Origin of the sequence: Olsenella sp. HMSC062G07 (genome assembly GCF_001811895.1) — a bacterium.
Classification (GTDB): Bacteria; Actinomycetota; Coriobacteriia; order Coriobacteriales; family Atopobiaceae; genus Olsenella_F; species Olsenella_F massiliensis.
This window is the reverse complement of record NZ_KV806951.1, coordinates 355364-412672: the sequence shown is the minus strand read 5'-3', so window position 1 is coordinate 412672 and position 57309 is coordinate 355364. Positions and strand designations below refer to the sequence as shown.

The 57309-nt window shown below is 63.5% G+C and carries 55 protein-coding genes and 1 pseudogene (1 of these 56 running past the window's edge); 13 read left to right on the top strand and 43 right to left on the bottom strand.

Features of this window, described 5'->3' with window-relative positions; genetic code table 11:
* From HMPREF2826_RS05025 to HMPREF2826_RS04975, 11 genes are all read right to left on the bottom strand, one after another.
* A protein-coding gene (locus HMPREF2826_RS05025; RefSeq protein ID WP_070639729.1) for a TadA family conjugal transfer-associated ATPase crosses the window boundary here: on the bottom strand, window positions 1-484 show its beginning. 848 nt of this gene lie to the left of the window's left edge; only the first 484 of its 1332 coding nucleotides appear in the window; its start codon is at window positions 482-484; its stop codon lies beyond the left edge, outside the window.
* A gap of 3 nt (window positions 485-487) precedes the next feature.
* Window positions 488-1864: a nucleotide-binding protein gene (locus HMPREF2826_RS05020; protein WP_070641152.1), complete on the bottom strand. Its 1377-nt coding sequence runs from the start codon at window positions 1862-1864 to the stop codon at window positions 488-490.
* 36 nt (window positions 1865-1900) lie between these two features.
* The gene (locus HMPREF2826_RS05015) at window positions 1901-2710 is read right to left on the bottom strand and encodes an SAF domain-containing protein (protein WP_070639727.1); all 810 of its coding nucleotides are present in this window, start codon (window positions 2708-2710) and stop codon (window positions 1901-1903) included.
* A 232-nt stretch (window positions 2711-2942) separates the two neighbouring features.
* Window positions 2943-4121, bottom strand: coding sequence for a ribosome small subunit-dependent GTPase A (locus HMPREF2826_RS05010; protein WP_070639725.1), 1179 nt, complete (start codon window positions 4119-4121; stop codon window positions 2943-2945).
* Window positions 4122-4175: 54 nt separating this feature from the next.
* Complete coding sequence (locus HMPREF2826_RS05005) at window positions 4176-6854, bottom strand: cation-translocating P-type ATPase (protein WP_070639723.1); 2679 nt, start codon at window positions 6852-6854, stop codon at window positions 4176-4178.
* Between the two features lie 332 nt (window positions 6855-7186).
* Entirely contained in the window at window positions 7187-8197 is a 1011-nt protein-coding gene (locus HMPREF2826_RS05000; RefSeq protein WP_168163983.1) for an NAD(P)-dependent oxidoreductase, read from the bottom strand.
* A 15-nt stretch (window positions 8198-8212) separates the two neighbouring features.
* Window positions 8213-9124, bottom strand: coding sequence for an amidohydrolase family protein (locus HMPREF2826_RS04995; RefSeq protein WP_070639719.1), 912 nt, complete (start codon window positions 9122-9124; stop codon window positions 8213-8215).
* Window positions 9125-9165: 41 nt separating this feature from the next.
* The gene (locus HMPREF2826_RS04990) at window positions 9166-10182 is read right to left on the bottom strand and encodes an ABC transporter permease (RefSeq protein WP_070639717.1); all 1017 of its coding nucleotides are present in this window, start codon (window positions 10180-10182) and stop codon (window positions 9166-9168) included.
* Window positions 10179-11699 carry a sugar ABC transporter ATP-binding protein gene (locus HMPREF2826_RS04985; RefSeq protein ID WP_070639715.1) on the bottom strand — a complete coding sequence of 507 codons (1521 nt, stop codon included), beginning with the start codon at window positions 11697-11699 and terminating at the stop codon, window positions 10179-10181. The genes HMPREF2826_RS04990 and HMPREF2826_RS04985 overlap by 4 nt, the downstream gene beginning before the upstream one ends.
* Entirely contained in the window at window positions 11696-12703 is a 1008-nt protein-coding gene (locus tag HMPREF2826_RS04980; RefSeq protein ID WP_070639713.1) for an ABC transporter permease, read from the bottom strand. Before HMPREF2826_RS04980 ends, HMPREF2826_RS04985 begins: the two co-directional genes overlap by 4 nt.
* 99 nt (window positions 12704-12802) lie before the next feature.
* Window positions 12803-13873 carry a sugar ABC transporter substrate-binding protein gene (locus tag HMPREF2826_RS04975; RefSeq protein WP_148138337.1) on the bottom strand — a complete coding sequence of 357 codons (1071 nt, stop codon included), beginning with the start codon at window positions 13871-13873 and terminating at the stop codon, window positions 12803-12805.
* Window positions 13874-14488: 615 nt separating this feature from the next.
* On the opposite strand from HMPREF2826_RS04975, the gene HMPREF2826_RS04970 reads away from it, so the two are divergent.
* Complete coding sequence (locus HMPREF2826_RS04970) at window positions 14489-15493, top strand: 2-hydroxyacid dehydrogenase (protein ID WP_070639711.1); 1005 nt, start codon at window positions 14489-14491, stop codon at window positions 15491-15493.
* Window positions 15494-15637: 144 nt separating this feature from the next.
* Window positions 15638-17080, top strand: coding sequence for a pyruvate kinase (gene pyk, locus HMPREF2826_RS04965; protein WP_070639709.1), 1443 nt, complete (start codon window positions 15638-15640; stop codon window positions 17078-17080).
* Between the two features lie 111 nt (window positions 17081-17191).
* On the opposite strand, the gene HMPREF2826_RS04960 is transcribed toward pyk, so the two are convergent.
* Window positions 17192-18562 carry an alpha-amylase family glycosyl hydrolase gene (locus HMPREF2826_RS04960; RefSeq protein ID WP_070639707.1) on the bottom strand — a complete coding sequence of 457 codons (1371 nt, stop codon included), beginning with the start codon at window positions 18560-18562 and terminating at the stop codon, window positions 17192-17194.
* A gap of 134 nt (window positions 18563-18696) precedes the next feature.
* On the opposite strand from HMPREF2826_RS04960, the gene HMPREF2826_RS04955 reads away from it, so the two are divergent.
* The 3 genes from HMPREF2826_RS04955 to HMPREF2826_RS04945 all read left to right on the top strand — a co-directional run bounded on the left by HMPREF2826_RS04955 (window position 18697) and on the right by HMPREF2826_RS04945 (window position 20130).
* Window positions 18697-18888: a hypothetical protein gene (locus tag HMPREF2826_RS04955; protein ID WP_210388972.1), complete on the top strand. Its 192-nt coding sequence runs from the start codon at window positions 18697-18699 to the stop codon at window positions 18886-18888.
* 193 nt (window positions 18889-19081) lie between these two features.
* Window positions 19082-19915, top strand: a complete 834-nt coding sequence (locus tag HMPREF2826_RS04950) for a bifunctional hydroxymethylpyrimidine kinase/phosphomethylpyrimidine kinase (protein WP_070639699.1) — start codon at window positions 19082-19084, stop codon at window positions 19913-19915.
* A complete protein-coding gene (locus HMPREF2826_RS04945) occupies window positions 19915-20130 on the top strand; it encodes a hypothetical protein (RefSeq protein WP_070639698.1) in 216 nt (71 codons plus the stop codon). Before HMPREF2826_RS04950 ends, HMPREF2826_RS04945 begins: the two co-directional genes overlap by 1 nt.
* On the opposite strand, the gene HMPREF2826_RS04940 is transcribed toward HMPREF2826_RS04945, so the two are convergent.
* From HMPREF2826_RS04940 to HMPREF2826_RS04895, 10 genes are all read right to left on the bottom strand, one after another.
* Window positions 20111-20842 carry a hypothetical protein gene (locus tag HMPREF2826_RS04940; RefSeq protein ID WP_070639697.1) on the bottom strand — a complete coding sequence of 244 codons (732 nt, stop codon included), beginning with the start codon at window positions 20840-20842 and terminating at the stop codon, window positions 20111-20113. The two genes, HMPREF2826_RS04945 and HMPREF2826_RS04940, sit on opposite strands and share 20 nt — an antisense overlap.
* Window positions 20843-20867: 25 nt before the next feature.
* On the bottom strand, window positions 20868-23339 hold the full coding sequence (pheT, locus tag HMPREF2826_RS04935; RefSeq protein WP_070639696.1) for a phenylalanine--tRNA ligase subunit beta: 2472 nt from the start codon (window positions 23337-23339) through the stop codon (window positions 20868-20870).
* A gap of 94 nt (window positions 23340-23433) precedes the next feature.
* On the bottom strand, window positions 23434-24501 hold the full coding sequence (pheS, locus tag HMPREF2826_RS04930) for a phenylalanine--tRNA ligase subunit alpha (protein ID WP_070639694.1): 1068 nt from the start codon (window positions 24499-24501) through the stop codon (window positions 23434-23436).
* 371 nt (window positions 24502-24872) lie between these two features.
* The gene (locus HMPREF2826_RS04925) at window positions 24873-25697 is read right to left on the bottom strand and encodes an HAD family hydrolase (RefSeq protein ID WP_070639692.1); all 825 of its coding nucleotides are present in this window, start codon (window positions 25695-25697) and stop codon (window positions 24873-24875) included.
* 373 nt (window positions 25698-26070) lie between these two features.
* Window positions 26071-26871 carry a metal ABC transporter permease gene (locus HMPREF2826_RS04920; protein ID WP_070639690.1) on the bottom strand — a complete coding sequence of 267 codons (801 nt, stop codon included), beginning with the start codon at window positions 26869-26871 and terminating at the stop codon, window positions 26071-26073.
* Entirely contained in the window at window positions 26864-27670 is an 807-nt protein-coding gene (locus HMPREF2826_RS04915; protein WP_070639688.1) for a metal ABC transporter ATP-binding protein, read from the bottom strand. Before HMPREF2826_RS04915 ends, HMPREF2826_RS04920 begins: the two co-directional genes overlap by 8 nt.
* Before the next feature lies 1 nt (window position 27671).
* A complete protein-coding gene (locus tag HMPREF2826_RS04910) occupies window positions 27672-28679 on the bottom strand; it encodes a metal ABC transporter substrate-binding protein (RefSeq protein ID WP_371440586.1) in 1008 nt (335 codons plus the stop codon).
* A gap of 116 nt (window positions 28680-28795) precedes the next feature.
* Entirely contained in the window at window positions 28796-29224 is a 429-nt protein-coding gene (locus HMPREF2826_RS04905; protein WP_058271170.1) for a Fur family transcriptional regulator, read from the bottom strand.
* A 620-nt stretch (window positions 29225-29844) separates the two neighbouring features.
* Complete coding sequence (locus HMPREF2826_RS04900) at window positions 29845-30705, bottom strand: HAD hydrolase family protein (RefSeq protein WP_070639686.1); 861 nt, start codon at window positions 30703-30705, stop codon at window positions 29845-29847.
* A 145-nt stretch (window positions 30706-30850) separates the two neighbouring features.
* On the bottom strand, window positions 30851-31627 hold the full coding sequence (locus tag HMPREF2826_RS04895) for a DeoR/GlpR family DNA-binding transcription regulator (protein WP_070639684.1): 777 nt from the start codon (window positions 31625-31627) through the stop codon (window positions 30851-30853).
* A 267-nt stretch (window positions 31628-31894) separates the two neighbouring features.
* On the opposite strand from HMPREF2826_RS04895, the gene HMPREF2826_RS04890 reads away from it, so the two are divergent.
* Window positions 31895-32746, top strand: coding sequence for a class II fructose-bisphosphate aldolase (locus HMPREF2826_RS04890; protein WP_070639682.1), 852 nt, complete (start codon window positions 31895-31897; stop codon window positions 32744-32746).
* A 111-nt stretch (window positions 32747-32857) separates the two neighbouring features.
* Here the strand turns inward: HMPREF2826_RS04890 and HMPREF2826_RS04885 are convergent, their stop codons facing one another.
* The 19 genes and pseudogenes from HMPREF2826_RS04885 to HMPREF2826_RS04790 form a co-directional block, all read right to left on the bottom strand.
* Window positions 32858-34960, bottom strand: a complete 2103-nt coding sequence (locus HMPREF2826_RS04885) for a BglG family transcription antiterminator (protein ID WP_083307270.1) — start codon at window positions 34958-34960, stop codon at window positions 32858-32860.
* Between the two features lie 104 nt (window positions 34961-35064).
* Complete coding sequence (locus tag HMPREF2826_RS04880; RefSeq protein WP_148138336.1) at window positions 35065-35547, bottom strand: PTS sugar transporter subunit IIA; 483 nt, start codon at window positions 35545-35547, stop codon at window positions 35065-35067.
* 19 nt (window positions 35548-35566) lie between these two features.
* On the bottom strand, window positions 35567-36829 hold the full coding sequence (locus HMPREF2826_RS04875) for a PTS transporter subunit IIC (protein ID WP_070639677.1): 1263 nt from the start codon (window positions 36827-36829) through the stop codon (window positions 35567-35569).
* A 15-nt stretch (window positions 36830-36844) separates the two neighbouring features.
* Window positions 36845-37153, bottom strand: coding sequence for a PTS sugar transporter subunit IIB (locus HMPREF2826_RS04870; RefSeq protein WP_070639675.1), 309 nt, complete (start codon window positions 37151-37153; stop codon window positions 36845-36847).
* A 50-nt stretch (window positions 37154-37203) separates the two neighbouring features.
* Window positions 37204-37881: a ribulose-phosphate 3-epimerase gene (locus HMPREF2826_RS04865; RefSeq protein WP_070639674.1), complete on the bottom strand. Its 678-nt coding sequence runs from the start codon at window positions 37879-37881 to the stop codon at window positions 37204-37206.
* 48 nt (window positions 37882-37929) lie between these two features.
* Window positions 37930-38991: a galactitol-1-phosphate 5-dehydrogenase gene (locus tag HMPREF2826_RS04860; RefSeq protein WP_210388971.1), complete on the bottom strand. Its 1062-nt coding sequence runs from the start codon at window positions 38989-38991 to the stop codon at window positions 37930-37932.
* A 103-nt stretch (window positions 38992-39094) separates the two neighbouring features.
* A complete protein-coding gene (locus HMPREF2826_RS04855) occupies window positions 39095-39796 on the bottom strand; it encodes a ribulose-phosphate 3-epimerase (protein WP_070641146.1) in 702 nt (233 codons plus the stop codon).
* A 54-nt stretch (window positions 39797-39850) separates the two neighbouring features.
* Window positions 39851-40402, bottom strand: a complete 552-nt coding sequence (hxlB, locus tag HMPREF2826_RS04850; protein WP_210388970.1) for a 6-phospho-3-hexuloisomerase — start codon at window positions 40400-40402, stop codon at window positions 39851-39853.
* Between the two features lie 35 nt (window positions 40403-40437).
* Window positions 40438-41193 carry an SDR family NAD(P)-dependent oxidoreductase gene (locus tag HMPREF2826_RS04845; RefSeq protein ID WP_070639672.1) on the bottom strand — a complete coding sequence of 252 codons (756 nt, stop codon included), beginning with the start codon at window positions 41191-41193 and terminating at the stop codon, window positions 40438-40440.
* Between the two features lie 650 nt (window positions 41194-41843).
* A complete protein-coding gene (locus HMPREF2826_RS09415; RefSeq protein ID WP_070639670.1) occupies window positions 41844-42029 on the bottom strand; it encodes a hypothetical protein in 186 nt (61 codons plus the stop codon).
* 62 nt (window positions 42030-42091) lie between these two features.
* On the bottom strand, window positions 42092-42331 hold the full coding sequence (locus HMPREF2826_RS04835) for a hypothetical protein (RefSeq protein ID WP_070639668.1): 240 nt from the start codon (window positions 42329-42331) through the stop codon (window positions 42092-42094).
* Complete coding sequence (gene pfkB / locus HMPREF2826_RS04830; RefSeq protein WP_070639666.1) at window positions 42328-43269, bottom strand: 1-phosphofructokinase; 942 nt, start codon at window positions 43267-43269, stop codon at window positions 42328-42330. Before pfkB ends, HMPREF2826_RS04835 begins: the two co-directional genes overlap by 4 nt.
* 99 nt (window positions 43270-43368) lie before the next feature.
* On the bottom strand, window positions 43369-43575 hold the full coding sequence (locus tag HMPREF2826_RS04825; RefSeq protein WP_070639664.1) for a hypothetical protein: 207 nt from the start codon (window positions 43573-43575) through the stop codon (window positions 43369-43371).
* A 24-nt stretch (window positions 43576-43599) separates the two neighbouring features.
* Window positions 43600-43839 (bottom strand): annotated as a pseudogene (locus HMPREF2826_RS04820) (zinc-binding dehydrogenase); the annotation flags it as partial.
* 489 nt (window positions 43840-44328) lie between these two features.
* Entirely contained in the window at window positions 44329-45285 is a 957-nt protein-coding gene (locus tag HMPREF2826_RS04810; RefSeq protein ID WP_070639658.1) for a BglG family transcription antiterminator, read from the bottom strand.
* Between the two features lie 9 nt (window positions 45286-45294).
* Window positions 45295-45516, bottom strand: coding sequence for a hypothetical protein (locus HMPREF2826_RS04805; RefSeq protein ID WP_070639656.1), 222 nt, complete (start codon window positions 45514-45516; stop codon window positions 45295-45297).
* Between the two features lie 6 nt (window positions 45517-45522).
* Complete coding sequence (locus HMPREF2826_RS09780) at window positions 45523-45759, bottom strand: hypothetical protein (protein ID WP_246824691.1); 237 nt, start codon at window positions 45757-45759, stop codon at window positions 45523-45525.
* A gap of 236 nt (window positions 45760-45995) precedes the next feature.
* On the bottom strand, window positions 45996-47174 hold the full coding sequence (gene nagA, locus HMPREF2826_RS04795; RefSeq protein WP_070639652.1) for an N-acetylglucosamine-6-phosphate deacetylase: 1179 nt from the start codon (window positions 47172-47174) through the stop codon (window positions 45996-45998).
* 148 nt (window positions 47175-47322) lie between these two features.
* Window positions 47323-47778, bottom strand: a complete 456-nt coding sequence (locus tag HMPREF2826_RS04790; protein ID WP_070639650.1) for a PTS sugar transporter subunit IIA — start codon at window positions 47776-47778, stop codon at window positions 47323-47325.
* A gap of 313 nt (window positions 47779-48091) precedes the next feature.
* Between HMPREF2826_RS04790 and HMPREF2826_RS04785 the strand changes: the two genes are divergently transcribed.
* Complete coding sequence (locus HMPREF2826_RS04785) at window positions 48092-49000, top strand: proline iminopeptidase-family hydrolase (RefSeq protein ID WP_070639648.1); 909 nt, start codon at window positions 48092-48094, stop codon at window positions 48998-49000.
* Window positions 49001-49108: 108 nt separating this feature from the next.
* Here the strand turns inward: HMPREF2826_RS04785 and HMPREF2826_RS04780 are convergent, their stop codons facing one another.
* A complete protein-coding gene (locus HMPREF2826_RS04780; RefSeq protein ID WP_070639647.1) occupies window positions 49109-50071 on the bottom strand; it encodes an ROK family protein in 963 nt (320 codons plus the stop codon).
* Between the two features lie 198 nt (window positions 50072-50269).
* Between HMPREF2826_RS04780 and HMPREF2826_RS04775 the strand changes: the two genes are divergently transcribed.
* The 3 genes from HMPREF2826_RS04775 (at window position 50270) to mscL (ending at window position 53061) form a co-directional block, all read left to right on the top strand.
* Complete coding sequence (locus HMPREF2826_RS04775) at window positions 50270-51997, top strand: carboxypeptidase M32 (RefSeq protein ID WP_083307267.1); 1728 nt, start codon at window positions 50270-50272, stop codon at window positions 51995-51997.
* A gap of 9 nt (window positions 51998-52006) precedes the next feature.
* A complete protein-coding gene (dtd, locus tag HMPREF2826_RS04770) occupies window positions 52007-52480 on the top strand; it encodes a D-aminoacyl-tRNA deacylase (RefSeq protein ID WP_070639645.1) in 474 nt (157 codons plus the stop codon).
* A gap of 134 nt (window positions 52481-52614) precedes the next feature.
* The gene (mscL, locus tag HMPREF2826_RS04765; RefSeq protein WP_070639642.1) at window positions 52615-53061 is read left to right on the top strand and encodes a large conductance mechanosensitive channel protein MscL; all 447 of its coding nucleotides are present in this window, start codon (window positions 52615-52617) and stop codon (window positions 53059-53061) included.
* Window positions 53062-53163: 102 nt separating this feature from the next.
* Here mscL and HMPREF2826_RS04760 read toward each other — a convergent pair whose 3' ends face one another.
* A complete protein-coding gene (locus HMPREF2826_RS04760; protein ID WP_070639640.1) occupies window positions 53164-53436 on the bottom strand; it encodes a hypothetical protein in 273 nt (90 codons plus the stop codon).
* A gap of 177 nt (window positions 53437-53613) precedes the next feature.
* Between HMPREF2826_RS04760 and HMPREF2826_RS04755 the strand changes: the two genes are divergently transcribed.
* From HMPREF2826_RS04755 to HMPREF2826_RS04745, 3 genes are all read left to right on the top strand, one after another.
* A complete protein-coding gene (locus tag HMPREF2826_RS04755) occupies window positions 53614-54531 on the top strand; it encodes a spermidine synthase (protein WP_070639638.1) in 918 nt (305 codons plus the stop codon).
* Window positions 54528-55751, top strand: coding sequence for a M20/M25/M40 family metallo-hydrolase (locus HMPREF2826_RS04750; RefSeq protein ID WP_083307266.1), 1224 nt, complete (start codon window positions 54528-54530; stop codon window positions 55749-55751). The genes HMPREF2826_RS04755 and HMPREF2826_RS04750 overlap by 4 nt, the downstream gene beginning before the upstream one ends.
* A 252-nt stretch (window positions 55752-56003) precedes the next feature.
* Entirely contained in the window at window positions 56004-57185 is a 1182-nt protein-coding gene (locus tag HMPREF2826_RS04745; protein WP_148138335.1) for a PASTA domain-containing protein, read from the top strand.
* Window positions 57186-57309: the final 124 nt, after the last annotated feature.

Here is a 57309-nt window from a genome sequence, read left to right as displayed (position 1 = left end):
GGCTCGCCTGGTCGAGGCGCCTTCCCAAAGGCGCGAGGATGCGGTCGATGACCAGCAGGATCTGATCGTCGGACGAGAAGCGCGCCTCGCCCTGGCAGAGCTGCCCGCCCCGCTCGAAGAAGAGTCCCTTCGTGCCGTTGACCACGACTTCCGTGACCTCCTCGTCGTCAAGCAGCCCCTGGATGGGTCCCAGGCCGCAAATGTCGTCGAGCGTCGAGCGCACCAGGCTCTCGCGGTCGTCCACGGGCACGTCGGCAAAGCTTGGCGCGTTGAGAATTGCCTGGCAGGTGACGGCAAGCTCCTCGCGGGCCCTCTGGACGTCCGCCTTTGAGGCGAGCCGCGCCACCGCGTCAAGCCCCAGGCGCTCCACAAGCTCGCGCTTGAGCCTCAGGCCGGCGTCAGCCGGCGTCGCAGGAAGGGCCTGTCCCCTCGCCGTGGCGTCGTCGCGCGTCTGCTGCTCGCGCACCATGCTCAGCAGCGACATCTCCTAGGCCCCCTTCCTGCGTCCAAAGAGCGCAAAGCGTCGCCTGCCCGGCCGCGCCTCCAGGCTCCGCCGCGCCTCGTCCGCGTCGGGCAGGCGACCGAGGTCAGCAAGGAGCTGCGCGAGCATGCTGCCCACCGAGTCCGAGAAGGCGCAGGAATCGTTTGCCAGGGCGGCCGCCTCGCCAGCACACAGCAGGTCATACACGTCATCTCCGCCATCGGCCACCCTAAAGAGACGGGCTCCCTCCAGGCCCATCTCCACGCGTCCCAAAAGCGGCCGGGGACTCGCCCTCAGGTCTGCGGCGTTCTCCACGCGCACCATGCGCGTGCGCGCCACCCCCAGACGTGCGGCGAGGGCGGCGGAGCGGGCGAGCGACGCCAGGGCGCCGGGCTCCTGGCTGCCCACCAGCATCAGGCGGTCCGCAACCTGAATGGCGCGCGCCACCGCCTCGGTAAAGGTCGTTGACGAGTCGACGAGCACCAGGTCGGCACGACCTCTCAGATAGGCGATGAGCGTCTTTACGTGGGGGGCGAAGGTCTCCGCCTCCTCGGGGCGGCGGCAAGGCCCCCAGAGCATGACGCGCTCGCCTATGCGCACGCCCACGCGCCCCATGCGCTCGGCGCTCAGACGCCCCTCGGCGAGCTGCGCGAGGTCCGCTCCCTGAGGGACGCCGAAGTAGGCAAAGAGGTTTCCGCAGGAGAGGTCGAGGTCCACGACGGCCACCTCCATGCCCCAGGATGCCGCGCGCTCGGCGCAGCAGGCCACGAGCGTCGACTTTCCCACGCCCCCGCGTCCCGACACGAAGCAGAGGACGGGCGCCGCATCCTCGGCCGGCCGCGCGTCTTTTGCAGGGCGTCTTGGCCCCTCGCCGGCAGGTTCTGCGTCACGTCCCGCAAACGCCCCGTCGGCGGCGTCCCCGTCGGCGGCGTCCCCGTCGGCGTCGAGGCGCTCCCCCGAAGCTTCATCCGCCCGCGACCGCTCCTTTCGCCGCGCGCTCATCTTGTCGCTACCGTCACGAGGGCGCGCAGGGCTCGCCGCAGGCTTGTCATCAAGGTCAACCACCCAGGAGATGCCGGCGCGGCCGGCGCGGGAGCGCAGCGAGCCCGACGCCTTGCGCACCACGAGGGCGACGCGGGAGGCCCTGCCGTCCGCGACGAGCGCGGCAGCGAGGTTCATGTCCGAGACGCCACGCTCGCTCAGCCCCACGATCGCCGGCGTCGCGCCAGGCTCCTCGTCGTAAAACCATCTCCGCAGCTCCTGGGCGCTTGAGGCGCAGCTCAGCGTCGCGCCCGGGTCAATCAGCCTCAGGGCCCGCGCCAGCTCCTTGCGCGCCGAGCGGTCAGCGTAGCCGAGCCATATCTCATGTTCTTCGTGCGCCATGACCATCGCCCTCCTAGGCCCCTGCGACCCCCAGCACTACGCCGCTGACGTCCTTGCCCCCGAATCGCCGGCGCCATCCGATCCGACCGCCGCATCCGGCCTCTCGCCGTCCTTGATCTCTTCGGGCGCCCCGCCGCGCGCGCCCGTCTCGCCGCCCTGGCCGGACGCGGATCCGGACTGGTCGCCGTCGCCTGTGGCCGACCCGACGTCCTGGGACCTCACGTCAGAGGCGGGGGCCACGAAGCTGAGCTTGCCCGCGGCGTTGGCGGAAAGCACCTTGTCCACGTCGGCCGCCCTGATGGCGACGGCCACCTGCGCGCCCGACGCCGCGCCTGCCGCCGCAGGAGACGAGATCACCACGATGTCGTCGCCTATCTGGCGGGAGGAGTCCTTGTTGACCTCATAGGCGATGAGCTTGGTGCCTGGCGTGACGCTCCTGAAGATGCCCAGCTTGTCCGTGACGGGCAGCGTGACGCCCACGAAGCCGGCGGGCACCTCTGCCAGGTCGTCCCCCTCGTCGAAGCACTCGGACGTCAGCACCTCGTTCTTGGCTGTCGCATGACACAGCTGCCGACCCACCACGTCGTCAAGGCTCGTGACGGCGCCCTCGGGCACGAGCTCCGCGATCCAGTCGCGCAGCTGGACGTCCTGCGGCTCTATGACGTCGCCCGCCTCAAGATGGCCGGACGTCACCACCACGCTCACCACCTCGCCTCCGTAACGGGCTATGGCGTCATTGCGCTGCTGCTCGGCGTCGGCCCTCACCCGGTCGGCGAAGGACAGGCCCAGCAGCAGGGCGAGCAGCGCGCAGGCCGAGGCAAAGATCAGTCGGAACCTCAGAGACATCGCCCACCCCCAAGAGCCGCGAGGGACGCTCGGGCGGACGCCCTCACGAAAGGCGCCCTCGCATGTCACCATTGTCCGGGGGCATAGGCCCGTCGAGCGTCAGACGACGGCCGCGCCATGGCGCCAGTGTGGCGGCCAGCTAGCGGCACATCGCGTATGAGCTGGAGAAATGCGGGTACAGGCGGTGCCAAGAACGTTCATGGGGACCAAGGCGCCCACGAGGCGCCGAGCGTCACACCGGGACGTCAGGGTCAAGCGTCGTGGAGGACCGTCTCATCTCGGCGGAAAGGGAAACGTAGGCGTCAAGGCGCGCCGGTGCGCAACGGCCGTCCCCGAGAGCTCCCCTCACGGCGCAGCCAGGCTCATGTGTGTGGGTGCAGTCCCTGAAGCGGCAGTGGCCCGCGAGAGCGTCAAGCTCGGGAAACAGGAGCCTCAGGCCACGCTCGTGGCCCACGAGCGGCAGGCTCCTGAGGCCGGGCGCGTCAATCACGATGCCGGCGCCAGGCAGGCTCACCATGCGCCGAGCGACCGTCGTGTGCCGACCGGCGTCGTCCGAGGCGCGAACGGCGCCCGTCTCGAGCGCCTCGTGGCCCAACAGGGCGTTGAGCAGCGTTGACTTCCCGGCGCCTGACTCGCCCAGGACGATGGCGACGCACCCGGCCGGCACAAGCGCGCGGACGCTCCCGAAGCCCCAGGAAAGCGCGGGGTCGCACGTCGCTTGTGCCCAGGCGGAGCCGGCGGCATCCTCCTCCATGGTCGAGGTCACCACGATGGGCGCCCCGGGGCCCAGAAGCGCCCTGAGGTCGGCGACCTGGCGCATGAGCGCAGGGGCGTCCAGGCGGTCGGCCTTGGTGAGCACCACGACGCAGCCGCAGCCGCAGTCGGCGGCGATGAGCGCCGAGCGGGCCACCCGGTCGAGCGAGAGGGGTCCCTGCCCGAGCGCCTGCACCACCAGGACGAGGTCCACGTTGGCGGCGAGCGTCTGGCGCGTGCCGCGCGAGCCGCCTCGCCAGCGGCAGAAGTCGTTGGTGCGCCCCAGCACGTACTCGATCACGGCCATGTCGTGGCCGGCGGGCCTGCGCAGGACCACCCAGTCGCCCACGGCGGCGGAGGGCTCCCTCACCACGCCGAAGCGAAACGAGAACTCCGCCCGGTAGCCGCCGCGCTCGGTCATGACAAGAGGAAAGTACCGGTCGAGCCTCACGACGCAGCCGAGCAGGACCTCGTCGGCGGGGACGCCCTCGCCCTCAAGCAGCAGCCGCTTGGCGGCGAAGTCATCAAGCTGCCGGCGGCGCGCCCTGAGCTCATCCCAGGACGGAAGGTCCCTCAGGGACTGAAGCGCCGGCAGGGCCTCCGTGGCCCCGCCAGCGTCATCCCTCCGTGCCCGCCTCTTCCTGGCGCCCTTGCCCAAAGGTGGCTGCCTCCCTGCCCTTATGCCGCGACTTCCTTATTGGCCGCGACTTCCTTAGCCGCGGCTTCTATCGACGGCGCGCATAATGGCCTTCTGGACCTCCACGATGGGGATGATCAGGACGGCGAGCCCCATGGAGATGAGGTAGTGCTCAAGGTCAAGCTCGGCGAAGTTGAAGGCGATGGAGAGGGGCGTCTCGATCACGACGAAGGTGAGCAGCAGCGCCACGCCCAGCGACGCCCATAGCCACTTGTTCTGCCCCTTGAGCGTGAAGAGCGAGCCGCGCAGGCTCCTCATGTTGAGGGAGTGGAACATCTCGACCATGGAGAGCGTCAAGAACGCCATGGTCATGCCCATGACGCCCGCCTGGTCATTGGCGGCCACCTCGGCGAGGGTGACGCCCATGGAGCGGACACCGATGAGGTAGGCGACGAGCGTGAGGACGGCGATGATGACGCCCTGGACGATGGTGTCAAGCCCCATGCCACCCGCGAAGATGCCGTCCTTGGCGTCACGCGGCTTGCGCTTCATGATGTCCTGCTCGGCGCCCTCGGTGGCCATCGCAAGCGCGGGCAGCGAGTCGGTGATCAGGTTGATCCAGAGCAGGTGGGTGGGCAGCAGCACCGTGACGCCCACGAGCGAGGCGACGAAGACGGAGACGACCTCCGCCAGGTTGGACGACAGGAGGAACTGGATGCACTTGCGAATGTCGTCGTAGATGCGCCTGCCCTCCTCGACGGCGCCCACGATGGTGGCGAAGTTGTCGTCCGTGAGCACCATGTCGGCGACGCTCTTCGTGACGTCGGTGCCGGTGATGCCCATGCCGATGCCTATGTCGGCGCGCTTGATGGAGGGGGCGTCGTTGACGCCGTCGCCCGTCATGCCCACGACCTTGCCCCTGCGCTTCCAGGCGTCGACGATGCGGGTCTTGTGCTCGGGCTGGACGCGTGCGTACACCCCATAGTCAACGACCTTGGCGTCCAGCTGGGCGTCGGTGAGCCGGTCAAGGTCGCTGCCCATGATCGCCTCAGTGCGGCTGTCGATGATGTCCAGCTCCCGGGCGATGGCGACGGCGGTGTCCACGTGGTCGCCGGTGATCATGACCACGCGGATGCCGGCGGAGCGCGCCTCCTCGATGGCGGCCTTCACCTCGGGGCGGACCGGGTCGATCATGCCCGAGAGGCCCACGAAGGTGAGGTCCCTCTCAAGGTGGTCGGCCTCAAAGCTCGCGGGCGGCTCGGCGCCCCAGTCGCGACGGGCGGAGGCCAGCACGCGCAGCGCGCGGTCGCTCATGGCCTTGTTCTGCACCATGATCCTGGCGCGCAGCTCGTCGGTCATGGGAACGACGCCGTCGCTCTCGGTGAGGCAGCGGGTGCAGCGGGCGAGGACCACGTCGGGGCCACCCTTGGTGTGCTGCGTGTATCCGTCGCGTCCGCGCACCACGACGGACATCATCTTGCGGCTGGAGTCAAAGGGCGCCTCGCCCACGCGTGGGCGCGTCTTGGTCAGATGGTCGGTCGTGAAGCCAAGCCGTGCGGCGTCCGCCACGAGGGCCGCCTCGGTGGGCTCGCCGACCGCGACGCCCGCGGCGGCGTCCCACTTGGCGTCGGAGGCGAGGGCCATCGTGCGGACGTGGGCCGTGAGGTTGCCCGTCACATGGTCCACGACCGTCATCTTGTTCTGTGTGAGGGTGCCCGTCTTGTCCGAGCAGATGACCTGCGTGCAGCCCAGCGTCTCGACGGCGGAGAGCTTGCGGATGATGGCGTGGCGCTCGCTCATCTTGGTGACGCCCATGGACAGGACGATGGTCACGACCGCGACGAGCCCCTCCGGTATGGCCGCGACAGCCAGGGCGACGGCGACCATGAACGTGTCGATCACGAGGTTGGGACTCGCGAGGAAGGCGGAGCCGTGCCTCAGGAAGCCCGTGAGGAAGACGACGGCGCAAATGACCACCACCAGGATGGTGAGGATGCGCGAGAGCTCGTCGAGCTTCACCTGAAGCGGGGTCTTCTCGTCCTGGGCCGTCGAGATGGCGTCGGCGATCTTGCCCATCTCGGTGTTCATGCCCGTTGCCACCACCACGGCGCGACCACGGCCGAAGACCACGGTCGAGCCCATGTAGCACATGTTCTTGCGGTCACCCAGGGGAACGTCGTCGGCACCCGGCGCGAGCTCTATCGTGCTGGCGTGCTTGGTCACGGGCACGGACTCGCCCGTGAGGGCCGCCTCCTCCACCTTCATGGACGCGCTCTCGAGGATGCGGCAGTCCGCAGGCACGGAGTCGCCCGCCTCGAGGATGACGAGGTCGCCCACGACGAGGTCATGCGAGGGAACCTGGATCTGCCTGCCCCCGCGCACGACCTTTGACGTAGCCGAGGCCATCTCTTGCAGGGCCTCGAGCGCCTCCTCCGACTTTGCCTCCTGCACCACGCCGAGCACGGAGTTGAGGATGACCACGAACATGATGATGACGACGTCGGCAAAGTCAGCCTCGCCCTGGATGACCCCCGTGACGGCCGAGATGACGGCCGCGATGATGAGCATGATGACCATGGGGTCGGCCATCTGCTGGAAGAAGCGGACCCACAGGGGGACCTTCTCCGCCTCCTTGAGCTTGTTGGGGCCGTCCTGGGCGAGGCGCTCCTCTGCGACGCCGTCGCCAAGGCCGTTCGTCTCGTCGCTCCCGCACTCCCTGAGCACGTCCGCGACGGATGCCAGATACTCTCTCATGCTTCCCTCCTGGGGTGATGTCACACGCCTGGCAGATTGATGCCCGATCATAATTCCCCAGGAGAGGGGCAAGGGCCCATCAAGGCTGCCATGCCAGGCGCAACGCTAAGGCTGTCATAGATGGTACCCCATGAGGGCCAAGCGTGGAATCGAGCCTCATAACGTGGCTGAGAGGCCTGCGCGTCAAGGCCGAGGCCCCAGGCGTCAGGAGGCTCCCGACCGGTGACGTCATTGGAGGGAGGCCCGTCAAGACGGGCCCGCGCGTGCGTGCGGGCTAGGCTGCCCGGATGGCGGAATTGGCAGACGCGGCGGACCGGGCCGGCGCGTGCGGGCTAGGCCCCGCCCTTACGGCGTGCCCGGGCGGCGTACTCAGGGTTAAGCAGGAATTCTTTTCCCAGCTCCCTGCCCGCGAAGAAGTCGGACGTGACGTCCAGCGCGCACTTGTAGATGTTCCATAGCGCCTCGGTCGTCTGGGACGAATCGTGCGGGGCGAGCAGCACGTTGTCAAGGCTCAACAGGGGCGAGTCCGCCGGGAGCGGCTCCACGGCGAACACGTCAAGACCCGCGCCCAGGATCCTTCCCTTTCGCAGGGCGTCCGCGAGGGCCTCCTCGTCCACGACGTTTCCTCGGGAGTTGCAGACGATGACGGCATCCCTCTTCATGAGGGCCAGGCGCTCGGCATTGACAAGATGGTGCGTCTGCTTGGTGTACGGCACATGGACGCTGATCGCGTCGCACTCCCGAAAGATCGTGTCAAGGTCCTCCTGGTGGGCGCCATAGCGCTCGGCGACCCCCGCGGGCAGGAAGGGGTCGTAGACATACAGGTCAAGCTCGAAGCCCCTCGTGATCTCGGCCAGGCTCCTGCCGATGGCGCCGAACCCCAGGATGCCCAGACGCCCGCCCCTGAGCTCGCTGCCAATGCTGTGGGACCACACGCCCGACTCGACGACCTTCCTGGCACGGACAAGCAGGCGCTTGGCGGCAAGAATCATGGCGAGCGCCATCTCTGCGACGCTCTGCGCGTTTGCCCCGGAGGTGCGGGCCACGGCGACGCCCGCCCTCGTGGCGCCCTCAAGATCGACGGCGTCAAAGCCCACGCCGTAGCGGACCAGAAGCCGACAGCGATCGGATATGCGCGAGAACATCTCCCCGTTGAAGGGGTCGACATCGATGATGCCGGCATCAGCCTCCCGCAGCGCCTCGACGGCCGCCTCGGGCGAGTACCCCTCGTGCGAAATCCATACATACTCCAGGCCAAGGTCCCTGGCGTAGTCTTTGGCCCTCTCGTTGAGCTCCTCGTAAAGAGGGGACCTGTCCGCATAGAGCGAGACGACTCTCTTCATGATGGGCATGCCTCCCTACGACGAAAAGTACACTTCGTTCGCGTTGTTGTAGTACAGGTCGGCGAGCTCGTCCTCGCTGAAGGCGCCGGCGCCCATGAGGTAGTCGGCAAGATGCTCATAGCTGTCATGCGTGAGCGCGAACGGGGCGTCGGTTCCCCACATCAGACGCTTGCCTCCGACGATTTTCTTGGCCTCGAGCAGGTGCGAGACGGCATCAGGATAGGGGTATGCGTCGGGTGCGAGAATCTTGGGTACCGAGGAGACGTCAAACCACACGTTATCCTGTCTGAGCATTTCGAGAGCGGCGATCCACTCCTTGTGGAAGGCATGCTTGGGTGCCAACAAGTGGCACAGCACGATCTTAAGGTTCGGGCAGCGAGAGGCGACGCGCGCCATGGCGGCAGGCTGGTGGCTGTCCATGTCAAAGTCGCCCATGTCGATGGTGACCGTGCCGTGATAGCTTTCCACGAGCTTGAAGATCTCCATCATCCTGGGTCCCGAGAGCACGAAGGGGTCGTTGGCCCCCATGAGGCCGCCCCCGCTGCTGACCTCAAACTTTGCCGAGCGGAATCCCTCCCGCCCAAGGAACCTGTCAAGCACGGCCATATGACCCGTCATGAAGGGGTCAACCGAGACCGTGGGGCAGAAGCGGTCGGGATATCTGCGCATGACGTCCAGGTAGTAGGCGTTCTGGAAGCCGTAAAGCGAGCCCTCCATGAGGACCGCCCTCTCGACCTCATTCTCGTCCATGAGCTTGAGTGCCGTCTCGGCAAGGAAGCAGTCGTCACCCATCCCCTCGGGGATGAGCTGATAGGTATCCCCGTTGGCCCAGGCAACCTTGCCGTTGCCGGCGGCGCGGCTCTCGCCCCGGGTGCAATAGCCGGCAATGACCTTTGCCAGGTGAAGGTGTGCGTCGATCTTCTTCATGGGTGTCTCCAATCTGTAGGTGTCGTGACGGGCGATGTGCGCTAGGCGGCGGGGCTTTCGTTGGCCTTGTCGCCCCCCAGCCGCCCGAGGATTCTGCGCGCCTTGCGTCGCGACTGGTCCTGATGCTGCAGCGCGTCAAAGGCGACGGCCACGATGATGACGAGGCCCTGGACCAGCCCGCTCTGGGTCGACGGCACGCTGAGGAGGTTCAGGGCGTTGTTTATGAGGCCCATGAGCACCGCGCCGTAGATGCAGCCCGGAACCGTTCCCACTCCCCCGAGGAGGCTGACGCCGCCGATGACGCCGGCAGTGATGACCTGCGTCTCGTATCCCGTTCCGGTGGACGCCATGCCCTGCTGGGTCATGGCGGCCAGGACGATGCCGCCGATCGCGGCGGTCACGCCCGAAAACACGTAGCAGAGCACCGTGGAGCGTTTGACCTGGATGCCCGAGATCTCCGATGCGACGGGATTGCCGCCGATGGCATAGATGCCACGGCCAAACGTCGTCTTCGACAGCACGAACCAGCTGCCGACGGCGATGAGAAGCATGAGGTATATGGGCAGCGGAAATCCGAGCACCTTCATCGAGCCAATTGCCGTGAACAACACCGGCTCGCGGGCGCTCACGATCTGGTTGTTGGTGATGACCATGGACAGCCCCAAAAACACCATCTGCGACGCAAACGTGACCAGAAAGGCGGGAATGTCAAACTTTGTGATGATGAGACCGTGCACCACGCCCGCCGCGGCGCCCACCCCAAGGGCCGCCAGGACGCCGATGATGACGCTTTCGTTGGTGGCGCCCATGTTCTTGATGACCTCTACCACGGTGACGGCCGAAAGGCCCGCCAGGGTGCCTATGGAGAGGTCGATGCCGCCCAGCAAAAAGACGAAGATGGTGCCGCAGACCATGATGCCAATGACTGACACCGACCACAGCACGTTTGCGAAGTTGCTGATGGTGAGGAAGGACGAGGGCCTCAGGATCGCAAGCGTCACCACGAACGCCACCAGGATGATCGGCTTGCTCAGTCTGCCCAGGTTGAGATTTCTCATTGCGCGTTCCCCTCGCTCTGCTCGACGCCCTGCGAGGCGGCCAGGATCTTAGCCTGAGTCACGACCTCACCTCTGAACTCGCGGACGACTCCCCCCTTGCGCATGACGATGATCCGGTGGGAGACCCGTATGAGCTCCTGCAGGTCAGACGAGACGACGATGACTGACACCCCCTGCGAGGCAAGCTCGTCGAGAATATCGTAGATCTCCTTTTTTGCCCCGACGTCTATGCCGGCCGTGGGCTCGTCCACGATGAGCAACCTGAGGTCACGCACCAGCCATTTGCCAAGCACGACCTTCTGTTGGTTGCCGCCCGACATGAGCCCGACCTCCTTGTCGGGGTCGGACGGACGAATGTCAATCTTGTCTATGGCCCTCTTGCCCAGCTCGCGTTCGTCGACAGCCGAGATGGCGAGACCGTTCTTGTGGATGATGTCGTAGTTGGTGAGGGCGACGTTGCTCACCGTGGAGAGCAGCGGAACGAATCCCTGGCTGCGCCTATCCTCGGGGACAAATCCTATCCCCGCCGCTATGCTCGAGCAAGGGCTCGGCGCAAAAGGTCGTCCGTCCAGCACGATCTGACCCTCGGCCGCCTTGTCGATGCCGTAGATGGCGCGGACGACCTCCGAGCGCCCGGCGCCGATCAGCCCGCCGATGCCCAGAATCTCGCCCTTGTGGACCTGGAAGGACACGTCACGATACCTTCCTGCCGCATCCGTGAGACCTCTCACGTCAAGGCGGACCTCGCCCTCGCCCAGGCGGAGCAGCTTGCTTGACTCGTCCGTCTCCTCCATGGCCTTGCCAAGCATCTTCTCGATGACCACCTTTGGCGTTATCTGATCGCCCTCGAGAACGGCGGCGTTCTTGCCGTCACGCAGGATGGTCACGCGGTCCGACAGCGCATACACCTCCTCAAGGCGATGCGATATGTAGATGATCGACACGCCCTGTTCCCTCAGCGCATTGATGATCTTAAAGAGGCTCCTCGTCTCCTTGCCCGAGAGCGATGACGTGGGCTCGTCCATGATGAGGAGCTTCGAGTCGCTCGAGAGGCCTTTGAGAATTTCCACCAGCTGGCGTTGGCCCATGCCCAAGTCCTGAGTGAGTGCGGACGGCTCCAGGGGAAAGTCATACCGGTCAATGAGCTTTTGGGTCATCTTCTCCATGGTCGCGTAGTCGATGAACGGACCTTTGCGAGGCTCGCGGTTGAGATAGACGTTCTGCGCCACCGTAAGCGGCGGTATGATGGAAAGCTCCTGGTATATGCAGGATATGCCCAACGCATGACAATCCTGGTAGCTGTCGATCTGGACGGGCTTGCCGTCCCAGATCAGCTCTCCTTGGTCTTTGGCATAGACTCCCGTGATGATCTTGATGAGCGTCGACTTGCCGGCGCCGTTCTCCCCCATGAGGGCGTGGACCTCCCCGGGGCGGACGTCAAAGTGAACGTCCTGCAGCACGGGCACGCCAGAAAAGCTCTTGCAGATGTGCCTGGTCTCCAGCAGAAGCTCGCTCATGCCTCCGCACCTCCCTGGGCCCCGCGCTCCCTTGAGGCGCGCTCGAGGCGTGACTTGTACAAGGCGTCGAGCATGACGACAAGCACGATGACGACACCCTTGATGATGTACTGGTAGGCCGTGTTCATATGCAGCTTGAGCACGCCGTTTTCCAGCGTCGCCATGAACACGGCCCCTATGAGCGTGCCAACGATGTCGCCTGATCCGCCGGCAAGGGACACGCCGCCGACGACGGCCGCGGCTATGGGGTCGAACTCGAATCCGCTGCCGAGAAGCGCGGTGGTGCTCTGGAGCCTCGCCGTCGTGAAAATGGCCCCGACGGACACGCACAGGCCCACGATGACGTAGGCGATCACGCGCGTCCTGGCGACGTCGATGCCCGAGAGGGTCGCCGCCTTCCTGTTGGCGCCCACCGCGTAGAGCCTCGTGCCAAAACGCGTGTATTTAAGCACGACTTGCCCGGCGGCAATAAAGAGGGCCATCACGATGGTGACGACGAACAGCGGGCCGACTGAAGCGCCCAGGACCGTGTACTCCGGGACGGTGAGAGGCTGCGACTGTATCACGCCATGGGCGTCCTTGATGGCGATGAGGTAGGTGACGGCGCGAAAGACGCCCATCGTGGCTAAGGTGCCGATGAACTCCGGCACGTTCAGGCGCGCGACGATGAGGCCGTTGATGAGGCCGGCGATAAGCCCCACGACCATGCCGATGACGATCATCAGCCAGATGGGTAGCGCCGTATAGGCATAGACGTTTGCCATCGTCATGCCGACGAGCGCCATCATGCTGCCCGTTGACAGGTCAATGCCGGCGGTGATGATGACGTAGGTGACGCCCACGCCTATGATTCCCACGACTGAGGCATCGCGCAGAATCTCGGAGAAGTTTCCGGGAGTGAGGAAGCTCCCCCCGCCGAGCACACCAAAGAGCGCGACGAGAATCGCCAACATGACCAACGATATGAGCCGTCGCAGCGTTGTCTGCTTAACATGCGTCTTCATCGGACCCTGCGCCTTCGTGGATCGACGTCGTATATGACCCACGGCATAGGCCAACATGCAGCGACGCAGCCTATGCCGTGGGGTACGGGAAAAATCTGACTACCAGCGGTCGTTCTCGGCGATGCTCGAGACGGTCTCGGCGGTAACCACGATGGGCTCCATGATGACCTTAGGCGTCTCGCTCAGCACCGTGTAGCTGTACTCGGACCCGACCATCAGAAGGGCTATCTTGGCGGCCGTTGACCCCTCGTCCCAGCTGTTGGTATAGATGGTGCCGCTCATGTCGCCCGACTCGATCATGGCGAGCGCGTCCTTCTCGCCGTCGGCGCCCCAGATCACGATTTGGCCCTTCTTGTTTGCCGACTCGGCGGCGAGGGCGGCACCCTCGGCCATGGCGTCGTTGATGGCAAAGACGGCCTTGATGTCGGGGTAGCTCTGCAGGAAGCTGTTCATGACCGTGATCGCCTTGGCCTTCTCGAAGGAGGCGGACTGGGCGTCAACGATCTTGATGTCGGGATACTTGCCGATCGTGTCGCGGAACCCCTGCTCGAGGTTATCGGTCCTGGTGAGCCCGGGGACGCCCTGGATGATCGCGACATCACCCTTCTTGTTGATAGCCTCGGCGATTTTGTCCGCTGCCATGCGGCCGGCGTCGTAGTCGACGGCCATGACAAGGGCGCTGTGCGTGGTGTACGCGTCAAGGTTGAGGGTGATGACGGGAATGCCCTTCTCCTCCGCCTCCTTTACGGAGGGTGCGAGGGCGGTGCCGTCGGAGCACTGCAGGATCACGGCGTCAAAGCCCTGATTTATGACGTCCGCCATGATCTGCGTCTGGGTCTCGGCGGAGCTCTCGCCGTTGAAGGACTGGATGTCTATGTTGCTCCAGGATGCGCACTCACGCTGGATGCCTTCCAGCCACGCCTGGTTGTTGGGCGTACTGAGGTCATGGGCGACGTAGGCAATCTTGATGTCGTCCTTGTAGGGATTCTTCTTTTTCTTGTTGCTGGCAGCGTTGGGGTCGGAGGGCGCCGCGGCCGACGAGGCGCCGCCATCCCGCGGCGTCTGCGCACACCCGGCAACCAGGACGCCCGCCGAAGCTGCCGCGAGGGTGATGAGCCCCCTCCTGGACAGGGACCGCACTCGTTCATCACTCTTCTCGATGTTGTGCATGCTCTCCTCCTATGGTTGTAACTGACACATCAATTAGACCCCGCAGCAATTCCCCTAGAACGTAGTGCGAGGCATGCCACCCATCCGCAAGACTTCCTCATGTTCCTTTCATATCCTATGGTCAACTCGGAAAATATGACCTTGATGAGCACATCTCGTACATCGGCTTCCCAAACGGAATACAAGAACATGGGGCATTTTCTTCACACCGCTATTCTTGTCTTTTCATTACTAAAGCTTTAGTTTCAGTAAAGTCAGTGGACACAATTTGTCGCTGAACGGTATGCACACGTCAAACCTCACATTCCCAATGCCCCGCTCAGACTCAAAACGTCTAGTGAGTGCCCTTTTGCAGGCCTGCCTCGTCAGGCTTCACGGATGACAGGGCACGGCAGACGCATCCGGGCCCCATGGGAGAGACGCTGTCGTCAGAGCGTCGGAGCACCACTGGTATGACAGACCTTCCACGGACGTTCATGTCGTCCGGCCAAGACCGCCGCGTCACGGCCACCCTCATGGGTCGCATCCGCACACGGCATGCGCATGCTGCGTTAGAATCGACCCATACGCATGCCACGGGCATGAAAGCGAGTCTCCAGGAGCGTGAGACAACCCATGAACATCCTCGTCTTTGGCACCGCAAGCTACGACCGCATCTCGTTTGAGCGAGAGCTCGGGAGCTACCCGGAGCTCAAGGTTGACTTCACCGAGTCCAACCTGACCCCCCTTACCGCCGTCCTCGCGAAGGGCTATCAGGCCGTCTGCGCCTTCGTCAACTCTGACGTGTCCGCCATGACGCTCGAGGTGCTGCGAGGCCTGGGCGTCGAGCTCGTGCTCATGCGCTGCGCCGGCTTTGACGCCGTCAACGTCGAGTTCGCGAAGTCCGTCGGCATGCGCGTCACCAGCGTGCCCGCCTACTCCCCCGAGGCGATCTCGGAGCACGCCATGGCCCTCGCCCTCGCAGCCAACCGCCGCATCGTCCGAGGCTACAACCGCGTGCGCGAAAACGACTTCTCCCTCGTCGGGCTCGTCGGCGAGACCCTGCACGGCAAGACGGCCGGCATCATCGGAACGGGGCGCATCGGCGCCGCGCTCTGCCGCATCTGCAAGGGCTTCGGCATGCGCGTGCTCGGCAGCGACCTCTACCCCAACCAGCGCCTCGTGGACGAGGAGCACGTCATCGACGAGTACGTTGACAACGACACCCTCTTTGCCCAGGCGGACCTCATCAGCCTCCACGCGTTTTTGAACGAGCAGAGCTACCACATGATCGACGACGAGGCCATCGCAAAGATGAAGGACGGCGTCATCTTCGTCAACACCGGCCGAGGAGCCCTCGTGGACACGGAGGCGCTCATCCGCGGCATCCTCTCCGGCAAGATCGGGGCCGCCGGCCTTGACGTCTACGAGGAGGAAAACGACAACGTCTACACCAACCGCACCGACGAGGTCTTCGACACGCCCACCTCGAGGCTCTGCTCCTTCCCCAACGTGGTCATGACGTCGCACCAGGCGTTCTTCACCCACGAGGCCCTCGCGCAGATCGCACGGGTGACCTTGGACAACGCGCAGGCCTATGCGACGGGCAAGGACTTCGTCGAACGCAGCGTGGTGTGCTAGGCAGCGTGGTGTGCTAGCATACCAGCAAGAAAAACTCGAGCGCCAGCTCAGCACCAGCCTGACGTGGCGTTCTCAATGCATATGACCCCACTGGCTGGCCCCCCAGGTCAGCCAGTTGCTTTGAGGAGAGAGGATTCATCTCACATGACATCCAAGAGGACCAAGATCATCTGCACCATGGGCCCCGCCACCGAGGACGACGAGGTCCTGCGCGGCCTCATCGCCAACGGCATGAACGTGGCACGCTTCAACTTCAGCCACGGCTCGCATGACTACCACCGCAACAACATTGAGCGCGTCCGCCGCATCTCCGCGGAACTCAAGCTCCCCGTCGCCATCATGCTCGACACCAAGGGTCCCGAGGTCCGCACCGGCGAGCTCAAGGACCATCAGAAGGTCACGCTCGAGACGGGCGCCCACGTCGTCGTGACGACGGATGAGGGCGTCGCCGGCACGGCCGAGCGCTTCTCGCTCGACTACAAGCTCCTTCCTACCGAGGTCAAAAAGGGTTCCGTCATCCTCATCGACGACGGCCTCATCGGCCTCGAGGTGGAGCGCGTCGAGGGCGCGGACATGCACTGCACGGTCGTCAACGGCGGCGAGCTGGGCGAGAAGAAGGGCGTCAACATTCCCAACGTGGACATCTCGCTGCCCTCGGTCACCGAGCAGGACCGCGCCGACATCATGTTCGGCTGCGAGCTGGGCATTGACGCCATTGCCGCCTCGTTCATACGCAACGGCGCTGCCGTCGACGAGATTCGCCGCCTCTGCGCCGACAGCGGCGTGCGCAACGTGTACATCTTCCCCAAGATCGAGAGCGCGCTGGGCGTCAAGAACTTTGACGAGATCCTCGAGCACTCCGACGGTATCATGGTCGCCCGTGGCGACCTGGGCGTGGAGGTCAACCCCGCCGAGGTCCCACACATCCAGAAGACCATCATCAACAAGTGCAACGCGGCCTACAAGCCCGTCATCACCGCCACGCAGATGCTTGACTCCATGATTCACAACCCGCGCCCCACGCGCGCCGAGGTCGCGGACGTCGCCAACGCCATCTATGACGGCACGGACTGCATCATGCTCTCCGGCGAGACCGCTGCGGGCAAGTACCCTGTCGAGGCGGTGAAGATGATGACCTCCATCGCCCTGGACACCGAGCGGTACCTGGGTGAGCATAACGAGTACCACGACCGCGGTGGCATCAAGAACGTCAACTCCGCCATCGGCGCGGCTGCGGTTGAGATCTCCGACCGCGTGGGTGCCACCTGCATCATCTGCCCCACGCACTCCGGACGCACCGCGCGCCTCATCTCAAACTTCAGGCCCAAGCTGCCCATTTACGCGATGTCCCCCTCGAACCACGCCATCCGCAAGACCTGCTTCCAGTGGGGCGTCCAGGCGTTCAAGACCACCGAGCAGGGCTCCCTTGCCGCCACCTGCTACAACGCGCTGTCGCTTGCAAAGGAGCTGGACCTGGTCGAGACCGGCGAGATCGTGGTGATCACCGCCGGCGACCCGCAGACCTCCCCCTCGCAGGGCGACTACACCACGTCGACCAACATGACCATGGTGTGCCAGATTCAGTAGCCTCCGGCGGCCTTGCCCACATGCTCCCGACGCAGCGGCGCCCCTCATCGGAGGGGCGCCGTCCCGTCTGAACCGTCCTGGCAAGCCGGGACGCCCGGCCCGTCGCGCGGCTTAGCGCTCGCAGAGCCAGAGGCAGGTCGTGAGGGGCGCCACCGTGGAGCCCCCGCCAAAGTCATGCCACGCGCCCGTGACGAGGTCGGTCGCGCGCCCGCAGCGCGCGTCAAAGTGGAGGGTGCACGCCTCGTCTCCCGCGTTCACGGCGACGATGACCCGCTCGTGCTCGCTCGCGCGCTGAAAGACCAGGGTCGTCGGCGAGACCTGGAGTTCCTCATAGTCTCCCCACGCCAGGGCCTCGGAGCCGGGCGCCCCCGGCCTGCGCGCCGCCGCGAGGGCCGCGATCAGCTCCGTGAGCGCGTTGCTCTCGGGCGCCGCCAGCGCGGGGCGAATCTCGTGGTCGCCCGGACGCTTCTCGCCCGTGATGCCCCACTCGCTCCCGTAATACAAGGCGGGAACGCCGGGGGCGCCAAAGAGCAGGCCGTACAGCGCCGGCAGCTGGCGCACGTCGGCAAGCTGGGTCGCGATGCGCGCGACGTCATGGTTGTCGAGGAAGGTCAGCAGGTGACACCCCGTGTAGAGGTCCCAGGGCTCCGACCCGCTCTGCCTCTTGAGGGAGTAGGCCACCTCATGCATGTTGCGCGCGTTCATGGATGACCAGAGGCCCTTGTACAGCTCGTAGTTGATCACCGCGTCACAGAGCCCCTCGCCCATCCAGCGCCGATAGTCGCCAAACAGGGTCTCGCCCACGAGCGCGAACTTGCCGTCACGCGGACCCAGGCGCTCGGAGCGCCGTGCGGTGAGCTCGTCGGCAACTTGGCGCAGATAGCCAAGGAAGCCCAGGTCCAGGCAGTAGGCCACATCTAGCCTGAGGCCGTCGATGCCAAACTCACCCTCCCACCGGCGTATGACGTCGGCAAGGTAGGCGTTCAGCTCGAAGTTGTCGTGGTTGAGGGTCACGAGCTCGCCCACGCCCTCCCAGCAGTCGTAGGAGAAGCCGTCCCCCCATTCGTTGTCGCCCTCGAAGTCGATGCGGAACCACCCGGCATATGGACTCTCCTGCCTGCGCGCGAGCACATCCTCAAAGGCCCAGAAGCCACGCCCCACATGGTTGAACACGCCGTCGAGCAGCACCTTGATGCCGTGCTCGTGGCAGGCGTCCACGACGCGGCGCAGGTCCGCGTTCGTGCCCAGGCGGCGGTCAACCTGCAGGTAGTCGCGGGTGTCATAGCCGTGCGTGCCGCTCTCGAACACGGGGTTGAGCAAAAGGCAGGTGGCATTGAGACCTACCATGTGGTCGATCCAGCCGTTGTCGACAAGCTGGAGCATGCGCGACGTGGGGGCCGAAACGCCGTCGTTCTCGTACGGGGCGCCCGTGAGCCCCAAGGGATACACCTGATAGACGACCGCTTCCTCGAACCAGCTCATGGGAACTCCCCTCTCGTCCGATCGCAAAGGCGCGCTTTTTTAGGTTACCCCGCACGCCACCGGGCGATGTCGATAATCTTTGCGCCTTTATGCGCGCGCTCTTCCCGGACGACCGCAGGAGGCTTGACCACATCTTGACGAGGCAGGTCTTCGGCATCGCGCCGACCGAGATCATCTACCAGATAGCGACGCACTACATCCTTGGCTACGACGGGGAGGTCGCAGGAGGCTGCGCCACGAACTTCGTCAAGGCCGACTCCGCCAGGCTCGCCAAGGAGGGAAAGCTCGCCGAGTTCGTCGAGAGGACCTTCAGAGGAAGGCTCTAGGAGGCGCCGCAGGGAGGGGGCAGCCCACCAGCACGGGAGGTTCTCTGCCCGTGCCTCTCCCTTTTGCCGCGACTTCACAACCGCACGCCCGTACGCCGATTGGCTCGCGCCCATAGTTAGGACCCGCTCGCGCGCCCGGGGTATGCTGTGCGTGCGGACTCGGTCGTCAGGCGAGCAGATTGAGAGAGCGTCCATGGACAAGCAGGTGCTGCTGGTGAGCAACCTCATAGAGGCGGGCAAGGAGGGCGTCGCCGCCATGTCGCCCATCCTCTCGTACATGGGCTTTCCCGCCAGCAAGCTTCCCACGGCCCTGCTCTCCAACTCGCTCGACTACGAGCACTTCGAGCTCATGGACACCACCGAGCACATGCGGCGCACCCTCAAGGCCTGGGACGCGCTGGGCTTTTGCTTTGACGCCGTCGCCGTGGGCTTCATCGCCTCCAGCGAGCAGGCGGACCTCGTGAGCGACTATTGCAGCCGCTACGAGCGCGAGGATGTGTGCATCCTCGTTGACCCCATCATGGCCGACGACGGCAGGCTGTACCGCAACCTGGGCGGGGACACCGTCGCGAGCATGCGCACGCTGGTGAGCGGGGCGAGCCTCAGCGTTCCCAACTACACCGAGGCCTGCCTGCTCACCGGCACCGACCATACGACGAGTCCCCTGACGCGTCGCGAGGCCGACCGGCTGCTTGACGACCTGCTCGCCCTTGGCCCCCTCTCCGCCCTCGTCACGAGCTGTTTGATGGAGGGCGTGGGGCACTGCGTGATCGGCTACGACGCCTTTCTGGACGAGCGCTTCGTCCTGCCCTATGAGCATGTGGACGCAAACTTCAGAGGCACGGGCGACGTCTTTGCCGCCGTGCTTTTAGGGCGGCTCCTCCAGGGACAGATGCTGGCGAGCTCGACGCAGTGCGCCATGGATGCCGTGCGCGAGATGATTCGACAGGGCGCCGGCGCGCGCGACCCCCGCCTGGGCCTGCCGATCGAGGAGCTGCTCGAGGTCGTGGACGAGGTGATGTGCTGATGGGCCCTGCCGGCGGAGCTGCCGCCCCGCCCGTTGCCGGCTCCACCCCAAAGGAGCGCCGCGCCTTCGTCGACCGCAGCCACCCCTGTCTGTCCGACTGCGACCTCTGCGGCCTGTGCGCCGCCTTTCATGGGCAGGAGCCACGTGACGCCTTTGCCGACTACATCGACGGCAGGTTGGAATACCTTGAGGTGGCTAGGCGTCTGCGGCGCTAGCGTGCGGGAGGGGCGTCCGCAGGAGGGGCGCGTCGGCGCCGAGGCGAGCATAGGCGGCAAGGCCCGCCTCAAGGCGCTCGTGCACCGTCCTGAACATGCGGTCGAACTCCGCAGGCTGGATGAGGCTGTACGTGGGGGGCGGACCTGACCTTTCGTGCGAGTGGTTCGAACGCACGATGCGACGGGCCGACGCCACCGCGCGACGCAGGTCGTCCCTCTCGATCGCATACTGCGGAAAGCCGCGCGCCTCACTCACGAGACGCTCGCTCATGGCGCATTGCATCGAGATTCCCAAGGTGTGGCCAAACAGGTCGAAGTCGTGCTGCTTGCGCCTGCGCGTCATGTCGCCGGGAACGACGCCGCGACGGGCTATGAGCAGGTTGACCTCATGGTTGTAGCCGTTGTCCGCCACGAGGTGACACCAGGCGCCCAGCACGACGTCGCTGACCCTGCCCCCCTCGTCGGCGCTGGGAAGGCCATAGCGCTCCCAGAACTCCCAAAAGCGCGGCTCGGGCACATGCCCTGGGTCCACGAAGTGCGTCTCGCGATAGGGCAGGCGGTGCGACAGGGGGCTGACCATGTAGCCCACGTACACGTCCGGAACATAGTTGCCAAACAGGAAGGCGTTTGTGTCACGGATGCCCAGCTCCCCGGGGTCGTGGTCCCCAAGGAGCCGTTCCACGTGCGCGGTGTGTACGTTCCAGCTTGGCATGGTCGGCAGCCTGCGTCCCTGACCGCTAGCTGCGCACCTCACCACCCGTCGACCTCATGACCTTCTTGATGAGCCTCTCATGGGCCTTGTCCACCTCGGCCGAGGTGAGCGTGTGGTCCGCCGCGCGATAGGTGAGCGAGAAGGCCATGGACTTCTTGCCCTCGCCCACGCGCACGGGGTCACGATACACGTCAAAGAGGCGCACGTCCGTCAGCAGCTTGCCGCCGGCGCTCTTGATGCGCTGGGACAGCTGCTCGTAGCTCATCGCCTCGTCGACGACGAGGGCGAGGTCGATGGAGACGCCCGGCAGCGTCGGCACCTCCTCATAAGGCAGCTCGCGGCGGGCGAGGCGCTGCAGGGCCGCGACGGCGAGCTCAAAGGCCACCACGGGCGCATCGATGTCAAAGGCGGCAAGCGCGGTGGGGTGGACGTTGCCCACCCAGCCGATCAGCTCGCCCTGAGCGAGCACTTCGGCCCCCCTGCCGGGCTGCAGCCATCCGTAGGTCGCGGGGTCGGCCGGACGGAAGCGCAGCTTGGTAACGCGCAGGGCGTCAAGGAGCGTCTCGACGACGCCCTTGGCGTCATAGAAATCAAGGGACTCGTGCTTGGCGCACCATTGGTCATCGCCCCAGGAGCCGCTGAGGACGCCGGCGACGTAGCTGGGCTCCGTCGGCTGGCTGCGTCGCTCGTGACCAAAGAACACGCGGCCTATCTCGTACAGATGGACGTTCTCGACGCCATGGTCGCGATTGTAGGCGACGGAGCGCAGCAGGCCGGCAAGGAGATTTCGCCGCATCTGGGACTGGTTGTCCACCAGAGGGTGCAGGATCTTCACCGGGACGCCCCTGCCCTGCTCGCCCATGCCCAGGCGTGTGAGGTCGTCGGGGTCGGCAAAGTTGTAGGTGCTGGTCTCGGACAGGCCGCAGGAGCGCAGGACCTGGCCAATCTGGCGGAGTCGCCGCTGCTCGCAGGTCAGGCCGCCCGCATGGTTGCGCGCGGCGGGAAGCGTAGGCTCGACGTCGCCCTCGCCCCACAGGCGCAGCACCTCCTCCACGAGGTCGATATCGCGCGTGAGGTCGGGGCGGTTGCTGGGTGCCACCACGACCAGGGCCTGCGTGTCATCCGCGCCGCGCGAGACCTCGCAGCCCAGGCGCTCGAGGCGCGACGCCATGAACGCGGTCTCTATGGGGGCGCCGCAGAGGGCGCGGACGCGGTCGGGACGCAGCTCGATCGTGACGCGCTTCGTCACGAGCGGGTACTCGTCCACCCTGCCCTCGCACACCTGGGCCGAGCAGCAGGCCTCGAACAGGGCGGCGACGACGTCCGCGACGTCCGCGCAGGCGGAGGCGTCGACCTGCCGCTCGAAGCGGATGGACGCCTCGCTCATGAGGGTGAGGTTGCGACTCGTGCGGCTGATGTGGCCCGCGTCAAAGCGCGCCGCCTCGAGCAGGACGTCAACGGTCCCCTCGTCGATCTCGGAGTTCTGGCTGCCCATGACGCCGGCGAGGCAGATGGGCGCATGGCCGTCGTCAGTGATGACGACCATGTCGGACGTGAGCGTGCGCGTCTGACCGTCAAGGGTCACGATGCGCTCGCCGTCGGCCGCCGCGCGCACCACCACATGGCGCCGACCGTCTCGCTCGCTGAGCTTGCCCAGGTCAAAGGCATGAAGCGGCTGGCCGGTGAGAAACATCACGTAGTTGGTGACATCGACGACATTGTTGATGGGACGGGCGCCGGCCGCGATGATGCGGCGCGCCAGCCACTCGGGGCTGGGGCCGATCTTGACGTTGCGGACGACGCGGGCGGCGTAGCGGCTGCAGAGCGACGGGTCCTGGATGCTCACGTCCACCAGGTCGGCCGTGCGACCGAACTCGGCGGACTCGCGGGCGATGCGAGGCAGCTCGACATGGGTGTCCTCGTCCAGGACGGCCGCGACCTCCGTGGCCATGCCTGCCATCGACAGGCAGTCGGGACGGTTGGGGGTGATCTCGCAGTCGATGACGGTGTCGCTCAGCTTCTGCCACGAGACGAAGTCAACGCCCACGGGCGCGTCGGCCGGCAGGATCATGATGCCCGCATGGTCGGAGCCGAGCCCCAGCTCGCGGCTGGAGCAGTTCATGCCGCAGGAATCGACGCCGCGGAGCTTCCCCTTCTTGATCGTGACGCCGCCCGGCAGCGTGGCGCCCACGAGGGCCGTGACGGTCTTGTCGCCCTGCCTGAAGTTCTGGGCGCCGCAGACCACCTGGAGGGGCGTGGGGTTGCCCTCCTCGTCCACGTTGTAGGGTCCCACGTCCATCTTGCAGACGTACAGGTGGTCGGAATCAGGATGCAAGCTCCGCTCGAGGACCTGGGAGGTGACAACCTTGGTGATGTCGGCGCCGACGCGCTCGACGGCCTCGACCTCCGTGCCGGTGCGGGTGAGCGCGGCGACGAGGTCGGCCGGGTCGTCGGGAAGGTCGACCATGTCCTTGAGCCATTCATATGAAACGCGCATGGTGTCTCGCTTTCTGCTCGCGCGATGGGGTGTGATGACAGGCGGGTGGGGCCCGTCGCCGGACGAGCCGGGCGGTCGGGCCGTCCGGCGGCTCCTAGAACTGCCTGAGGAAGCGCATGTCTCCCGTCATGAGCATGCGCAGGTCGGGCAGGTCGTAACGAAGCGCCGCGACGCGCTCCACGCCGATGCCGAAGGCAAAGCCCGTGTACGTCTCAGGATCGATGCCCACATACTTAAAGACGTTGGGATCGACCATGCCGCAGCCCAGTATCTCGAGCCAGCCCGTGCCCTTGCAGAAGCGGCAGCCGGCGCCGCCGCAGACGCCACACGACACGTCCACCTCGCAGCTTGGCTCCGTGAAGGGGAAGAAGTGCGGGCGGTAGCGCGTGGCGCGGTCCTTACCGAAGATCTCGCGACAGAAGTGGTCGAGCGTGCCCTTGAGGTCGCCAAAGGTGATGCCCTTGTCCACCACGAGGCCCTCCACCTGGGTGAACTGGGGAAGGTGATTGGCGTCGGCCGTGTCGGGCCTGAAGACGGTGCCCGGGCAGATCATGTAGATGGGAGGCTCCTTCTCCTCCATCACATGCACCTGGACGCCCGAGGTCTGGGTGCGCAGCAGCACGTCGGACTCGCCGAGGACCGAGACGCCCTTGCCCTCGGGTGCGTTGTCCGCCACGTAGAAGGTGTCCTTGGCCGATCGGCTGGGATGGTCCTCCGGGGCGTTGAGCGCCGTGAAGTTGTAGTAGGCGGTCTCGACGTAGGGGCCGTCCTCGACGGTGTATCCCAGGTCGCAGAAGATGTCCTCGATCTCCTCGCGGATCTGCGAGATGAGGTGCTGGGTGCCCAGCGACAGGCGCCTCCCGGGTAGCGTGACGTCAACCTCCTCGGCGGCGATCTTGGCCGCGAGCGCCTCCTGGGACAGCTCCTCCTTGCGCGTCGCGATGGCGCGCTCCACGTTGGCGCGCACGGTGTTGGCGAGCCGGCCCATGGCGGGACGCTCCTCCTTGGGCACCGACCCCATGGAGCGCATGATGGCCGTGAGCGAGCCCTTCTTGCCCAGGGAGCCCACGCGCACCTGATCGAGCTCGGCCAGGGTCCGCGCCGCGCGCAGCCTCTTTCCCACCTGTTCCTGAATGGCCCTCAGGTCGTCGGACAATGCCATACCCAAACCCCTCTCGTCAAAAAAACGCCCCTGAGCACATGCCCAAGGACGGATGATCCGCGGTACCACCTTGCTTGTCGCGAGCGTTGTCTCTCGCGCGCGACCACTCGTTGCGCCCCGTGTCGTGGGACGGCCGGCTCACCTACTGGGCGACGGGCGCCGCGGTCGTGCCCGTGTCCGGGCGGCTGCCTGCGCGTCTCGCCGTTAAGCTCGCGGCTGCTGGAGTGAACTCCTGTCGCCGACCCACGCAGGCGCCTCTCAGCCGGTGGGCGCCCTCTCTTGTTCGCAAGTCACGCGGCGACAGAACCTCTCCGTCGTTGCCTTGGGTCATGGTAGCACACGCGACGCCCGCCCGCGCCGACATCACGACGTCACGCGCGCAGGTATGGCGTCTCCCCCGCCGCCAGGGCCTCGATCATCTGGACCGCCGCCTCGTCCTCGCAGCGACCCAGATGGTACGTCGCCGCCTCCCAGGCGTCAGGCGCGGCACCCTCCACCGCAAACGACACGGGCACATACGAAAGCATCGAGACGTCGTTGCCGCCGTCACCGAAGACGGCCACCTGATCGACGTCAATGCCCAGATGGTGGCAGAGGACGTCGATGGCCGGGCCCTTGCCCCAGCCGTTCGTGAGGATGTTGAGCCAGCCGGGCTGCGGGACGTCAAAGTCAAGTGTCGGCACGAGGTCGTGCAGGCGCCCCGCAAGGTCATGCATCTGTGCGAGCGTCCCGTCAAAGAAGACGTTGGCCTTGACGATCTCGCAGGCAGGCACGGCGTCCGCGACGATGGCGCGCGAGCCATATGAGGGGAAGCAGGCCGTGAGATCGTCGAGGCTTCCCTGCACCAGGACGGGCGTCTGGTCGTCAAAGCACACGAGACCGGTACCGTCCATCGTCGCGAGGACCTTCGCCAGCCGGTCAAGCACGCCGTGGTCCAGGGTCTCGACATGAATGCGCTCGTCGTCCAGGTAGACTTCCATGCCGTTGGAGGCAAGCGCGTCGGCGCAGCAGGACTCGTCGCCCCTGAGCAGCGGGGGCAGCCACTTGTGGCCCCTGCCGCTGGCGGGGCCTATGTGGATGCCGGCATCCATGGCGGCGTGGAAGGCAGCCACGCACCTCTCGCTCACCTCGGGCTGGCCGTAGGGCAGGATCGTGCCGTCGATGTCCGTCAGTATGAGCTTGATGTCATGCGCCATGGCCGCCTCCGGGTTCTCGTGCCGCCGCGTCGTGTGCGGAGCCCCGTTTGAGTATAGGAAATCTTGTGCGCAGAGGGTGGTCGAGGCCGTGGGCCACGCCCAGGGTCATGTGGGGACGACGATCCTGCCGCACGCGAGCGCGAGGCACCCGCAAGAACGCGGCGTCGGCGAGCGCGGACGAGCGGCACTGCGCGAACACGACACCGGCAGGCGCAGGCGCGGCGGCACTGCGCGAACACGACATATATAACAGAATCGGCCCGATTTAGGCCGCATTCTGTTACGTTCGTCGTGTTCTGGCTAAGAGGCGAGGCCAAAGGTGCCGGTCGGCGGAAATGGCGGCGCTTGGGAGGCGACCGACGCCATACGTAGGCTAGCGCCCCAGGCCAAGCAGACGTCTCACGCCCATGGTCATAAGCAGCAGCGCAACGGCCAAAAGGACGATGGTGCCACCAGGCTTCAGGCCGGCATAGTACGAGACGACCAGCCCGCCTGTGGTGGTGACGAACCCGACGGCGCTCGAGATGATGCAGGTCTGCCTCCAGCTCCGTGCCAGCTGGAGGGCACAGGCCACCGGCACCACCATCATCGACGACACGATGAGCGAGCCCACCGTGCGGGACGCCACAGCGACCACGAGGGCGACGACGAGCACGAAGGCGACGTTTGCCACGACCACGGGAACGCCCAGCGTGCGAGCCTGTCGCTCGTCAAAGGACATCAGGAAGAGCTCGCGGCGGGCAAGAAGGCAGAATGCCGTCGCCAGGACGCTCACGACGACGATGCCCACGGTCTCTCCCTGGCTCACCGTGAGGATGCTGCCAAACATGAAGCTGCTGAAGTTGGCGGCGTTGGGCACGAACCCTGAGAGGACGCCCGCCAGGCCGATGCCCGTGGCCATGACGATGGCAACCGCCAGCTCGGACTGCTCGCGAAAGCGCCGGCGTAGGCCCTCGATGCACAGGGCGCCGGCCAGGCAGGCCACCACGGCCCCGGCGACGGGGCTGACGCCCGCGACAAGACCGCCCGCCACCCCCGCGAGCGAGGTGTGCGAGAGCGCGTCACCGATCATCGAGAGGCGCCTGAGCACCACGGTCACGCCCACGAGGGGAATGGCGACTCCCAAAAGCGCGCCCACCAGAAGGCTGCGCTGCATGAAGACGTACTCAAGCACGATGTCCCCCGTTCCGTCCCGCCTCGGTGACGACCCCGGGCAGGTCGGGCGCGCATGCAACGTCGCCCGCGCGGCCGCCGTCTGCGTCCGCCTCGCCGCCCGCGCGGCCGCCGCCCACATGTATCACGCGCGCCCCCAGGAGCGGCAGCGCCTCAAGGTCATGCGTCACGAGGAGAATCGCCATGCCCCTCTCGCGATGGGCGGCGCCCAGCAGGTCGTAGAACGTCCGCCTGCTCTCGGCGTCGAGCCCGTTGGTGGGCTCGTCAAGCACTAGGAGGCAGGGGTCGCCCACGAGCGCGCAGGCCAGGCGCACGCGCTGGAGCTGCCCGCCCGAGAGCTCGCTGACGAGGCGCCGGCCAAAGTCCTGCATGCGCACGAGCCTGAGCGCCTCGGCGGAGCGTTCCAGGCGCTCGCGACGACGCAGGCGCCTCCCGCTTGCGTATTGGCTGGCGTCCACCAGCTCGCCCACGTTGGCGGGAAAGCGCGACACCGCCTCGCCGGGCAGTTGCGGCACGTAGCCCACGCGCTCCCAGTCCTGGAAGCGCGTGGGGTTCTCGCCAAAGAGCCTCACGATGCCGGCGTCGGGGGCAAGCTCCCCCACCACCACGCGGGCGATGGTTGACTTGCCGGCTCCGTTGTCGCCCACCAAGGCGCAGATTTCGCCCGCGTCCACCCGCACGTCCACGCCCTTGAGCACCTCGGTGCCCCTATACGAGAAGCGCACCTGGCTCAGCAGCACCGGCGTACCGTCGGCGTCGTGGGCATGCCCCCGTCGTTGGCCCTCTGACGGACGTCCCATCTTAAGAAAGCGCCTTCTTAAGCTCGTCGAGGTTGGACCTCATGACCGAGAAGTAGTCGTCGCCTGCGGCAAGCTCTTCGTCAGACAGGCCCTCAAGCGGGTTGAGCACCTCTACCTTGGCGCCCGTGGCGTCGGCGATGGACTGGGCCACCTTGGGGCTCACGAGCTCCTCGGAGAAGATGGTCTTGACGCCGTGGGCCTTGACGAAGTCCACGATCTTGGCCATGGCCTGGGCGTCGGGCTCGGCGTCCGCCTCGATGCCCTCGATGGGCATCTGAGTCAGGCCAAAGTCATGGCAGAGATAGCCGAAGGCCTCGTGGCTCACCACGATGGACTTGTTGGGCAGGGGGTCCAGACCACTCCTGAACTCTTCGTCGAGGGCGTCCAGCTTTGCCGCCCACGTCTCGTAGTTGGCGTCATAGGTGGACGCTCCGTCAGGATCGACGGCGACGAGCCCGTCGCGAATGTTGGACATCTCCTGCTTTGCGACGCGAGGCGAGAGCCAGCAGTGCGGGTCGGTGTCCGAGACCTTGCTCGGGTCGCCGCCGGAGCTCTGCTCTTCCTCCTGCTCCTCCTTCAGGGCGTCGGCGGAGAGCTTCAGGAGGTCGGCGCCCTTGCTGGCCTCGACGGCCTTGGGGACGTCGCCGCCCAGGCTGGCGAGCGTGTCGTCGACCCAGTGCTCCATGCCCGCGCCGTTATACACAAGGAGCTTGGCCTCGCCCAGCGTACGCATGTCGGCCGTCGAGGGCTCCCACTCGTGGGGTTCCGTGCCGGCAGGGACAAGGCAGGTCACGTCCACGCGGTCGCCGCCGATCTTGGAGGCAAAGTCATACATGGGGTAAAAGCTCGCCGCGACCTTGATCTTGGTGGCGGAGCCAGCGGCGTCGGGGCCCGTCGATGGCGCAGCCCCTTGCGAGGCGCAACCGGCAAGCAGCGTGCCTGCGGAAAGGGCGGTAAGGCCCAGGAAGCCGCGGCGGGTCATGAAGGGCGAATGATCGAGCTGTGACAGGATGGAAGACAAGATGACTCCTAACCAAAGGGGACGTATCGTTTCATGCCTTGACCGACGTCGGTGGCACGGGGGCCTCGCGTGCCGGCGGCGCAGCCTCGCGCGTCGGCGCCACCCTACCTGCGGGCGGCCTCGGCGCAGACGTCGCAGTAGCCGTATAAGACCGTGCGCGACTGCTCGATGGCAAAGCCGTGCTCGCTCCTGACGTGCGACACCAGACGCAGCAGCATGTCGCAATCAAGGGGAAAGACCTTTCCGCAGCTCAAACATACCATCTGTCCCTCGTCAGGGCGAGATGGGTCGATGAGCCGGTATCGTGACTCTCCCCCGCCAGGCGCGACGACCTTGGCGACAGACCCCGACGCGACCAGGGACTCAAGGGCTCTGTAGGTGGTCGTGCGCCCCACCGTCGAACCCTCCCCCCGCATGAGGCCAAAGAGCTCATCGACGCTCAGGTAGCGGTCTGCATGGGACTCGATGAAGCCCATGACCTCCTGGCGCTGACGCGTGTTATAGGTGCGCCTCTTTGACGTTCTCTCCGGCATGCGCTGATCGCTCCTCTTTGGTGCCGTGGGCCGCTCATGCGGTCTCCGACACAATCAAAATCGGAATCTGTTTTCATATTACGTCGGGATGGGTGGATTGCAAGTCTTGGAACTCATTCACAAAGAAGACACGTCGGGGAGAAGGACGCAACGCGGCGGCACGGACGATAAGCAGGCGGCGGCACGGGAGGCGAATGAAGACAGCCCGGCTTGTCCTCAAAGGACTACTGCGGAGCCAGGTCGAGCCTTCTAGCAAGGCCGAGGTCGGTGCTCCGGACTCCAATACGTTTGAGAGCACGTTCGACGAGTTCCAATACGTTTGAGGATGGATCGGGAGAATACTAATAAGTTTGAGAATAAAAGGCGATTCTTACCTGGGCAAATGCAGCGTCAATTTCGCAAACTTATAACTTTATCGACCAGGTGCTCTCAAACGTATAGGTATGAGGTCCAGCAACTCTCAAACGTATAGGAGAGTGGCCCGAGAACTCCCAAACGTATAGGTGTGCGCCGCCGCCACTCGCAAGCCAATAGCCACAAGAGCCGCAAGGGCTGCGAGGGCCGTAAGAGTCGCCAGCGCCGTGGACCGCCGTCCGCCCCAAGCGCAACGTTTGGATCTCTTACGCGACGCCCCCACCCATGAAGGCGGGAAGCCCGTCCGTCTCTGCCGCCTGGGCGATGTCTTCAAGGGCGGCGGCGACGGCATCCTCCTCTGAGGGCCCAATGTGCCAGCGGGCAGCCTGGGCGACCACGTCAGCCGCGTTGGCAACCGCCACGGAGTTGGGCACCGCCTCTATCATGGAAAGGTCGTTCTCGGAGTCACCAAACGTGGCAACCTCATCCAGGTCAATGCCCAGCTCAGCTGCCATCCAGCGAACGGCGGCTCCCTTGTCCCACCCCGCAGGACTGATGTCGATGAAGGGAGCCACAAGGCTCGGGAACACAAACCCCAGCTCGGGCAGCTCCTGACGCAACAGGTCGCGAATCTGGGCCATCTCGTCGCGGTCGCAGGCGCAGTGGATGTTGCTCTTGAGCCAGCTTGTGCCACCGACGGCGGAGACGACCGTCGTCTCCATGCCCGCACCGTCCATAAGCTCATCCACCAGCGCGCCGCGGCGACGCGTGACAAAGACGGGCGCGCTGTTGCCGTACACGTCATACGTGGCAAGAAGAGCGGGCGCCCCTCTCCCGTCCAAGAGGTCTGCCACCTCCTGCAGAAGCGCAGACTCCAAGGACTCCTCGTGCACGATCTCGCCGTCAATGCGCACCACCTGCCCGTTGGCGAAGGCGCCCGTGGCAAAGCAGCGCCCCTCGTCGGCAAACATCCATCCCATGGCGTCAGGCACGCGCCCCGACACCGGCCCAAAATGGATGCCCCGGTCAAGCAGGGACCCGATGGCCGCAATCGCCCGGTCGCTGGCGCTGGGGGCGCCATAGGGAATGAGGGTGTCGTCAAGGTCGGTCAGCGCAAGTTTGATCATGGTCCTCAATCTCTGTCAGTCGCCGTCTGTCCCGGTCGATGCCCGTCGGTCTCCAGGCCGTGAGCGCACAATGTGGGTCGCAGACGCACGGGCGTCCCCCTTAGTCTAGCTCGCCGCAGGATGGGCGAGCCAAGCCAAGCAAAAACTATGCAACCACAAGCCCCACGTCCAGCCCCTCGAGCTCTGCCGCCACGAGCCCCTGGGGGTCCTCGTCCATGACGACGGTCTCCACGTCCGCAAGACCCCCAAAGCGAATGAGCCCCCGAGCCCCCACCTTACTCGCGTCCATGAGGCAGACCCGGCGGTCCGCACCCCCCAGAAGAGCGCGCTTGAGCTCGGCCATGCTCGGATAGTCGGTCATGAGACCGCAGCCGCGCACATAGGAACCTGGGCATACGAAGGCGACGTCGGCATGGAGGCTCGCGAGCGAGGCGAGCGCGAGAGGGCCGGTCGTATACCGGTGAGCCTTACGCACCATGCCGCCCAGCAAGATAACGTCGCAGCTGGGCATGGAGCTGTCAATGAAGTCTGCGATGGTGAGGTCGCAGGTCACGATCTTGAGTCCCGCATGCAGCGAGAGCGCCCTGACAAGCTCGAGCGCAGTGGTGCCCGAGTCCACGAGCAGGGTCTCGCCATCCTGAACCAGGGCAGCGGCACGGCGTGCGATGAGGCGCTTTGCCTCCACCTGCACCCCCAGGCGCTTCTCCTGAACCGAGACGGTCAGCCTCCGCGAGAGGGACACCGCCCCGCCATGGGTGCGCTTGAGCTTGCCGTCACGCTCCAAGGCCGCAAGGTCGCCACGGATGGTCACAGGAGACACCCCGAACTCTGCGACAAGCTGCTGCACACGCACGGACGACTCGCGCTCCACCAGCTGGAACAAGGCGGCACGACGCTCCTCAAGACCCAATCTTTTCTCCATCAAGACCTCTCTTGTGGTGATTGTGTGACGCGATACACATGTCCTCTAAAGCCGATTGACTTATGTTTGCTTACGATTCTATGCCGCTAGGAAATAACACTTCATGCCTGTTTAAGATTAGGAACAAAAAATTATTCTTACTTGTTACTTGCTTTCATATTCTATAACTTTCGTTCTTCGTAATACTATAACTAAAAACGTAAGTATCTGTATCATGGGGTCAGTACACAGCCGATGGGGCCTGCGCGCCCCTGAAGGGAGACCACCATGCTTGTGACCACCAGGGAGATGCTCGAGCGAGCGCGCGAGGGGCGCTACGCCGTCGGCGCGTTCAACGTAGAGAGCCTTGAGTTCGTGATGGCCGTCGTCAGGGCGGCGGAGGCCAAAAGCTCTCCCGTCATCATGCAGACCACGCCGGGCACGGTCAGATACGCCGGCCTCGCCAACCTTGCCGCAATGGTGCGCACGGTGGCAGAGAACGCGAGCGTTCCCGTTGCCCTGCATCTTGACCACGGCGACGGCTTCGACCGCTGCATGCAGGCCATCCGTGCAGGCTACACCTCTGTCATGATTGACGGCAGCCACGTGCCCTTCGAGGACAACATGGCGCTCACCGCGTCGGTCACCAAGGTCGCCCGTGCCATCGACCTGCCCGTGGAAGCGGAGCTCGGCAAGGTGGGCGGCAAGGAGGACGACGGCCCCGCCGTCGAGGGCGAGAACCCCTACACCGACCCCGACCAAGCCGAGGAGTTCGTGAGACGCACCCAGTGCAGCTCGCTGGCCGTCGCCGTCGGCACCGCGCACGGCGTATATTCGGGAACCCCCCACGTCGAGCAGGGCGTCCTCAAGGCCATACGTAGTCGCGTTGACATTCCCCTGGTGCTGCACGGGACCTCGGGCGTCCCCGATGAGCAGGTCGCGGAGGCGATCAAGAACGGCATCTGCAAGGTGAACTACGCTACCGAGCTGCGTCAGGCCTTCATGGGAGGCTTCATGGCATACATGACCGCCAACCCCAACGCCATCGACCCCAAGAAGCCCGCCGCGCCGGGCATGGAGCGCATCCAGGCGGTCGTGGAGAGCCATATGGACAACCTTGGGTCCACGGGCAAGGCGTAAACGGCAAAACACGAAAAATGGGGGCCAGACAATACCCATCTGGCTTCCGCAGCACATCTCCTCGCTTCAACATGACAGGGTTGTGACTCAGCCAAATCCGCTCGGCATCAGCTACATAGAGGAGGCGCTGTAATCCGTCAGCACCTCAACGATTCTCTGGTATGCTTCCTCGGAGGATTTTGAGAATCTAATCGAAGCAAGGTCAATCCGATTGTTTCCAAGCTTGATAACCTCCTGGAACAAACCAAGGTATGCCTCTCCACCTTTTGTCTGAGAAAAGAAAAACATCAGGTGAACCGCATCATCGATATCATCAAATTGAATGCCGTCCGGACAGATAAGCAGACTGATGCCGTCTTTTTCAACTCCATCTTCGCTTCCGGCATGAGCAAGGGCGATGCCCTGGTTCACTACGATATAGCTACCATATTCTTCAACGTTTGAAATTGCCTTCTCCACATATGACTCTTGAACGAAGCCTCCTTTTTGAAGCCTCTCGGAAGCAAGCAGGATCGCGTCTTTCCACCTAAGGGGACCGTTCTCTATCCGCACGCCATCAGAGTTGAGCAAGTCAAGAAGAGGAGAGTTTTCTTTGGTCCTGCTTTCCAGTGTTTCCAACTGATTGATCAACTCTCCGATTGCCCTGTTAAGATAATCGACCTTCTTTCTGTTTCCGACCGAAAAAATTGACGCCACCGCCGCAAGCCCTCGTGATGACACCTCGAGTTCGCTCTCATCGGCCTTGCTGCAGGTAAATGCCAGCTTTTGGATGGCATTGATATCCTCAATGGAAAGAACCGGGCTTACCACTGCAACGGGACAGGCCTCGGAGTTAATGGGAACCGTTGAAATGATGAAGTCGATCGATGGAGCATGGTCGTTTTGGCTGTCGAAGACATCGGCGGAAAGGTCCACGCTGGCAATATCGAGATTAAAATAACGCTTAACCTGAGCCGCAAGGTAGTTTCCCGCCGCTCCCGAACCAACCGATACCACGCGAACACGACACGTACGACGTTCGCTTTCACCTCGATACAGTGCCGCGCATACGTGAACGATGAGGGACGCCTTCATGTTGTCATTCAGCGGGTAATGCAGGAAGTGCTCAATTACGGAAAAATGAGGTCGGGCCGCGGCCATGACCATGCTCATGAGCGTGTTTTCTGCAATATCGCTTCCTATATCAAAGTCATCTGACGACCAGTCAGCGAAGCCCTTTACATGAGAAATCAGAGATTCAACAAGTAGGCCGTCATTTTGCAAATCGATGTTAAGGTCACGCCCCACCAGGAGAAGGAAATGCGTCACGGCGCAATACAAGTCAAAGTCCTCCACCTTGTGAACCTGTGGCGCCAGACTGTTGGTGAGAATCATTTGTTCAGTGGCATCAATCCAAGTGGCGCTGACGTGAGGTGGGCCGACGGCAGCGCACACCTCCTTAATGAGACGTCCGATAAGATCAAGCTCGGTTTGGGGGGCGTCTTTCATTTGAGCATCAGAATACGCCTCTATCCCAAAATTAAGCATCACAAACATGCAGGCAGTCATAACATTGCGCGAGCTTGGGGAGACAAGAGAGTTATTTCTCCTGAGAAACTCAGTTTGCCGTCTAGCTATTTCGCCCATCGGTATTGCAAGGTTAAACCTACGAGTCAAATAGTTGATAAAGAAACTCTCCTCGCATTTTTTCTCAGCCAAGAGGGACGTAAAAACCGTAACCAAGATTTCCAGCTTTATCTCGCGCGCGACCTCTACCCGCATGCCATACTTACTTCTACTGATTAATCTCGCATTCCGCGAGGCAAGGAATGACTGGACGGCCTTGATGTCGTTTATCACGGTATTTCTGGCCACATACATGCCATCAGCCAATTTTTGTGAGCTGACCCAACTTTCAGAAGGCAAAGTAAGCAGTTCAAGGATAATAAAGTACATCCTCTCCCGCGTGGAAAGTGCATAGTCGCACGGTCCCATCTCGTTAATAAGCGCCCTCAGCTCATCAGGGGGCACGTCCGAAGAGAGACAGACATGCAAGGGAGTTCGGGTAAAAACAGGCGTCCCATTGGGAGACCTTACAAATGAATCAATTGCATTCAAATCGATCTGAAGTGTTTTTAGAGAGATATGATAGTCGTCAAGCAGCGTTTGGACACGAACGCGACGAGAGGTCGCCTCACAAAGACGCAGCAATATCTCCGTACAACGTTTTCGCATGATAAGCTCCTCCCTTCCTGAATAACGTATGGCACGTGGAGCTAACAAAAGAGCTAGCTCCACGTGCCCCAAGAGTCATCCCGCCGCATCGCACCGACTTATCATTAACACTCAAACTGCTGAGCAAGAAACGCTGGGACCATCTCGATATCCATCACCTCAAGTTGCCGCATAACATCCTGATTCTGGAGCAAGGAAATTGTTTTTGAAAGAAACTCAAGATGATTGCCCGGTAAGATGGCAAGGTTAAATACGTGACGAGTGAGAATCCAGTCTTCGTCATCATCCATCCTGTAGAACTTGACTTTATTTCTCAACCTCAAGTAGCACAGCGTACTTCGTAGAATTGCGTCTGACTGACAGTGAGGTAGCGCTACGGGAATATCCGTCGGAAGACCTGTCGGATAATCCAGCTCTCTCTTAATGCACTCGTCAGCAAAATCACTCGTCACACACCCGGCTGACTCAAGAGCATGGCCGCAGAGCAAAATCGCTTCATCTGCCGATGCCACGTCCCCTTCGATTGCCAGAAACATATGACGGGCCTGAGAATAAGCACTGCTCATTTCCGTTCTCGAGCCTTTCAAGAATGCGTCCTTAGATTTACTAGATACCCAGCAGCTTGGCAATGAACTCCACGATCAAGCATCCCGGGTTATAGCCAAAGTGGGAGGCAGTGACCAGTCCTCCACCAAAATCGACACCACACGCCCTCAGCATTTCAGTGGCATAGGGAGCAAACATGTTTGCGAAGAAGAGCATAAGATACATGAAAACCGTCATGATGACCAATGTGCGGAAGATGTTCCCCTTACTGGCGAGCACCGCCATCGGAGATACATAGCACACCTCAGCAAGAATGGCTGCCGGGAAGAACCGCATGCCAGGAATAAGGAAAGAAAGTCCCACAGTAATAGGAATCATGATGGACGTGCAGGTGATGCACGCAGGGTCGCCAAGGCCAAGGGCGATATCCATGCCAACGTAAATCTCGGAGTCTGCATCAAGATGCTTGTTTGCGAATTCTGAGGCACCAGCCCCGATGGGGGAAAGGCCTTCCATCATGATTGAGACCATGCGAGGAATAAGCACGAGAACAGCGGCCATCCCCGCCATGAGCTTGAGTATCGAGGCAAGATCCTGCTGAGTGAGCACACCCAGGAAAAGGCCGACAAACAGACCGATAATGGCAGGGTCTCCAAGAATGCCGATTTTTGAGGAAAGCTTTTCGATGTTAAGATCAATCTTGTTAATCCCGGGAATCACGTCAATGATCTTGTTAATCAGCATCGCAAGGGGATATTCGTAGACGATGAAGCCTAGGCAGGTGCAGGCTGTCCCCTCGAGGCCAAAGAACTCGCCCCACTGCGGAGCGCACCATTCGGCGATGAACAGGTCGATCACGGAAAGCGCAAGGGTTACAAGAAAGCCAATTACCGGACTGTCGAACAAGACCCAAGCAAGTGCTCCCGGTACCAGAAAGTGCATGAAGTTCCAAATATCGACGTTGAGAACCTTCGTCCATTTCAGCCGTATAAGGATGATGTTGACCAAGATAATCGCGGGAATCACAAAAATCGCGTAGGGTGCAGTCCAGCTTGCGCCACCTAATGCGGCAAATCCGATTTCCGCTACGTCGTATCCTGATCCCAAAACCTTGTAGAAGTCGAACACAGGCTGCATGGTAGAGAGCAGGAACGTAATGATGAGCACGATGCCCTGAAATCCAATGCCTACCAGCAGGCCAGATCGAATTGCCTGTGAAGGCCTCATACGAAACAGAATTCCAAGCAACGCAATTACCACGGGCAACATGACTGCTGCGCCCAAATTAACAAACTCCTTAAAAAACCCAAGAACAAAATCCATTATCTTCCCCCTCCACTACTTCTTACTACTTTGGACGCTCTTCAACAGTTCGACCAATTGCGAAGCGCACTTTGCCTTGTTAATACCGGAAATCAGTGGAAAGACGCTCATGTAGGGCTTTTTGAGCGGATTGCGGTAGTTTGCCGTTGTGAGTACAACATCAACGTCGTCCTGCTTGTGAGGCACTTCAGAAATGGTCCCCTTAAAGAGCTGGATAGGAATGCCCTCACTCTTTGCTATCTCCTGGACAATGCCTTCCGCCACGGTCGAGGTGGCCACGCCACTCCCACAGGCGACAAGTACCTTTATTACTTGTGCTCCCATATTTTGTCCCTTCACTACGCTGTCAAATAGCCAATTGGATTGCGCCGTTTCTATTGTTCGTGAAGCGACCTCACAATCTCCTGGTAGCTGGAGTCCTTTCCAAAGAGGCCAGCGTTTCCGAGACAGAAGCCATCAACCCCTTTTTCCCAAAGCACGGGCACGTCCTCGAAGGAAACGCCTCCATCAACGAGAATTTTGTAGCCGTAATAGTCTTTTGCCGCTGCAAGCTCATCAATTTTCCTGTCGACAAACGGAAGGGCCGTCTGACCTGAGAAACCAGGGTTTACTCGCATTACTAATACGAAGTCGGCAACGTTAAGGGCCTCTTTTGCCGTTGAGAAAGAGGTGCAGGGGCTAATGGCCAAGCTCGACTTTGCTCCCATGTCGCGGATGTGTTGAAGCGTCCTTGTAACCTGGCTGTCTTCCTCACCGTGCACGTGGATAATCTGTGCCCCAAGTCCGACGAAGAGGTCAATGTAGCGTGCGGCCTCCCGAACCATCAGATGCACGTCGCACACATTGTCGGTGAGTCGCCGAATTGCGCTTACGTCCTGAGGTCCTAAAGCGATGTTCGGCACGAAGCTGCCATCCATGATGTCCAGATGGTAGAGATCGATTCCAGCGCGGTCGAGTTCGCCAACGGTCCTCTCCAGATTGATGAAGTCGGCGCAGTTCATACATGCGCCAATTATCTTCTCTCCTTGCTTCCAGTCGTCAGCTGTATGCATTGCAATCCTCCCGTCAGTGAGCTGGATAGGGCATATATCAGAAAAGGCTTACGCACAGTCGATGAGAATCTTTCCTTTCACTTGGCTTGGAGTTCGGAATTGATCAAACGCTTCTGCAATGCGTGACAATGGATAACGCCTGTAAATGAAGGCGTCATCAAACGGCAGCATGCCCGACTTGAATGCCTTCGCAGCAAGAGTCCATTCATGGCCGGGGAAAGATGCCGAGTAGCTCAACCAGGAACCCGTAAGAGTAAACTCCTTCCTATTGAGCTGCTCCCACTCCTCAACGCTAAAGGTGAGGTCCTTATTTATCTTGCCAATGAGGCAAACTTGCCCCTTTTTCGCGACGATTTGAAACGCCATCCTCATCGTCTGGATAGCTCCCGCAGTTTCGTAAACATAGTCATAACCTGACCCGCATGTGATGGCATTCACTTGAGATTCAAAGTCATCATTCAGGCTATTGACTGTGCTAGTCGCGCCCACTTTTCGTGCAAAGCTCAGCCGTTCCGGCACAATGTCAAAAACCGTAATTTCACGTGCGCCGAATGCCTTAGCCCACTGAGCCGTCAGGAGTCCGATTGTCCCGCCTCCGAGAATGGCGACGGTCTTCCCGCCCTTGAAATCCAAGCGCTCGAGACCATGGAGCGCAATGGTGGCAGGCTCGATGAAAGCTGCCTGTTCGAAAGAGACTCCCGAATCAATCTTTACCGCGCAGCAGGCAGGTATAGATACGTACTCGGCAAAGCTACCGGGTCTGCGCGTTCCAATGAAACTGTAGTTTTTGCACAGCGCGTAATCTCCCCTCGTACAAGAATCACAGCTCATACAAGGTACGAGAGGCGCACCCGCAACGGCATCTCCTTGCCTTAGCCCCTCAACACCTTCGCCAATCTCTTCAATGACTCCAGAGAACTCATGTCCGAGGATGATTGGGTAGAAGTGCGCACCATCACCGAATACCCTCGGAACATCCGACCCGCAAATCCCGGACTTCATAACTTTTACCAGGACTTCGCCAGGCTCGGGAACAGGCCGCTCCACCTCTTCGTACCTAATGTCGCCTTTTCCGTGAAGTACTGCGGCCCACATAGAGTTCCTTGACATTACTATCCCTCCTGTAACGTGCGAACTAGATAAGCATCCTTCGCTACCGAAGAATCTATTACCTCGCACCTGTTATGTTTAGGCCAAGGTGATGACGTCCCGCTTACCCAAACTGTTCCAATCCATCCATTTGTGCTTGAGAAGAGCCGACCTGTTCCAGCGCGGCACGCAGCTCAGCCACGCGAGTTGAAACTTGGTTGCCCTCAAACAAGAATCCGCCAGAGACGAGCACGTTGGCACCAGCGTGAGCTGCAATTTTTGCGTTTCGGGCGTCAACTCCCCCGTCAACTTCTAAATCAATCCCGCGCTGCCCAATCCATTCACGGATGCGCCTGATTTTGTCTACCGTTCCCATATGGAATGATTGGCCTGATTCGCCAGGATTGATGGTCATCTGGAGAATCATGTCAATGCCGCTAAGGAGAGAGTCGTCGACGACGTTTGGGCTCGTGCTGGGGCACAGTACAATACCTGCTCCACGTCCCGCTTTCTTAGTCCGTTCAATGCAGCTAGTTAGCCGAGCAGTTGACTCCACGTGAAAGGTGATGATGTCAGCGCCGGAAGAAAGAATCGAGTCGAGAATTCTCTCCGGCCGATCTACCATGAGGTGCACGTCCAAAGGTAGAGAAGTCATCCTTTTTATTGCAGCTACATGGTCTGGACCAAATGCCATCTTGTCGACAAAATGGCCGTCCATCACGTCAACGTGAAGGAGGTCGACCTGTGTCAGCTCAAGCTCGTGAATTTGGTTTTCCAGTTGTCTCAAGTCTGCTGCAAAAATAGAGGGTGCTATCTTGTAGTCCACGCCGTTCACACCACCCGTCCCAATTGATTTCCCAAGATTTGTCTTGCCTCTCGCTTACTCGATGCTTGCATGGCGTGCAGCCATCGCCTTGTTCGTCTTGGTAGATCCCCTGCTCATGCGTAGAATTGCTCCATCGAAGATGATGAGCAGCATTTGTTCAAAGAGGCTACCGAGGGGTTGGACGCTTGCCACGGATTCCTTAAACTTTGTAGCCACATCCAAGCAAATCAGTGGTGGAACAACCATTGACAACTCGTTGGGTCCTGCACCGCTGATGGCAATAACGTCGATACCTTGCCCGACCGCTCCCTTTGCAGCATTTACGACACTGTCTGTACTGCCCGATGCGGAGGCGACTATTAGAACATCACCAAGTTGGACAGAGGGGGTAGTGGTTTCCCCGATCACGAAGGCTGTGTATCCAATCTGCATGAGACGCATGGCAAATGATTTCAACATGAGCCCAGACCTACCCGTGCCATACACGAAAACTCGTCTGTGCGCATCGATAGTCGCAACGAGGCTGCTCATTTGGGTGTCATCCACTTGAGCCAGCGCAGAGCCCAGCTCGGTCACAATTTCTTGCAGTTCAAGAGACTCTCCCAACGGTTTTCAGCTCCTTTAATTTGAATAAACAACAGCTACGCGACAGTTCTTCCGCCGTCCAAGAGAATGGTCTGACCCTGAATGTATGAGTTGGCCTTGTCCGCAAGAAAAAGGGTGAGATTTGCTACGTCTTCCGTTGTCCCAAACCGACGGACGGGAATTTTTGAAAGAACAGCGTCTAGTGCCTCTTGCGTAGGATAGTTGACGCGCATCATCGCTCCAGTGTCAATGAGACGGGGTGCGATGGCGTTCACGTTGACCCCCTGTGGGCCAAACTCCTTGGCAAGGCCACGAATCAGTCCCTCCCCTCCCGCCTTTGATGCGGGATAGGAAACACCGCCACCCGTTCCGCTTGCCGCTGATCCAGACGAGATGTATACGATGGACCCCTTGCTTACCACGAGATCGTCAATGAACGCTTTGACCGTGGTGAACAATCCGGTAAGGTTAATGCTCAGGGTGCGGTTCCACTCATCCAAAGAGATGTCTTGAAACCTGTTCTTGAAAGCAACCCCAGCGTCAAGCACGAGGATATCGACCTTACCAAACTCCTCTATCGTCCTTTTTCGAGCTGCCTCCATATCGGAATAGCTCGACACATCCGTCTTTACAAAAAGGCATCTCGCATATGACGAAACAATTTCATCAGCAGTTGCAGCCCCCTGCTCCTGGTTGTAATCCGCGATGACCACATTCGCACCCTCGGAGGCAAACTGAAACGCTATCTGCTTTCCAATCCCATGAGCGGCTCCGGTGACAACCGCAACTTTTCCCTCGAATCTCCTGCCCATCTCTCTCCCCTTCTTCAACCTGGGCAATCAAAAGCGATTGCATTCGCTGCATGGCTCGCAGAATAGAAGGGGCACAGATGGATTAACAGACCAAGAGCCCACTGGTAATAGCACAATGAGTTGTACCAATAGCGTCGGCGAAAACCGCTGGTTTATAGCGCGATTCCCGCCCGATTTGAGACTAGGCATGTGCTTTAAGGGGGTTTTGCATGCCAAATCCCCAACTGGTAGAGTTACAGTATCTAAGTTGTGAGTCGATGCTTGCGAGACTCGCCGCACTCCAGGAACTGCATGCCGCACTTGTGCTCAAAGACGCCGTCATCCGTCGTGGGCGTGGAGAATCCGGTCCAAGGCCCAAGCGCAACGAAGGGGCCGTCGTTAGCGCTCGAACCGCGTGCGAGTTGTTAAAGCCCGCGAAGTCAAGCTCGACACCCGCCCTGCTCCCGCGCGAACACTGCGCCATCGCACGCGACTTCAGCGTAGCGCACACGATGACATCCTGGGCGGACAACAAGTGCGAGAGGGACAGCTCTCACGACTCCGCAGGCACGGAAGTCCTCCGAATGACGTCGATGAGACCCGTCTCAAGCACGTTCATAGTGGCCCCCACCTGTTCGAACTCCAGATAGTAGTCTCCGAAAGACTCGCCTTCAACGAGTAAGCACCTGGAACCGGGATGTCTGCCCAAAAAAGTAGGTCCGCACCTCCCCCAAGGCGTTTGAAACTGCTTTCATGCGGGTGGCGGAGCGCTTCTCCACCACATGCATGCTGCTCAGCACGAAGACAAAGAGAAGCGTAGCACCCCTTTCGTCGTCAAAGACGAGCTCATAGCTCACCGAGCGTAGCCCGGCTCCACCTGACGCCACATGCGCTTGCGCACGATGCCGTGGCGCGGCATCTACATCCGCCTATCCTCACCAACCGCGTCACCCACATTCCTCAGGCTTCCACAGATGGGAAAGGGAATCGGGACGGTGACGCCCCAGTAGGCGGGGTCATCCTGCCACAGGAACTCGAGCCCGCTCACACAGTCCTTAATGAACGCAGGCTCTCCCCCGTGCTCTCGCGCCGTAACAACGAGCTCGTCCGACCCAAACGCGAAGGTCTCCTCACCGCATGCCCGCGCCGTTGCGCTCACGACCTTTCCTCGACGGTCTCAATCGTCACCTCGCTCAACAGACCCTCCCGCACGGTGGCATCGAACTCTCCCGTGTTGGGCGACAGCGCCGAGGCCGTGGCGGTGGCCACGGCGTACATGAGCGCCTCCGTAGGCGAGAGGCGCCGCTCGAGCGCGACGGCGAAGGCGGCGACCATCGAGTCCCCGCAACCCACGACGTTGACGGCTTCGACCTTTGGGGGAGCCGCCTTGAAGCTTCCCTCGTCACAGACGAGAAGCGCCCCCTCCCCTCCCAGGGAGATGACCACGTTGGCGACGCCGCGCCCATGGAGCTCCCGCGCGCAGGCGACGACGTCCTGGAGCGACTGGGCCCTGACGCCGCACAGCGCCTCTATCTCGTCCTTGTTGGGCTTAATCATCGTGGGGCCCGCCTCGATGCCGCACCTGAGGGCCTCGCCCGAGGAGTCAAGGATGACCAGCTTGCCCTCCTTCTTGCAGAGTGCGATGAGGCGTTGGTAGGCGTCCGCGCCGACGCCCGCAGGAAGGCTCCCCGAAATCGTGACGACCTCAGAGTTCGCGATGATGCGAGGAACGTCCGCAAGGTAGGTCTCAAGCTCGTCGGCCGAGACGGGGCTTCCCGGCTCGAGGAACTCCGTCGAGCCAAAGCGCGGGTCGAGGATGTTGATGCAGCTGCGGGTCTCCCCGGCAATGTGGCCAAAGTCGCAGCTGATACCGTCCTTCTCGGCGAGAGACTCAAGGTAGCCCCCGTTAAAGCCCCCCACCAGGCCTGTCGCCTGCACCTTGGAGCCGCAGAGCCGGGTGACGCGGGCCACGTTGAGGCCCTTGCCCCCTGCACTGTTATGAATCTTGGCGACGCGCATGACCGTGCCGCCCTTGATATCCTCCACCATGTGATAGGCCTTGTCGATGGACGCGTTGAGCGTGACCGTCGTGATCATGACTCTCCTTTTTGTGAAAGGCCTGGCCCACCAATGGTGCAACCGGGCCCGCGTGCTGACACGTGCGACAATTCGATGAACCACCTGCAGCAGGTGTCCCTAAGCTTCAAAATTCACCAGAATCCTACCTTTGATGGCACCGGACGCCTTATAAAGCGCAAACACCTCGGCAATCTTGCTGAGCGGGAACATCTTGAAGGCAAGACCGCCGTACTTGAGCTGACAGAGCCCAAAGAAGTGGACCACGAGCTCCCAATCCTTGCCGAGGAACGAGGCACTGTAGCTCATCCACAAGTCCGTAAGCATAAACTCCTTGCGATTGCGGAGCTCTCACTCGTCGATGCCAAACATGAGGTCGCGAGTCGGGGTGCCGACATAGGTGACATAACCTTCGTTATCGACAGGCTCGATGGACGTCTTGATAGTGGGGACGGCACCTGCAATGACATACACGTAGTCAAAGCCCTTGCTGCCAATAAGTTCCATGGCTTTGCCGAGCCAGCTCCCCTTAACGAAGTTGACAACGGAGTCCACACCGAGCTGACGAGCGAGTTTGATCCTCTCTTCCTGGACGTCAAAACCACAATCAGGGCTGCCTCGTAAATCCTCGCGGGCTGCGCCGTAAAGAGGCCGGTGGTGCCGCCACCCACGATAGCGACATTCTTGCCGCCCGTGTCGTCGCGCCCTCGCCCACCTCTACGATAGTGCCCGGGACTTCAAAAAGCTCGTCGGAGTCACTGACGGTCACATCAACAAAGATGAGGTCGTTCCCCAGCTCCTCCAAAACCATGCTCGCCTCCCTATCTCGTTAAGCCGTTTATTGACTCAACTATAGGAAGCACCCAAACAGGAGGCCAGTCAAAGTCGCTTCACGCTTTGTGACGAAAGTTGTGCCAATCAACGCCAGCCGCCCATACGTCTCTCTAGCTCGTTAGGATTCCGGGCAATGTTCAAAGTCGCGAATGATCCACACGGCCTCCGCAGGCGTCTGTACCTTGCGCAAGGATACAAGGCGAGCGGGGTCATGAAGAGGGTTGTTGGTCAAGTTGAAGTAGATCTTTAGATGCACTGGCTTGTCCACACCCAAGAACATACAGACGAAGTCCACAGACTTAAGCCCCTATCATCCCCAAAGTCAATGGGCTCCGCGAGATGGATTAGGTTCATGCTCCAGACTAGAGGCTCTCCAATCCGTGCCCTCGTGAGGCAGTACAAAGCCGGGTGCGAGCACGACATTGAATCCGTTTTCTCGATGCTGGTAATTATGGCAAAGAAACAGCGTTCTTCGATGAAATTGCAAGGTGCGGGACAGGCCTTTGGGGCGTACCTGCGCACGACGCCGTCGATGAGGTCAAGCAGCCCCTGGAGTCCGTCATCCCCCTCGTCGAGGGAGCCGTCACGAAGACGCCTCTCTCTCACGACGTCGAGCCTGCGCTGAATTTCCTCGAACTCAGCAGACGTGGGTGAGGGGGCGACCACGACATGCGCGATGGGACAGTCCGTAAGCGGAACGATAGACACCACGAGGTCGGCAGCGGAGGGAGCAAGGAGACGTGCCTCGTGGGTGGGAATCACCGAAACGACCCGAAAGCTGAAACGCCCGCGCAGATTCTCGGCGAGCAGCTGGGAAGTACCCACACCGGCGTTGCATACGACGATGACGCGCAGGCGCCGGTCGCGATTCTTACGCCTTTCGAGGGCGGTACAAAAGTGCACGGCAAGGTAGTCAAGCTCAGCGTCGGTAAGAATGCGTCCGCAGACCCCCTCGACGAGGTCACGGTTTGCGCCGACGGCGCGCCTGACGCTAGGGTACTCGGCCATGACCTCCTGAACCTCAGTATTGTCGAGAACGAGGAGCTCGCGGGAGCGGGCCATGGACTCCAGATGGTTGCAGAGGAACTCAAAGAGCGCATAGTCGTGACCTAGGTCGATGTCCAGATGCTGGGACACCACGTCTATGAGACGCCTGCCGCACTCCTGTGTGCGCACCGCCTCAAGGGAGAAGTCGTCATACACATCAATGCCCTACGACAAGATCACGCCACCAAGGTAGTTGCGCTCCGAAAAGTTCAAGGTCACGGCGCAGCGCTGGGTGACAATTCGGGCGAGATCCGCCGCAAAGCCCTCGTCCTCGTCAGGCGTCTCGTCCCCTACAAGCTCCCGCCCCGTACGCACGCGATGCACGGCGATGAGCAGGTACGTGCTGATGGAACGGAACGCCGCGTCACTCAGGCTGATGCCGCGCAAGTTCGCCTACTCCGTCAGTGTTCGAGCAATAATGTCGGTGTCGGACTCAAGGCGGGGGTTATCCATGACACGGGCCAGCCCCGAGGGGACGAGGTCGGGCGAAAGGGCTGCCCTGAGCAACAGCGATCGCTTCTCGGCCTCCTCGCCAAGGACGAGAAGTCCCTTGCCCGGACGAGATTCGAGTTTCAGGTAGTTACGTGCAAGATCCTCCCTGAGGGCATCGACGTCATTGATGACCGTCACTCGGCTCGCACCAACGACCCGGGCGATGCGGGAGTGCGCCGTGTGGGTGGGCGCCTCGACAAGAACGAGGCATTTTAGGAGCCGATGCTCGATGATGGCACGCTCGAAAAGTTTGTGCCACCGCGCCATCAGGGCGGGGGTGAGAGTCTCGCCCGTCCCCGCCAGCTCGCGGATGATGTCGAGCTCCTCACCTGTTCACGGGCCTCCCGCAAGCACGTCAGCTGGGCGGGCAGCCCCTAGCTCACAAGCGAGCCGGCAAGATAGGTCTCAAGGACCGTGAGGTCGTCGGCAAGCACGTTGAGGTCGGCGGTCCTGCCCGGCAGAAGCTGCCCGCAGACGTCATCGATGCCGCAGGACCGGGCGGGAATCTCGGACCCCATGCGAATGGCCTGCTCGGCGGTTGCCGCCCCCCAGGCAAGGAGGTTCATTGCCCCGTCGGCCACGCACGAGGTGGAGCCGGCGATGTTGCCCACGCCGCCATCCTCGTTGACGAGGCGCGCGATGCCATCCTGCATGCGTATGGGCAGATCACCTAGGACATAGTCGCCCTCGGGCATGCCACCGCAGCTCAGGCAGTCTGACACGATGACCACGTGCTGCCAGCCCTTGGCCGCCACGAGCGCCCGCGCTGCCCCGGGAAGCACATGACGACCGTCGCAGATGAGCTCCGCGAACGTGTCGGAGGTGCTCATCGCGCAGCCCACAAGGCCCGGAGAGCGGTGACCCAGGGCGCTCATGGCGTTGAAGGTGTGGACGAACACCGAGGCTCCCGCAGCGACGGCCGCTTGGCCCTGCTCGTAGCTCGCGTCGGAGTGACCGAGTGCCACCACGACGCCCATCTCGTGCAAGGCCGCGCAGTACTCAGGCGTGCCCTGTCGCTCGGGTGCCAGCGCACTCTTGCAGACGAGGCCGCCGGCGGCATCCTGCCAGCCACAGAAGACGTCTACGTCGGGGTCGAGCATGTTGGCGGGGTTCTGTGCGCCCGCCTTCGCGGCCGCAAAGAAAGGGCCTTCCAGAAAGACGCCTTCTATATGGGCGCCGGGGACAGCGCCCTCCTCCTGAAGACGGCGGGCCTCCCGGACGCTGGCGCAGGCCTCGAGGATCTCCCCCACCGGCTGCGTGAGCGTCGTGGGAACCCAGCTCGTGGTGCCCTTGCGAGCCAAGCCGCCACTTGCGGCGAGAACGCCCTGCGCGTCGCGGTCCATCACGTCGTGGCCCTGGTAGCCATGAATGTGCGTGTCCACGTAGCCAGGCGCGACCCAACGCCCGGTGCGGTCGATGATGGGCAGACCGGCGGGGGGCTCAACGGACAGAGTTCCGAGGACGCCCTCGATCACGGGAAGATACCCAGAGGCGACGACGCCGCCCGGCAGGACGAGACGGTCCGACTTGATGCAGAACGAGCGCTCTTCCATGACGCGACTCCTCCTTTGCCGCAATGCGGCAGCTCAGGGTATGACGGGACGCATGCGCAGATCATGGCGCGGCTGGGCTCCCGGGCGCGGCGCACGGGAGTGATGCGTCGTGCCCGGGAGGACGTCGCGGTGGCAGTCGCCGCGAGGCCTACTGCGTCACACCCTCGTTCACGGCTGCGGCAATGACGGCAGGGTCGTCGAACGTCTTGACCGTGGAGCAGAACGCGTCATCCATGAGCAGCAGCGCCACGTTGGACAGGATCTTGAGATGTGTGGTTCCCGCCTCCGCCTCGGGGATGCACAGGGCGACGGCAACCCTGATGGGCTGCCTGTCCATGGACTCCCACGCGACGTCATGGGCAAACTTCACCACGAGCACGGCGGCCTTGACGATGGCGTCGCTCTTGGCGTGAGGAATGGCAAAGCCCGCCTGCATGCCCGTCGTCCCTTGCGCCTCGCGCGCCTTGAACGCCGCAAGGGTCGCCGCCGCGTCCGTCGCTATGCCCAGCTCGACCGCCTTAGCCGAGATGAATTCGAGCGCCTCGTCCACGGTCGTGGCGGGATTGTCCAAAAACACCTGGGAGGCAGCTACCACATCGCTCATATGCCCATCCTTCCTTGTCGCAACATATGCGCAGGCGTTCCCGCGCACACCAGTGGGTGACGGCGGGGCAGGGCGCTCGCCAAAGATCCGAGGCGTCACGCCTGGCGACATGCCACCCCGTCCGCCCAATTCACATCTGGGTATATTCCCCGTTCGCGCCCTCCTAGTCAGTCCGCCCAAGGACCTTCCCCATCACGCCGCTCGGCTCGCCTATGCTGTCAGCGGCGGCACGGGACAGGACGCCATGGGCGCACACGGAGGCGCGCCTGTTGGCGATGACGGCGGGGGCGAAACGAGGCAGAAAGGCACCATCATGCAGATATGCGAAGGAACGATGCCCTACGGAGGCTTTGCGACCCACTGGCGTCGCGTCGAGCCCGACCGTCCCCGCCCGGGAGCGGCGCCTCTCGTCCTCTTGCACGGGGGACCCGGCTCCACCCACACCTACTTCGAGCTGCTTGACCCGCTCGCCGACGCCTGCGGGCGCACGCTCGTGACGTACGACCAGCTGGGCTGCGGCGCATCGTGGGACGAGGCGATGCGAGAGCGCCCCGAGCTCTGGCAGGCGACGACCTGGCTGGACGAGCTCGAACGGCTGAGGGAGGAGCTCGGCCTCGAGCGCTGCCATCTGCTGGGGCAGTCGTGGGGCGGCATGCTCGCGATCATGTACCTCTGCGACCGCCGGCCGCGAGGCGTCCAGTCCGTGATCCTCTCGAGCACGCTCGCATCGGCCCGGCTTTGGAGCCAGGAGGGGCATCGACGCCTGCGCTACCTCTCGCGCGACGACCGCGAGGCCATCCTTGAGGCCGAGAGGACGCACACCTTCGACGGCCCGGCGTTCAGGCGGGCCGAGGCTCGCTACCTCCGCCTGTTCTGCGCGACGCCGACGGAGGAGCTGGGACCGGACGCGCCCGCGTGCCTGAGGAGGCCCAGGCGGACGGGGCGCGAGTCATACGTGCACGCCTGGGGCGACAACGAGCTCATGCCCGAAGGCACGCTGGCGGGCTACGACTACGCGGGACACCTGTCGGAGATACGCTGCCCGGCGCTCGTCATCAGCGGGACGCAGGATCTCTGCTCGCCCCTCGTGGCAAAGCAGCTTGCTGACGGCATCCCCGGCGCACGCTGGGAGCTGTTCGCCAACTGCCGGCACCTGTGCTATGCCGAGGACACGCCGCGCTACCTGAGCCTGCTCAAGGAATGGCTGAGCCCGCTGGGCTGACGAGGGACCAAGGCTGAGGCAGGGCCTGGGACCGGCGCCCCGAAGCCCCGCCTGAGACGCGCGCCTAGGCCGGGCCCGCTGGCCCTGAGTCCCGCCTGAGAGGCACGCCTAGACCAGGCCCGCCGCCCGCAGCGCCGCAAAGGCCGCGCCGTACATGCCCGCAGCGTTGCCCAGGCTGCAGGGCAGGATGCGCGCCGACGACGAGGTCGAGAGGCAATGGGCGCGAAAGCAAGCGGAGAGCTGGGCCGAGAAGAGGTCGAAGCCTCCCGCCACCCCACCCCCTATGAGATAGACGGCCGGGTCGATGATCGTCGAGATCTGCGCGAGCGCGCGTCCCAGGTACTCGCACATGGCGTCAACGGCGACGCGCGCACACTCGTCGCCGTCGCTCAGGGCCCGAAACACCGAGAGCGTGTCGGTGTCGTGCGCGACCGTGACGCCCGCGACCCCCCGGCGCTCGCACTCCCGGCGGTACAGCCACACGATGCCCTTGGCGGAGGCGTACTGCTCAAGGCAGCCATGACGACCGCAGCCGCAGACGCGCTCCTCCCCCTCGGGCACGACGGTGATGTGGCCGATCTCGCCTGCGGCCCCAAAGGCGCCCGGCACGAGCCTCCCGCCGATCACGACGCCGCCGCCCACCCCCGTGCCGAGGGTGACCATAACGAAGCTTCCGATGCCTGCGGCGGAGCCCTTCCAGAGCTCGCCCAGCGCGGCGGCGTTGGCGTCGTTCACGAAGGCGAGCTGCACGTTTGGGAAGGCCTCTCCAAGCGCCGCGGACAGGCCCTCCGGGTCAAGCTGGATATTGGGAAAGAAGCCCACATGCCCCTCGTCGTCCACGGGACCGGGCACGTCAAGGCCCATGGCCCGCACGTCGCCGTCCGTGCGGCCCGCCTCGGCGACGAGCCCCCTGAGACCCGAGACGATTCGTTGGTAGGCGTCCTGCGTCACGATCTCTCCGGTGGGGATCTCGACGGTCTTCAGGATGTCGCCGTCCAGGCTCATGACGCCGGCCTTGATGGACGTGCCGCCCACGTCGATGCCAATAGTGCAGCCGCTCTCGTCCGCCATCGTCGTCCCCTCTCGTCTGTGGCCCCGGATGCGCCGGCCCGTCCCCCGGCCGGCCCGATGGGCCCAAGTATGACCCAATGGCGCTCCGCAGGGCGCCAGGCGTCGACAGACGCGCACGCGCTCGCGCACTCAGGCTAGACTGGAGGCTGCACACAGCCGCCGCGCCGCCAGGCGCAGCTCATCGAAAGCGAGGTTGTCATGCACGAGAAGCTCGGGACGCACGATTCCGACGAGACGACGAGGCCCGGCGCCGAGGGCGACGCCGCCGCACGGACGGACGCGTCGGCGCCCGACGGGGGCGAGGCCACCCCCGACGAGAGGGAGCGGGTCGCCTGCGCCAGGAGGGAGCGCGACGAGAAGAACCTCTCTCTCGCGACCAACCCCAACGGCCTGCCCAAGACCCCCGGCAACGCCGCCCTCACCAACCCCAAGGCCGACATCGAGGCCCTCAACAACCTCGAGCGCCATCTGTATGCCCATCGCTACGCCCGCATCGGCATCGAGTGCTACGGCCCCTCCATCGACCCGTCAGCGGCGACGGCGGACCGCGGGGAGGCCCTGGCCATCCTCGAGGAGGAGGACCAGGCCCTGCTCTGCGCCCCCTCCACCGGCAAGCTGCTCGACCGCCTCTCGACGCTGGGCCACATCCTTTCCAAGACGCAGGAGGACCAGATCAGGATCATCCGTCGCGACCGCGAGCAGCTCATGGGCGTCCCCAGCTCACTGGCGTCGAGCTTCTCCCGTCTGACGACGGAGGCCGACGACGTGTGGCGTCGCGCCAAGGCGACGAGCGACTGGTACTACTATGAACCCTATCTCGACAGGCTGGTGAGCGCCGCCAAGAAGGTGGCCCTGGCACGTCGCCCCGACGCCGACCCCTACGACACCTGGCTCGACAGCTTTGAGCACGGCACCGACCGAGCCTTCTACGACGGCCTGTTTGACCAGATTCGCTCCTGCGTCGTGCCCTTGCTCGCAGACATCCAGAGGACGGGCCGCCAGCCCTCGCGTGCGATCGTCGAGGGCAAGTTTGACGAGCGGAGGCAATGGGACCTGGCGCGCGACCTCATGAGGCTGGAGGGGCTGCCTCAGAACCGCATACTGCTCGTGGGCACCGAGCACCCCTACTCTGACGCGCTGACCACCAACTACGGCATCATCGCCTGCCACATCTTCGAGGACGACGTCTGCTCCAACGTCTACACGATGCTGCACGAGGGGGGCCACGCCCTCTATGAGCTGGGCGTCGATCCCAGCCTCAACTACACCTCGCTCAAGGGCGGCACCTCGTCGGGCATGCACGAGGCGCAGTCGCGCTTCTTCGAGAACTACGTCGGCCGGTCGCGCGCCTTTGCCGGCCCGTTGCTCAGGGTCATGGCGAGCCACTTCAAGGGACAGCTGGGTCGCGTGACGCCCAACCAGCTCTACCTCGCCACCAATCGCGTCGAGGGGTCACCCGTGCGCACCGAGGCCGACGAGCTCACCTACCCGCTGCACATCCTCATCCGCTACGAGATCGAGCAGCTGCTTTTCGCGGGAGAGTGCGCGGCGCGCGACGTCCCCCGCGTCTGGAACGCCAAGTACAAGGAATACCTTGGCGTTGACGTGCACGACGACGCCCATGGCGCCCTGCAGGACACGCACTGGGCCGACGGACTCTTTGGCTACTTTCCCACCTACGCCTACGGCGGCGCCATCGGCGCGCAGCTTCGGGCGCGCATGATCGAGGAGGGCATGGACTGGGAGGGCGTCCTTGCGAGCGGCTCGCTTGATCCCGTCCACGACTGGCTGCGCGAGCGCATCTGGCGTCACGGGCGCTCCAAGGACGCCGCCGAGCTCATCGAGGACGCCTGCGGCGCGCCCTTCTCCTGCGAGCCGTACGTCCAATACCTGACGGAGAAGTTCTCCGCCATCTACGGGCTGTAGGCAAGGCGCATGAGAGCCGTCGTGCAGCGGGTCGAGAGCGCGTCCGTCGAGGTTAGGGGCCGTCTCGTCGGCTCCTGCGGACGGGGCTACCTCATCCTGCTGGGCGTGGGTGCGCGCGACGACGAGGGGGCGGCGCGCCTGCTGTGGGACAAGGTGCGGCACCTGAGAATCTTTGACGACGAGGACGGCAAGGCGAACCGCTCCCTGCTTGACGTGGGCGGAGACCTGCTCGTGGTCAGCCAGTTCACGCTCTATGCGGACTGCCGCCGCGGGAGGCGGCCCAGCTTCACGGGGGCTGCCGAGCCCAGGGTCGCGCGCACGCTCTACGAGCTTTTCTGCGAGCTTGCCCGCAGGGACGTCGAGCATGTGGGGCACGGCGTCTTTGGGGCGGACATGCGCGTGTCGCTCGTCAACGACGGCCCCTTCACCGTTTGTCTCGACACCGACGAGCTCGCGCCTGGGCTGCGGCGCACGAGAACCTGAGCGCAGGCGCGGCACGGGGACATGCTTGTGGACGTCACAATGAGCTCGTTATAGTGATGACCGTCATCATTCGTGTCATCGTCCGCTCGTCTGCGCTCGCACGACTCAAGACCTAAGGGAGTGGGAAGGCCATCATGAAGAAGTTCATCTCGGAGTTCAAAGATTTCATCATGCGCGGCAACGTCATGGACATGGCCGTCGGCGTCATCATCGGCGGCGCGTTCACGGCCATCGTGACCTCGCTGACCAAGGACGTGATCCAGCCCGTCATCGCCATCGTCTCCGGCGGCGGCACCGAGGTCTCGGGCCTGGACGTCACCGTGGGCGCCAACACCATCTCGTTTTCGAGCTTCATCTCGGCGATCATCAACTTCCTCATCATCGCCTTCGTGGTGTTCCTCATGATCAAGGGCCTTGCCAAGCTCCAGGACGCCGGCAGGAGGATGCGCCACGCGGATGACGGCGCCCAGGAGGTCCCGGCCGCCCCCGTGTGCCCCCACTGCCTCGAGGAGGTCAAGGAGGGCGCCACGCGCTGCCCCCACTGCGCGGGCGAGATTCCGGGCGGCGCCCACGCGGCCTAGCCGCACGCCATCCCGTCAGGTGCCCGTCGCGCCGCTAGGCGCAAGCCGCACGCCCCCCGCGAGGCACGATGGCCGCCGCCCCGCGAGGCACGCGTCGCGTCGCTAGGCGCTATGGCCGTCGCCCCCCTTAGGCTGGGGTAAAAAGCGCTCGCAGATGTTCTTGGTACGCAGGAACTCCTTGCCAAAGGGGTCGATGACCGGCACGAGAAGACGAGGGTCTTCCACAAAGTAGCAGTCGGGCGACGTGCGCACGTGCGGGTCGGCAAGTGTGTAGCCGCGCGAACAGATGCCCTGATACATGCCGTTCATCTCGTTGACGACAAACTGCGCGAAGACGCAATCCGCGCAGCGCAGACCCGCCCGAGAGTCACTCATGACAACCAGGTCCTTCCTGCAAAAGGCGAGCCGGGCCGACCACGTTGCCCAGCTCATTGACTATCATGATGCCCATATGATGGCGCATGTCAATTTATCGACCGACAGGGTAGCACATTGGTACGCATCGCTCGCCTTCCTGGGCTGGGGCCTCAAATCTTCACGCGAATTCGACGGTTGCTGCCTTTCAAGACCGTCGAGCGGGTGCCCGACTCTCTCTTTGGCGAGCTGCGCGTCTGCAACACGTGCGACGCCGGCGGACGCCCCGTCCGCCTGCTGCTGGTGGACGGGAGCTGGCAGAGCGCGACCTACGTGGGAGACCCCTGGCCGGAGCTGGTGTTTTCCTATCACAAGACCTTTTGTATGGCATTTGCGCAGGAGCTTCCCGCGCAGATTCGCTGTCTCATGCTAGGCGGCGGGGGCTACGGCTTTCCCTCATACCTGCTCTGCCGCCGCAGCGACGTCTGGCTTGACGTCGTCGAGGCCGACCCCGTCGTCATCGACCTCGCGCGACGCCACTTTGGCCTCGACCGCGTGGAGCGAATGCTCGCGCGCGAGGCGGGCCCCTCTCGCCTGCGCAGCCTCATCTGTGACGCCCGCGACTTCCTTGAGCTGGGCGCCCCCGACGACCCGCAGGTTCGCTATGACCTCATCTTTAACGACTGCTTCGCGCGAGATTCGACGCCCGCCTCGCTCCTGACGAGGGAGGCGGCCCTCCTGCTGCGCGCCCGCCTGCGACCGGGAGGCGCCTACCTGGCAAACGTGGTCAGCGCCCTGGAGGGGCCGCGGTCCCAGCTGGTGCGCGACGTACGGTGCACGCTGCTGACCGCGTTTGAGCGGGTGTGGGTCATCCCGTGCGAGGCAGGCGACCGGCGGCGGGAGGACAACCTGGTGGTCGTGGCGAGCGACGCGCCCCTCCTGCTGGGCGAGACCTACGACCTGGACGGGCCGGGCAGCTTTCGGGCGCCGGAGGGCCGCGTTCTTTTCGATCTAAACGCGGCGGCGGGGACGTCATCCCTTTTTGACCACGCGGCGCCCCCGCCCGAGGCGGACATGGCCGACGGCGCCGCCATTCTCAGAAGGGAGCACCCATGAGCACGGAACTGCCAGGCGACCCCTCGCCCCTGGACAGGCTGAGAGGCTACGCTCGCCGCGTCCACGAGGACGAGGTTGCGCTCCTGTGCGAGCTCGCCCGGATTCCCGCGCCGACGGGCCACGAGGAGAGACGAGCCGCCTTCGTGGCCGACTGGCTGCGGGCGGTCGGCGCGCCTCGCGTGCACGTTGACGAGCGCAACAACGTGCTGTGCCTCTTGTCGTCCCCCCACGGCGACGAGGCGGGGACCACGGCCGCCCAAAGGCCGCTGCGCATCTTTGCCGCCCATACGGACGTGGTCTTTGATGACGTCGAGGCCCTGCCCCTCAGGCGCCAGGGCGCGCACCTCTGCGCACCGGGCGTCGGCGACGACAGCGCCAACCTCGTCGGGCTGCTCTGCGCCTGTCGCTACCTGCTTGAGCACCCCGAGGACCTCGCCCGCGCGACGCGGGACCATGACCTTCTCGTGGTGGCCGACGCCGGCGAGGAGGGGCTGGGCAACCTTGCCGGCACCACCTGGCTGTTCGACACGCTCGCACGGAAGGGGCGCAGCGTAACGAGCTTCGTCTCGTTTGACCTGTACCTGCCCCAATGCGTCTGCCGGGCGGTGGGCTCACACCGTTGGCGCCTGGCCGTTGACTGCCAGGGCGGCCACTCCTATCACGACGCCGGGCGCGTCAATGCCATCGAGGTCCTCTGTCGGGCCATCGGGCTGTTCTACGGCATCCAGCCGCCCTCTGACAAGGACTCCGGCGCCGTCACCACCAGGAACGTGGGGCGCATCGAGGGCGGTGGCGCCGTCAACGCCATCGCGGCTCATGCAGAGGCGCTCGTGGAGTACCGCAGCGAGTCCGAGGCGAACCTTGCCAGGATGCGCGCCGCCTTCGAGGGCATGGTCGGCCGCCTGCGCGACGAGCTGGGGGCGCAGGCGCACGTCACCGCCACGCTCATGGGCAGGCGGCCGGGCAACGGACCAGTGGAGGCAGGCGAGCTGGAGCGCCTGACCGCACGCTCCGCAGCGCTCATCCGCGCCGTCACGGGCGAGGAGCCCGACCTTTCGCCCGCATCCACGGACGCCAACGTTCCCCTCTCGCGCGGCATCCCCGCCAACACCGTCGGCACCGTACGTGGGGCGCTGCTGCACACGCGCGACGAATGGGTTGACGCCGCCAGCCTGGAGGACGGCCTCGTGCTCATCCTGGGGCTCATGCTCGGTCTCTAGCCTCCGACCGCAGCCCTGTTCGTGCGGGACGTTCGGGACGTTCGAGGCGCTCGCCGCCCGCTCGTCACGCTCGCTGCCCACGCGCTACGCCCGCCGCCCACGCACTACGCTCGCCGCCCACACACTACGCTCACGAGCCCCCTGTTGCCTCCTCGGCGTTTATCGCTAAAATGTTTGAGCGCCTCTGTGTGGCCACACACTTCCCGGTCCCGATGAGAGCGCTCGCATCTATAGGCAGACGAGAGGACCCGCGTGGCCAAAGACCCAGCTGACAGCGAAGAGAGACCCCGGCCGCGCCATCTGTCTTCACCCGTGCCGTCCTTCGACCTGACGAGCGCACGCACCACTGACGCGCCCCTGTCTGACGAGGCATCCGAGCGCGGCGCCGATGCATCTTTTCCCTCGGACGCCACGCTGCCTGACGTCTCGCATGAGCAGTCAGCGCCCGCCGGCGCAGCAGCGTCTTCCACGTCGTCTCCGAGCGCCTATGACGCCTGCGCGCTGGATGGCGAGCATCTTTCCTACGACGCCTGCGACCTCGATGACGGCAGCCAAATGCGCGCCGCGCAGACGCCCGCGACCGAGGACGTCACGGGAGAGGTGGGCGCTTTCAAGGCGGCTGACATCCAGGTGCCCGTCGTTCCCTCTTTGGGCGGCGTGGCGGGTCATCTGGACGCCATGGCATCTCCCCTCTCACGGATTCCGCCCTGGCTCCTCATCATCTGCGTCGCCGCAGTTCTTGCCACCATCGCCTCGACGACGATTCTCACCAGCTGCTTTGGCCTGTTCGCGGGCACACGGCTCGTCAATGTCGTCGGCGAGGGCGCCGACGAAGCCCGGGCGGACCTTGAGGCTCGCGGCTACAAGGTCAACATCGAGGAGCAGCAGACCCAGGCCCAGGAGGACGAGGGCAGGGTCATCGCCACCACACCCGCCGCCGACTCGCATGTCCCCGTCGGCGCCACCGTCACGCTCAAGGTGGGCAGGGGGGCCAACCAGACTCAGGCGGTTCCCGACCTCAGGGGCATGACCCTGGATGACGCCCTTGCCCAGATCGCGGGGACGACCTGGTTCGTGAAGGACGACGTGACCTACGCCCAGTCCGACAGCGTCGAGCAGGGCAGGGTCATCGCCCAAGGCCCCGCCGCAGGCACCCAGAAGACCAAGGGCACCAAGGTTGACCTGGTGGTGTCCGAGGGCAGGATCGCCACGGGCGACGCGAACGGCGCGGCCGTCACGGTTCCCGACGTCATAGGCATGCCCCTGGCCGATGCCACGACCCTCCTTGAAGGCATGGGCCTGTCCGTCGTGAACGGCCCGGAGCTGTATGACGCCGTGGGGGCGGCGGGGACCGTGCAGGAGGTCAACCCCGGCGTGGGCTCGCCCGTCGCGCAGGACGCGACGGTCACCATCAGGGCCGTCGCAACCCGCTAGCCGCAACCTGCTAGCCGCGTCGTGCCGCACCTATAAGTTTGAGGGCCGCAGCGTGCCGCACCTATAGGTTTGAGGGCAGCGTCGCCACACACCTATAGGTTTGAGAGGCCGGAGGCGCATACCT

Coding starts and splice junctions, on each gene's coding strand:
- HMPREF2826_RS05020 (WP_070641152.1), bottom strand. CDS start 1,864: ATGGCGCACGAAGAACATGAGATATGGCTCGGCTACGCTGACCGCTCG.
- HMPREF2826_RS05015 (WP_070639727.1), bottom strand. CDS start 2,710: ATGTCTCTGAGGTTCCGACTGATCTTTGCCTCGGCCTGCGCGCTGCTC.
- HMPREF2826_RS05005 (WP_070639723.1), bottom strand. CDS start 6,854: ATGAGAGAGTATCTGGCATCCGTCGCGGACGTGCTCAGGGAGTGCGGG.
- HMPREF2826_RS05000 (WP_168163983.1), bottom strand. CDS start 8,197: ATGAAGAGAGTCGTCTCGCTCTATGCGGACAGGTCCCCTCTTTACGAG.
- HMPREF2826_RS04995 (WP_070639719.1), bottom strand. CDS start 9,124: ATGAAGAAGATCGACGCACACCTTCACCTGGCAAAGGTCATTGCCGGC.
- HMPREF2826_RS04990 (WP_070639717.1), bottom strand. CDS start 10,182: ATGAGAAATCTCAACCTGGGCAGACTGAGCAAGCCGATCATCCTGGTG.
- HMPREF2826_RS04985 (WP_070639715.1), bottom strand. CDS start 11,699: ATGAGCGAGCTTCTGCTGGAGACCAGGCACATCTGCAAGAGCTTTTCT.
- HMPREF2826_RS04980 (WP_070639713.1), bottom strand. CDS start 12,703: ATGAAGACGCATGTTAAGCAGACAACGCTGCGACGGCTCATATCGTTG.
- HMPREF2826_RS04975 (WP_148138337.1), bottom strand. CDS start 13,873: ATGCACAACATCGAGAAGAGTGATGAACGAGTGCGGTCCCTGTCCAGG.
- HMPREF2826_RS04970 (WP_070639711.1), top strand. CDS start 14,489: ATGAACATCCTCGTCTTTGGCACCGCAAGCTACGACCGCATCTCGTTT.
- pyk (WP_070639709.1), top strand. CDS start 15,638: ATGACATCCAAGAGGACCAAGATCATCTGCACCATGGGCCCCGCCACC.
- HMPREF2826_RS04960 (WP_070639707.1), bottom strand. CDS start 18,562: ATGAGCTGGTTCGAGGAAGCGGTCGTCTATCAGGTGTATCCCTTGGGG.
- HMPREF2826_RS04950 (WP_070639699.1), top strand. CDS start 19,082: ATGGACAAGCAGGTGCTGCTGGTGAGCAACCTCATAGAGGCGGGCAAG.
- HMPREF2826_RS04945 (WP_070639698.1), top strand. CDS start 19,915: ATGGGCCCTGCCGGCGGAGCTGCCGCCCCGCCCGTTGCCGGCTCCACC.
- HMPREF2826_RS04940 (WP_070639697.1), bottom strand. CDS start 20,842: ATGCCAAGCTGGAACGTACACACCGCGCACGTGGAACGGCTCCTTGGG.
- pheT (WP_070639696.1), bottom strand. CDS start 23,339: ATGCGCGTTTCATATGAATGGCTCAAGGACATGGTCGACCTTCCCGAC.
- pheS (WP_070639694.1), bottom strand. CDS start 24,501: ATGGCATTGTCCGACGACCTGAGGGCCATTCAGGAACAGGTGGGAAAG.
- HMPREF2826_RS04925 (WP_070639692.1), bottom strand. CDS start 25,697: ATGGCGCATGACATCAAGCTCATACTGACGGACATCGACGGCACGATC.
- HMPREF2826_RS04915 (WP_070639688.1), bottom strand. CDS start 27,670: ATGGGACGTCCGTCAGAGGGCCAACGACGGGGGCATGCCCACGACGCC.
- HMPREF2826_RS04905 (WP_058271170.1), bottom strand. CDS start 29,224: ATGCCGGAGAGAACGTCAAAGAGGCGCACCTATAACACGCGTCAGCGC.
- HMPREF2826_RS04900 (WP_070639686.1), bottom strand. CDS start 30,705: ATGATCAAACTTGCGCTGACCGACCTTGACGACACCCTCATTCCCTAT.
- HMPREF2826_RS04895 (WP_070639684.1), bottom strand. CDS start 31,627: ATGGAGAAAAGATTGGGTCTTGAGGAGCGTCGTGCCGCCTTGTTCCAG.
- HMPREF2826_RS04890 (WP_070639682.1), top strand. CDS start 31,895: ATGCTTGTGACCACCAGGGAGATGCTCGAGCGAGCGCGCGAGGGGCGC.
- HMPREF2826_RS04885 (WP_083307270.1), bottom strand. CDS start 34,960: ATGCGAAAACGTTGTACGGAGATATTGCTGCGTCTTTGTGAGGCGACC.
- HMPREF2826_RS04875 (WP_070639677.1), bottom strand. CDS start 36,829: ATGGATTTTGTTCTTGGGTTTTTTAAGGAGTTTGTTAATTTGGGCGCA.
- HMPREF2826_RS04870 (WP_070639675.1), bottom strand. CDS start 37,153: ATGGGAGCACAAGTAATAAAGGTACTTGTCGCCTGTGGGAGTGGCGTG.
- HMPREF2826_RS04865 (WP_070639674.1), bottom strand. CDS start 37,881: ATGCATACAGCTGACGACTGGAAGCAAGGAGAGAAGATAATTGGCGCA.
- HMPREF2826_RS04860 (WP_210388971.1), bottom strand. CDS start 38,991: ATGTCAAGGAACTCTATGTGGGCCGCAGTACTTCACGGAAAAGGCGAC.
- HMPREF2826_RS04845 (WP_070639672.1), bottom strand. CDS start 41,193: ATGGGCAGGAGATTCGAGGGAAAAGTTGCGGTTGTCACCGGAGCCGCT.
- pfkB (WP_070639666.1), bottom strand. CDS start 43,269: ATGATCACGACGGTCACGCTCAACGCGTCCATCGACAAGGCCTATCAC.
- HMPREF2826_RS04825 (WP_070639664.1), bottom strand. CDS start 43,575: ATGCTTACGGACTTGTGGATGAGCTACAGTGCCTCGTTCCTCGGCAAG.
- nagA (WP_070639652.1), bottom strand. CDS start 47,174: ATGGAAGAGCGCTCGTTCTGCATCAAGTCGGACCGTCTCGTCCTGCCG.
- HMPREF2826_RS04790 (WP_070639650.1), bottom strand. CDS start 47,778: ATGAGCGATGTGGTAGCTGCCTCCCAGGTGTTTTTGGACAATCCCGCC.
- HMPREF2826_RS04785 (WP_070639648.1), top strand. CDS start 48,092: ATGCAGATATGCGAAGGAACGATGCCCTACGGAGGCTTTGCGACCCAC.
- HMPREF2826_RS04780 (WP_070639647.1), bottom strand. CDS start 50,071: ATGGCGGACGAGAGCGGCTGCACTATTGGCATCGACGTGGGCGGCACG.
- HMPREF2826_RS04775 (WP_083307267.1), top strand. CDS start 50,270: ATGCACGAGAAGCTCGGGACGCACGATTCCGACGAGACGACGAGGCCC.
- dtd (WP_070639645.1), top strand. CDS start 52,007: ATGAGAGCCGTCGTGCAGCGGGTCGAGAGCGCGTCCGTCGAGGTTAGG.
- mscL (WP_070639642.1), top strand. CDS start 52,615: ATGAAGAAGTTCATCTCGGAGTTCAAAGATTTCATCATGCGCGGCAAC.
- HMPREF2826_RS04760 (WP_070639640.1), bottom strand. CDS start 53,436: ATGAGTGACTCTCGGGCGGGTCTGCGCTGCGCGGATTGCGTCTTCGCG.
- HMPREF2826_RS04750 (WP_083307266.1), top strand. CDS start 54,528: ATGAGCACGGAACTGCCAGGCGACCCCTCGCCCCTGGACAGGCTGAGA.